This is a genomic window from Nocardioides sp. Z21_20, assembly GCF_059766585.1.
Window position 1 is genome coordinate 1 of the sequence record NZ_JCBAJX010000010.1, and the last position, 57417, is coordinate 57417.

Genomic DNA, 57417 nt, shown 5'->3' on the forward strand with positions numbered 1-57417 from the left:
GTCGCGACCCGGCAGTGGTACATCCGCAACGGCGGTCGCGACCCCCAGCTGCGCAACGAGCTGCTCGAGCGCGGCAACGAGATCACCTGGGCGCCGCCGCACATGAAGCACCGCTACGACAACTGGGTCAGCGGCCTCAACGGCGACTGGCTGGTCTCGCGCCAGCGCTTCTTCGGCATCCCGTTCCCGGTCTGGTACCCCCTCGACGCGGAGGGCGAGCCCGACTACGCCCACCCGCTGATGCCGTCCGAGGCCGAGCTGCCGGTGGACCCCTCGACCGACGCGCCGCGCGGGTACGACGAGGCACAGCGCGGCCGCCCGGGCGGCTTCATCGGCGACCCCGACGTGATGGACACCTGGGCCACCTCCTCGCTCACCCCGCAGATCGCCGGCGGCTGGGAGTCCGACCCCGACCTGTTCGAGCGGGTCTTCCCGATGGATCTGTGCACCCAGGCCCACGACATCATCCGCACCTGGCTCTTCGCCCGCGTGGTCCGCTCGGTCCACGAGAACGGCGTCGTGCCGTGGTCGCACGCGATGATGTCCGGCTTCGTGATGGACCCCGACCGCAAGAAGATGTCGAAGTCCAAGGGCAACGTCGTGGTCCCCAACGACATCCTCGAGCGCTTCGGCGCGGACGCCGTGCGCTGGCGCGCCGCGATGGCCCGCCCGGGCCTCGACTCGCCGTTCGACGAGACCCAGATGAAGGTCGGCCGCCGGCTGGCGATGAAGGTGCTCAACGCCTCCAAGTTCGTCCTCGGCGGCGTGGGTGCCAGCCAGCTCAACCACTTCGAGGTCAGCGACGCCGTCGACTGTGCCCTACTGGGCAAGCTCGCGGTGGTGATCGAGAAGGCCACCGACGCGTTCCTGGCCTACGACTACACCACCGCCCTGGAGTCGGTGGAGAAGTTCTTCTGGGAGTTCTGCGACGACTACCTCGAGCTGGTCAAGGAGCGCGCGTACGACGCCGAGGGCGGCACCGCGACCGCGTCGGCCCGCGCGACGCTGGCGATCGCGCTGCACGCGCAGCTGCGCCTGCTCGCCCCGTTCCTGCCCTACGTGACCGAGGAGGTCTGGTCGTGGTGGCAGGAGGGCTCGGTGCACCGGCAGTCCTGGCCGGTCACCACCGACCTCGGGGCAGCCGCCGCCGCGGACGGCAGCACGCTCGATGCCGTGGCCGCCACCCTGGCCGGCATCCGAGGCGCCAAGTCGCAGGCCAAGGTCTCCATGCGCGCGGAGCTGTCCCGTGTCGAGGTGCGCGGCCCCGCGGCGCTGGTCGGCGCCGCCGAGTCGGCGGCCGACGACCTGCGCCGAGCCGGCAAGGTGGTCGGGGACCTGGTCTTCACCGTCGACGAGGCCGCCGGCGAGATCACGGTCAGCGCCGAACTCGCCCCGATCGAGACCCCCGCGCCGACCGACTGACCTGTCCCGGGGTGGGGGCTACGGCCCTCGCCCCGGCCACCACGGTGGCGGGACTGGGACCGCTCAGCGGCGCCCGCGGTCGCCGTGCTCCGAGCCGCGCCCACGATCGCCGTGCTCCGAGCCACGTCCCCGGTCGCCGTGCTCCGAGCCGCGCCCCCGGTCGCCGTGCTCCGAACTGCGCCCTCGGTCGCCATGCTCCGAGCCGTGGCCGGGTCCCTGGCCTTGGCCGTGGTGCTCGGTCCGGCCGGCGTCGCGGGCCCGGTCCGGGGCTGCTGCGTGCGCGTGCTCGCCCCGACCGGCCCCGGGGCGCTGGGGCGATCGCTGCTCACCGCCGTGTCCGTACGCGTGTCCCTGCCCGTGCCCAGGCCCGTGTCCCTGCCCCTGTTCAGGCCCGCGTCCGGCTCCCGTGGGGCGCGCGGGCGCGCTCGGTGCCGGCGCCGACGCCGTGGGCCGCGGCTCTCGCGGTCCGGCCGGGCGCAGGTCCGCGCCCGGGGAACGCCGCACGGGTCGGGCCTGCGGCTCTCGGGCCGGGGCCGCCTGAGGGCGCGCAAGGCTCCGCTCCCTCGCCTGGCTCACGACCTCCTGCGGGGGCGGCGCCTGTGCGGCCGGAGCCCCGCCCGGCTCGCCGAGGCTGGGCACGAGGTGCGCCCCGGCGGCGATCACCGCGGGCAGCGCGACGCGCAGGGTCCGCGTCAGCGCGTCGCTGCGGATGGCGTGCACGATCACCAGCGTGCACGCCAGCGTCACCAGGACGAACGCGAACAGCGGGCGTTTGTGCTCGGCACTCACCGGTGGCCTCTCCACGAGAAAGAAGGACGGCCCAGTCTCACCGTTGCCGGCGAGGCGGCCCAACCGTTCAGACGCGCCGACTAGACCATCGCCGCAACCCGCGAGGCGGTGCGACTCAGGCGGACTTCTTCTTCTTCGTCTCGTCCTCGCGCAGCACCAGCGTCGGGGCGACGTCGTCGGTCACCACGTCGCCGGTGACGATCACCTTGGCGACGTCACCTCGCGAGGGCACGTCGTACATCACCAGGAGGAGCACCTCCTCGATGATCGCGCGCAGACCTCGCGCACCGGTGCCGCGCTCCAGCGCCTTGCCGGCGATCGCGTCGATCGCGTCCTTGGTGAACTCCAGCTCGACGCCGTCGAGGTCGAAGAGCTTCTGGTACTGCTTGACCAGGGCGTTGCGGGGCTCGGTCAGGATCTGCACCAGCGCCTCGCTGTCGAGCTTGTTGACGCTCGCGATCAGCGGCAGCCGGCCGATGAACTCGGGGATCAGGCCGAACTTGGTGAGGTCCTCGGGGCGGACCAGCGCGAGCAGGTCCTCCTCCTTGCGCTCGGCGGCACCGCGCACCTCGGCGGTGAAGCCCAGCGTCTTCTTGCCGACGCGCTGCTCGACGATGTTCTCCAGCCCGGCGAAGGCCCCGCCGACGATGAACAGGATGTTGGTGGTGTCGATCTGGATGAACTCCTGGTGCGGGTGCTTGCGCCCGCCCTGCGGGGGCACCGAGGCGGTGGTGCCCTCCAGGATCTTCAGCAGAGCCTGCTGGACGCCCTCGCCGGAGACGTCGCGGGTGATCGAGGGGTTCTCCGCCTTGCGGGCCACCTTGTCGATCTCGTCGATGTAGATGATCCCCGTCTCGGCCTTCTTGACGTCGTAGTCAGCGGCCTGGATGAGCTTGAGGAGGATGTTCTCCACGTCCTCGCCCACATAGCCGGCCTCGGTCAGCGCGGTGGCGTCGGCGATCGCGAACGGCACGTTGAGCATCCGCGCCAGCGTCTGGGCCAGGTAGGTCTTGCCGCAGCCCGTGGGGCCGATCACCAGGATGTTGGACTTCGAGACCTCGACGGTCTCGTCCTTGCTGTGCTTGCCCCCCGAGGGGACGACCCCGGCCTGGACCCGCTTGTAGTGGTTGTACACCGCCACGGCCAGCGACTTCTTGGCCTGCTCCTGGCCGATCACGTAGGAGTTCAGGAACTCGAAGATCTCACGGGGCTTGGGGAGCTCGTCGAGGCTGACCTCGCCGCCCTCGCTGAGCTCCTCCTCGATGATCTCGTTGCACAGGTCGATGCACTCGTCACAGATGTAGACGCCCGGTCCGGCGATCAGCTTCTTGACCTGCTTCTGGCTCTTCCCACAGAAGGAGCACTTCAGCAGGTCGCCTCCGTCACCAATGCGTGCCACGGGCGGTCATCCTCCGATTCGGCCGGCGGATGCCGGCGGTCGTACATAGCGCGTAACGACGGTACCCCGTGCCGCCCCCACAACGGGGACGGACACGGGTTACGTCACGTCACACCAGGGTCTGGGCGTCCTTGAGGGACTCCAGGACCGAGTCGATCAGTCCGTACTCGACAGCCTGGCTGGCGGTCAGGATCTTGTCGCGCTCGATGTCGCGGCTCACCTGCTCGATGTCTCGACCGCTGTGCTCGCTGATCATCTTCTCCAGCAGCTCGCGCATCCGCAGGATCTCGTTGGCCTGGATCTCGATGTCCGAGGTCTGGCCGAAGGTGCCCTCGGTGTAGGGCTGGTGGATCAGGATCCGGCTGTTGGGCAGCGCGAGCCGCTTGCCCGGGGTCCCGGCCGCGAGGAGGATCGCCGCTGCCGAGGCAGCCTGTCCCAGGCAGACCGTCTGCACGTCGGGCTTGATGAACCGCATCGTGTCGTAGATGGCGGTCAGCGCCGTGAAGGAGCCGCCCGGGGAGTTGATGTAGATGCTGATGTCCTGGTCGGGGTTCATCGACTGCAGGCACAGCAACTGCGCGATCACCGCATTGGCGACGTCGTCGGAGATCGGCGTGCCCAGGTAGATGATGCGCTCTTCGAAGAGCTTGGCGTAGGGGTCGATGCGACGGAACCCGTAGGAGGTCCGCTCTTCCCACTGCGGGATGTAGTAGTTCATGCGCTCAGTCCTTCTGCCGGGCCGGGCGGCCCTCGTCGGCGGCCTCTCGGCTGCTGCGGATCACCTTGTCGACCAGTCCGTAGTCCAGCGCCTGGTCGGCGGTGAACCAGCGGTCGCGGTCGGCGTCGGCGATGACCTGCTCGACAGGCTGGCCGGTGTGCTCACTGATCAGCTCGAGCAGCACCTTCTTGATGTGCAGCGACTGCTGGGCCTGGATCTTGATGTCGGAGGCCGAGCCGCCCATGCCCGAGGAGGGCTGGTGCATCATGATCCGCGAGTGCGGCAGGGCGTAGCGCTTGCCCTTGGTGCCGGCGCAGAGGAGGAACTGCCCCATCGACGCGGCCAGGCCCATGGCCACGGTCGCCACGTCGTTGGGGATGTAGTTCATGGTGTCGTAGATCGCCATGCCGGCGTCGACGGAGCCACCGGGGCTGTTGATGTGCAGGAAGATGTCGGCTTCGGGGTCCTCGGCCGACAGCAGCAGCAGCTGGGCGCAGATGGCGTTGGCGTTCTGGTCCCGGACCTCGGAGCCGAGGAACACGATCCGCTCACGGAGCAGCCGCTGGTAGATGTGGTCGTCGAGCCCGTAGGCCGAGGCGCCGCCGTTCATCTCGGGGTGCGTGGATGTCTGGGTCACGGGAGCGACACTAGCCCGTGAGTCCCCCAGTTCCACGGCATATCCGCCGCTGTTCGCCCTCAGCAGATTTCAGCGCCGACGCTGGCCGCCAGGCGTTCGACACTGGCCGCCAGGCGTTCGACGCTGTGCCGCATCGCGCTCTCCAGCTCGTCGGCGTGCTGGGCGCTCCCGCCCAGCGCCACCGGGGCGAACACCCGGCTGAGCAGGGTGAGGCGTCGGGGCACCGGGCGGCGGTGCACCACCCGGGTGCCCCCCGGGTGCGGGTGCAGCTCCCAGATCCAGCGCGCACCGCTGGAGGTGGTGTCCCAGGCGAGCACTCGGCCCGGGTCGAGCACTGCGACCACGTTGCGGGTGGGCCACACCACCAGCTTGCGGCGGTTGACGCCGAGGTAGGACTGCCCCACGCGCAGGCCTCCGGGCCGCAGCGCCAGCATCCGGACCAGCTCCGGGCTCCACTGCGGCATCCGGGAGAGGTCGCTCAACACCGCCCAGACTCGGTCGGGCGGCGCGGCGACGACGGCCTCGGCGTGCAGCTCGCGGGCGGGGTCACGCAGCGACGAGCCGGCTGCCGGCACGGCGCTCATGCCAGCCACTCGCACAGGGCGCGGTGCACCCGGGGGTGGTTGAGCAGCGCGAAGTGGTCGGTGCCGGGGAGGTGGAGGGTCTCGGCGCCGGGGAAGAGGTCGCCCTCGGCACCCCGCCGTCGCCCGCCCCGGCGACCGTGGGCGGACGGCACCGTGACCAGCAGGTCTCCGAGCACGGCGCCGAGCGGGTGGCCCGGCGATCGGGTCAGCGTCGCGGAGACCAGCCGGTAGCGCGCCTGGGGCAGCGGGGGCACGTCGTGGGCCAGGCCGGCGACCAGGTCGTGGATGCCGATCGAGCGGTGGTCCAGGATCCGGCCGAACGCGGCCGACTCCGGCAACCGGGCCAGCGCGCGACTGCCGTGCCCCAGCCCCTGCGCGATCGGCGCGCCGAGGTGCGGCGTGCCGAGCGTCACCACGTCGCTGACCAGCTCGGTCCAGGGGCGCTCCTCGGCCGTCGCGACCGCTCCCCCGGCCCGGATCACCAGCCCACCCAGCGAATGACCGATCAGGGCCACCCGGTCGACGCCGACCGGCCACGCGTCGACGAGCCGCTGCATCAGCGCCGCCAGCGCCACGCCGTTCTCCCGCAGCGCCAGACCGGTGTTCAGGCGCAGGTGCACCGGCGTCCAGCCCCGCTCCGCCAGCGTCTGCGCGTAGGTGGCGCCGACCCGCTCGCGCCCCAGGCTCCAGTAGTCCTCGTTCTCGCACAGCCCGTGCAGGAGCACCACCACCCGGCCGGTGGCATCGGGGAACGCCGCCCGCAGGCCGGCCGGGTCCAGGGGTACGTCGCGACCTCCGACCCGCACGGCCATCGGGATCGCCAGGGGCTGGCCCTGCTCGTGCAGCCGGTCTCCGACCAGGCCGTTGACCGCGGAGCGCACGAAGCGCCCCCGGCCGCCCGCACCCTCCAGCCTCGGTCCCACCCCCTGGCTCGCGGCCAGGTCGAGGCCGGTGGCCAGCGCGCGAAGGGTGAGGCTGGTGCCTGCGTAGACCGGCGTCGCGATCGCGGTGTGGGCCAGCTGGGAGCCCCGGGAGACGCCTCGGGTCGGCCCGTGCAGCGCGCCGTGCACGCGATCCGACCACGCCCGGTGGGTGTCGCGGGCGGTCGCGACGACGAGGTCGTCACAGACCCGGGCGAGCAGCGAGAGGGCGTGCAGGAGGCCGGGCTCGCCGTCGCGATGCGCGCGGGCGCGCCGGGCACCGGGCGCGACACGCCTGAGCGCGTGGGTGGACGTCATGTGCTGAGCATGGGAAGCCCGCAGGCCGCTGTCAACGCTCCGGTGCACATCCGTTCACCCAGGTCGACGGGCAGCGGCGCGACGGGAAATGCGAACGACCCGCCCGAGCTGCTCGGGCGGGTCGTCGGCGACAGGGGGATCAGGCCTCGGTGGGCTTGTCCTTCTCGTCGGCCTCGGCAGCGTCGGCCTCGGGGGTCTCGTCGGCCTCCTCGACCTCGGCCTCGGGGGCCTCGGGCTCACCGATGGTCCCGTCCGGGCGCAGGTTCTTCAGCTCGACCACGTTGCCCGAGGCGTCCTTGACGACCGCCGACTCGACCAGGGTCGCCAGCGCCTTGCCGCGCAGGATCTCCTGGACCAGGTCCGGGATGTGGTTGTGCTCGAACATGTGGTTCGCGAACTCCTGCGGGTCCTGACCGGACTGCTGGGCGCGACGCACCAGGTGGGAGGAGAGCTCGTTCTGGTCGATGCCGAACTCCTCCTTCTTGGCGATCTCGTCGAGGATGAACTGCGCGGCGACCGCGTCACGCACGCGACGCTCGAGCTCGGCCTCGAACTCCTCGAGGGTCTGGCCCTCGTCCTCGAGGTACTTCTCCATGGTGATGCCGGCCATCATCAGCTGCTGCTCGACGTTCTCACGGCGCGCGTTGAGCTCGTCGGTGACCAGGCTCTCGGGCAGCGGGATCTCGACCTTCTCGAGCAGGGCCTCGAGGACCGCGTCGCGGGCCGCGGCGGCCTGCTCGAGGCGCTTGCCCCGGCTCAGGCGCTCACGCACGTCCGCGGTCAGCTCCTCGGCGGTGTCGAACTCCGAGGCGGTCTGCGCGAACTCGTCGTCGAACGCGGGCAGCTCCTGCTCCTGGACCTGCGTGACGGTGACCTCGACCTCGACGGCCTGGCCGACCATGTCGCCGCCGACCAGCTCGGAGGAGAAGGTCTTGGTCTCGCCGGCCTTCATGCCCAGCAGCGCCTCGTCCAGGCCCTCGAGCATGCCGCCGCGACCGACCCGGTAGGACATCCCGGAGACCTCGGCCCCCTCGAGGACCTCGCCGTCCTGGGTGGCCTTGAGGTCGATGACCACGAAGTCGCCGTCGGCGGCCTCGCGCTCGACGTCGCTCAGCGTGCCGAACCGCTCGCGCAGCGCCTCGACCTGCTCCTCGACGTCGGTGTCGGTGACCTCGATGTCCTCGACCTCGGCCTCGAGGCCCTCGTAGGGGGGCAGGTCGATCGCGGGCTTGATGTCGACCTCGGCGGTGAACTCGAGGGTCTCGTTGTCCTCGAACTTCGTCACCTCGATCTCCGGCTGGGCCAGCGGCTCGAGGGAGTTCTCCTGGAGCGCCTCGATGTACTTCTTCGGGAGCACCTCGTTGATCGCCTCGTCCAGCACGGCGGCACGGCCGACCTGACGGTCGATGACCATCGGCGGGACCTTGCCGCGGCGGAAGCCGGGGACGTTGATCTGCTGGGCGATCTTCTTGTACGCCGCGTCGAGGCTCGGCTTGAGCTCCTCGAAGGGCACCTCGACGGTGAGCTTGGCCCTGGTGGGGGTCAAGGACTCGACGGCGCTCTTCACAGGTGTCTCCTTGGTGTTCTCAGTGGTTGCTGACAATGGTGGGGCGTGGCCGGCCCACAGGGTTCTGCTGTGTTCAGGGGCAAGCCGGGCGGTGCAGTTCAGTCGGGGCGACAGGACTCGAACCTGCGGTCTCCTGCTCCCAAAGCAGGCGCGCTAGCCACTACGCTACGCCCCGCCAAGTCGGCCCGGTCTGGCCGGAGCCGCCCTTGGAGCGGATGACGGGAATCGAACCCGCGTAATCAGTTTGGAAGACTGAGGCTCTACCATTGAGCTACATCCGCACGCACTCGCCCGGCTGCCCACACGTGTGCCGGAGTCATGGTGCCACATGGTGCCGTCCGGCCCCCAACCGAGGCGCTCACGCGCGGTGCAGCAGGACCAGCGCGCGGTCGTCGTCCTGGGACCCCAGGGCGTCCACCAGGCGGTCGGCTCCGCCGACGAAGCCCGAGCGCAGCAGCCGCTCGGCCTGGCCCAGCAGCTTGTCGATGCCGAGCCCGATGTCACGCCGGCGGGTCTCCACCATCCCGTCGGTGTAGAGCAGCATCGCGTCGCCCGGGCCCAGGGTCCCTCGCGCGGTCCGGAAGCCGGCGTCGGGGACCAGACCCAGCACCGATCCCTCGCTCTGCGTCACGTGCCAGCGCCCGGAGCCGGCGTGCAGCTGTGCCGCCGGGGGGTGCCCGGCGGTGCGGATCTCGAAGTCCCCGGTGTCCAGGTCCAGGGACAGGTGCACCGCGGTCGCGAACCCCTCGTCCCAGCGCTGGCGCAGCAGGTAGTCGTTGGCGGCGGGCAGGAAGTCCTCGGGCGGGAGAGCCCCGAGCAGGCCGCCGAACGCGCCGGAGAGCAGCAGGGCGCGGGTCCCGGCCTGCTCGCCCTTGCCGGAGACGTCCACGACCGCCACCTCCAGCCGGCTGCTGTCCTCGGCCCGCGCGGCGACCACGAAGTCTCCGGCGAACGGGGTGCCGCCGGCCGAGCGCAGCGCCGCCTCGGCGTGCCAGCCGGCGGGCAGGTCCGGCAGCTGGCCCTGGTTGAGGATGCGGTCGCGCAGGTCGATGAACATCGACTCCCCCATCGCACCGCCGACCCCCAGCCGGGAGCGCCGGAAGGAGGTGAGCAGCACCACGAGCCCGGCCAGGAACAGGATCCCCACCGTTCCCACGACCCGCGCGTCGATCCGGGCCTGCACGGCGACCACGACAGCGAGCCAGCCGAGGCAGTAGACCACGAACCACGGCAGCTGGCGCGGCCCCAGGGTCAGGCTGCCGACGACCAGCGGCAGCACGAAGAAGTTGAGCGGCACGACCTCGGTCCACACCAGGCCAGCGATCCCGCCGAGGGTGACGATGGCGAGGAGCACCCGCAGGCTGGGGTCGGTGTGGGTGTGCACACGCTTGAGGAAGCCGAGCTGCGCTGCTCGGCGCGCGGTGGCAGTGCGCAGCCGCCGCGAGACTGTCAGCTCGCTGTGGCCTCCGGTGACGACACGCGCAGAGGTCATCGGTCCTCCTCCAGCGCCTCAGATGTACTCACTGTACGGCCCGCGAGCGGAAGCGCGGCTGGCAACGCGGGCACCAGAACAGGTTCCTCGCGGCCAGCACCTCGGTGCGGACCGCGGTGCCGCAGACGTGGCAGGGCTGTCCGGCGCGCCGGTAGACGTAGACCTCTCCCCCGTGGTCATCGACGCGCGGGGGGCGCCCCATCGCCTCGGGGGTGTGCTGGGGGCGCACGGTGTCGATCCGGTTGGCCTCGACGCCCGCCGCCATCAGCTCCACGAGGTCGTCCCAGATCGCCCGGAACTGCGAGACCCGCAGCGTGCTCCCCGCCCGCAGCGGGTCGATGCGGTGCCGGAACAGCCCCTCGGCGCGGTACACGTTGCCGACTCCGGCCAGCACGCTCTGGTCCATCAGCAGCGCCCCGATGCTGGCCCGGCTGCGGCGCACCCGGTCCCAGGCCCGGGTCCAGTCGGCGTCGGCGCGCAGCGGGTCCGGGCCGATCCGGGCGATCACCGCGTCGCGCTGCGCGGGGGTGAGCAGGGCGCAGGTCGTGGCCCCGCGCAGGTCGGCGTAGGAGACCGGCGCATCGGGGGCGACCAGCCGCAGCCGCACCTGCCCCACCGGGTCGGGCACGTCCTGGACGCCGGTGTGCACGGCGAGCTTGCCGTACAGCCCGAGGTGGACGTGGACGAGCCGCTCCCCGGCGAAGGCGAGGAACAGGTGCTTGCCCCAGGCCTCGGCGGCCTCGAGCACGCTGGCGTCGAGCAGGGCGGCCGCGTCGGCGAAGCGCCCCTGGGGGCTGGCGACGCGTACGCGGCGGCCGGCGAAGGCGTGTGAGAGGTCGCGCGCCAGGCGGTGGAGGGTGTGACCCTCAGGCATTCGGGCCCTTCAGGGCGGACTCCGGGAGCGGCGGCAGCTCGCGCGTGGTCTCGTACTCGCCGACCTGTGCGATGCGCCGCACGTGGCGCTCGTCGCCGCTGAAGGCGGTGGAGAGGAAGACCTCCACGAAGCGGGTCATCTCCGCCAGCGTGTGCATCCGGCCGCCGACCGAGATCACGTTGGCGTCGTTGTGCTCGCGGGCGAGCACGGCGATCTCCTCGGACCACACCAGGGCCGAGCGCACGCCGACGACCTTGTTGGCGGCCATCTGCTCGCCGTTGCCGGAGCCGCCGATCACCACGCCCATGCTGTCCAGGCCCTCGGCCTGCTCGGCGGCCACGCCCTCGGCGGCACGCAGGCAGAAGACCGGGTAGTCGTCGAGGGCGTCGTAGACGAAGGGGCCGTGGTCGACGACCTCGTAGCCGTTGTCGACCAGCCAGGCGAGCAGGTGGTCCTTGAGTTCGAGGCCGGCGTGGTCGGAACCGAGGTGAACGCGCATGGCGCCATCCTCTCAGTCGCGACAGGCCCGCAGGAAACCGGCCACCTGCTGCATCAGCGGCTCTGCGGCGTCGAATGCGTCGGGGTGACGCCAGAAGCCGTGCACCTGCCCCAGGTAGCGGGTGGCCACCACCCGGACCCCGGCCTCGGCCAGCAGCCCGGCCAGGTGCTCGGCCTCGTCGCGCAGCGGGTCGTGCTCGGCGCTGACCACCAGCGTCGCCGGCAGCGTGTGCAGCCGCGGCGAGAGCAGGGGCGCCAGGTCCGGGTCGCGCAGGTCCTCGGGGCGCGCGGCGTACTGCGCCCAGTACCAGGCGGCCTCGGCCGCGTCGAAGCCCTCTGCGGCGGCGTAGGAGTCGAAGCCCTGGGTCGGGTCGAGGAACGGGTAGATCAGCACGACCCCCTGGAAGCGGCCGTGGTGGCGCAGGGCGGCCACCAGCGCGAGGTTGGCGCCGGCGCTGTCGCCGTGCAGGTACGTCGGCCCGGCCAGCCCCAGGGACCCCGCGTGGGCGTCGAGCCAGGCCACCACGGTGTCGACGTCGTCGGGCGCCGCCGGGAACCGGTGCTCGGGCGGTCGCCGGTAGTCGACGCTGAGCACCGCCTGCCCGCAGCGGTTGGCCAGCCGGCGGGCGGCGGCGTCGTGCACCTCGACGTCGTTGAAGACGAATCCCCCACCGTGCAGGTGCACCACCACGCCCGGGGCGGCGTCCGGCGCGCCGCCGGCCGCCGGCCGGTACAGCCGGCACGGCACCCCGCCGGCATCCAGGTCGCGCACCTCGGCGACCTCCTCGCGGGGCTGGGCGGCGGCCGCGGCGCGGGCGGCCGCCCGCGCCGCGGCGATGTCGTAGCCCGGCTCGTGCACCTTGGGCTCGACCGCGTGCGCGTCGACCGCGCGCCGCGCCTGGGGGTGGAGCATCAGCGCCCCATCAGCGCGTCCAGCCCCACCGCCATCGCCGCCGCGACCCGGAAGTCGACGCGCTGGTCGGGCACCCGGACCGTGTACTTGTCGCGCAGCGCCATCTGCCGCTCGCTAGACATCAGCAGGGCCCCGGACGGGTCCTTGAAGTCGAAGTGGACGGCCAGGAACGGCAGGTCGGTGAAGCGGCGCAGCACCGCGACGGCCTGGTTGCGCTCCTGGCCGGTCCCCGTGTAGCCGGGCCCCTCGATGTGGAAGGTGGAGCGCATCAGGCTGGCGCCGAAGTCCTTCTTGAAGAAGCCGATCTGCTTGCCGGTCTCGTCGGTGACGTCGTAGCCGGAGCCGAGATCGATCGTCTTGCGGGCCTTGAACCCGAACACGGGGCGGGTCTTGGCGGCGTCGGCGTAGAAGGTGACCTGCTCCTTGAAGGCGAGCCGCTTCTGCTCGGCCAGCGCCATCAGCTGCCCCTCGCTGCCGTCGGGGTTCATCGCGACGATCTCGTAGCGGTTGATCATCATCGTGATCTTCTGCTTCACGTAGAAGCCCGGCAGGTACATATCGGCAGTCATGGCCGCACCTTAGTGGCCGCACCGCTGAGCAGGATCGCGCGACACGACGGACCTGAGACTCCCTAGCCTCCCGGAACCAGACCTGCGAGGAACGGAGCACGAGGATGCGACTGGACGGCAAGGTGGCGATCGTCACCGGTGGAGCGGGCGGCATCGGGCGCGGCATCGTGCGCGCGTTCGTCAAGGAGGGGGCGCGCGTCCTGTTCGTCGACGTCCAGGCCGACCTCGGCGGCGAGCTGGCCGCGGAGCTGGGTGAGCGCGCCTGCTTCCTGGCCCAGGACATCTCGGTGGAGGAGAGCGCGCCGGTCATCCGCGATGCCGCTCTCGACGCCTTCGGCGCGATCGACGTGCTGGTGAACAACGCCCACGCCTCGCGCCAGGCGACCCTGCTGGAGTCCACCCAGGAGATGTTCGACCTCTCCTTCAGCACGGGCTTCTACCCGGCCTTCTGGCTGATGCGGGCCTGCCACCCCGAGCTGGCCCGGACCCGCGGCTCGGTGATCAACTTCGGCTCCGGGGCGGGGCTGAGCGGCAACCCGCGCCAGCTGACGTACGCCGCCGCGAAGGAGGCGGTGCGGGCGATGAGCCGGGTGGCCGCGCACGAGTGGGCCCGCGACCACATCAACGTGAACGTGATCTGCCCGCTGGCCCGCACCGAGGGCGTGGACGCCTTCATCGCCGAGCACCCCGAGCAGGAGCAGCTGCTGCTGCGCGGCACCCCGCTGGGCCGCCTCGGCGACCCCGAGTCCGACATCGGCCGGGTGGCGGTCTTCCTGGCCAGCGAGGACGCCTCCTACATGACCGGGCAGACGCTGATGGTCGACGGCGGATCGATCATGCTGCGCTGAGGACCCGATCGCCTCGCTAGTCGGCGATCAGCTCGGCACCGGGGTGGGCCCGGTGCCAGGCGGCGATGGCCTCGTCCCACTGCTCACCGCTCAGCGTGGTCAGCGTGGGCGGGAAGAGCCCGTCCTCCTCGCGCAGGATGTGCTCGCCCAGCTCGGCCATCTCGTGTCGGACCCGCTCGACCTGCTCGGGCACGTCGAGGTCCAGCGCGCTCAGGAACGCGTCCAGCGCACGGTGCTCGGCGACCAGCGGCGCGACGTAGTCGGCGTAGAGCTCCTCGGTCTGCGCCATCACCTTGAAGACGCCCTCCTCCTCGCCCTGCCAGTGGCTGCGCAGCAGCGGCACCATCTGCGAGAAGTAGCCGGCCGCCGCCGCCCGCTCGCCCTGGTCGAGGGCCCGCAGGGCGTGATCGGCGAGCTCGGTGATCTGCTCGTGCTCGGCGATGTAGTCACGGATAAGCGGGATCTGGCGGCAGCCGCAGTAATGACACATGCGGCTCAGCCGGCCAGCCGGGCCAGCTCCTCGTCGACGACCCCCGGATCGAGCTTGGTGAAGACGGGGGTCGGCTTGGCGACGGGGGTGCCGGCCACCACCGGCGTGCGGGCCCAGCGCCGCGCACCGGTGTAGTCGCCGGTGATGATCGGGTACGACGCCCCCCCGTCGAGGTCCTCGGCCTCCTCCAGACGCGGCATCGGCTGGACGTCGCCGGCGCCGCCGAAGACCTCGTCGACGGTGTTGGCCGTGAACGGCAGGAACGGCGAGAGCACCGTGTTCAGGTCCGAGACGCACTGCGTCATCACGTGCAGGATCGTGGCCAGCCGCTCGCGGTCGGCCGGGTCCTTGGCCAGCTTCCACGGCTCGTGGTCGGTGACGTACTTGTTCACCTCGGCGACCGCGCGCATCGCCTCGCCGATGGCCGCCTTCTGCCGGTGCCGGGCGATCAGGTCGCCGACGACGCCGAAGGCCGCCTCGGTGCCGGCCAACGCGGCACGGTCGGCGTCGGTGAGCTCACCGGCGGCCGGGATCTCGCCGAAGTTCTTCGCCACCAGCGTGGCGGTGCGGTTGACCAGGTTCCCCCAGCCGGCGACCAGCTCGTCGTTGGTGCGGCGCACGAACTCCGACCAGGTGAAGTCGCTGTCCTGGTTCTCGGGCCCGGCCGCGGCGACGAAGTAGCGGAACGCGTCGGGCTGGTAGCGCGCGAGCATGTCGCGCACGTAGATGACGACCTTCTTGGAGGAGGAGAACTTCTTGCCCTCCATGGTCAGGAACTCGCTCGAGACGACCTCGGTGGGCAGGTTGAGCTCGCCCAGGGAGCCCGGCCGGCCGCCGTACTTCCCCTTGCCGGAGTAGGCCAGCAGCTCGGCCGGCCAGATCTGGCTGTGGAAGGTGATGTTGTCCTTGCCCATGAAGTAGTACGACAGCGCCTCGGGGTCGTTCCACCAGGAGCGCCACGCGTCGGGGTCCCCCGTGCGCCGCGCCCACTCGATGCTGGCCGAGAGGTAGCCCACGACCGCGTCGAACCACACGTAGAGCTTCTTGGTGGGGTTGTCGCGCCACCCCTCCAGCGGCACCGGGATGCCCCAGTCGATGTCGCGCGTCATCGCGCGCGGCTTGATCTCCTTGAGGATGTTCTGGCTGAACCGGATCACGTTGGGCCGCCAGGTCCCCGACGCCTCGCGCTCGTCGAGCCACTCCTTGAGCGCGTCGGCCAGCGCGGGCAGGTCGAGGAAGAAGTGCTGGGTCTCGATGAACTCCGGCACCTCGCCGTTGATCTTCGAGCGCGGGTTCCTCAGCTCGTGCGGGTCCAGCTGGTTGCCGCAGGCGTCGCACTGGTCGCCGCGGGCGCCCTCGGCGCCACAGATCGGGCAGGTGCCCTCGATGTAGCGGTCCGGCAGGGTCCGCCCGGTGGACGGCGAGATCGCGCCGTAGGTGGTCTTCTCGACGAAGTAGCCGTTGTCGTGGACGCCGGTGAAGAGCTCCTGGACCACGGCGTAGTGGTTCGGCGTGGTGGTGCGGGTGTAGAGGTCGTAGGAGACCCCGAGCCCGCAGAGGTCCTGCGCGATCATCCGGTGGTTGGTGTCGGCGAGCTCCTGGGCGCTGACGCCGGCCTCGTCGGCGGCGATCAGGATCGGGGTGCCGTGCTCGTCGGTGCCGGAGACCATCAGCACGTCGTGCCCGGCCATCCGCATGTACCGGCTGAAGACGTCGGAGGGGACGCCGAAGCCGGCGACGTGGCCGATGTGGCGGGGGCCGTTGGCGTAGGGCCAGGCGACTGCGGACAGGACTCTGCTCATGGGGTGATCCTAGGAGGAGGGGTCGGCACGGGCGACGGCGCGTCAGCGGCCGAAGCTGTCGGCGCGCTTCTGGGCGCGGCGCCGGATCTTCGGGAGGAGGTCGTGCAGGTCCCCACCCGGGCAGGCGGTGTGGTTGGTGTCGCGGTGCCCGTCGATGACCGGCAGCCGGACCCGGCGGCCCTCCGGGTAGAGGTCGCTGCCCTGGGAGAAGACCGGGACGACGCCGGTCGGGCGCCGGTTGGCCCGGTCGAGCTTCCAGGCCGCCACCCGGACCAGGCTGGTCACCGCCCGCGCCCAGGGGGCCGAGCCCTCGTGGTTGCCGATCAGCGCCACCCCGACCGAGGTGTGGTTGAAGCCCAGCGTGTGCGCCCCGCGCACGTGCCGGTTGGGGCCGCCGGCCCGTCCCACCCAGATCCGGCCGAACTTGTCGATCAGGAAGTTGTAGCCGAGGTCGGACCAGCCCAGGCTGCGGGTGTGGTAGCTGTACATCCCGCGGATGATGGCCGGCACCTCGGCGCGGGTGTAGGAGTTGCTGGTCGCCGTGTGGTGTACGTGCACCTGCTGGAGCCGGCGGTTGTAGCGCGGAGCGCTGGTGCGCCACGACTCGTCCGCACCCCACTGGGGCCTGCGGAGCAGCACCGGCCGCGGGGCGGCCTTGGGCCGGGCGGCCCGTCGAGCGACGGCCCCGCCGGCCCCCGTCCGGCCCAGCCGGGCATCGGCGCGGCGCACCTCGGGGTTCAGCAGCACCAGGGCGAGCCCGGGCGGCTGCTGGCCGCGCACCCGGACCTGGACGGCGTCGGACTCCTCGACCCACAGCGGCTGGGTGCCCCGGGCCCGGACGGCCCGACCCTCCCCCGCGTCCGGCTGGTCGCTCAGCGACGGCGCGTCCTGCCACGGCGCCCAGCCGTCGGCGGTGCGGGTGCGCACGGCCAGGTCGGGGGTCCGGGCCCGGCCCTGCCACGTCAGCGCCACCATCCGGAACGCCGAGGTCGTCACGGTGGTGGTGCGGCGCACCTCACCGCCCGCGCGGGTGCGCTGGAGCACGCCGCCCAGCGGCACCTCCGCGCGCGGCACCCCCGAACCGGCGTCGTCGCTGAGCTGGACACGCGCGGGGGCCGGGAGCGCCTCGGCGGGCCCCGTCGCGACGGCCGGCGGCGGGCCGAGCAGGGTCGCCACCAGGGTGACGACGGTGGCGGGGAGAAGGACACGGACACGGGCAGGCGGAGGAAGCAGACTCATCGCGGCCCATCCTGCGTCATCACCGCCCACGCCGCCCACCTGACGCGACGCCCAGGGGCAACTACAGTCCGGCGCGCAGCACCGTGCACGTGGTCCAAGACGCGCCCGAGCTCGACGACCGGGTCCTGTGCGACGCCCTCACCACCGTCGCGGCCAAGCAGCGTTCGGCCCAGGACCTCGTCGGGGCCCTCGGCACGGGGCTGCGCCAGGTCCTGCTCGGCCGGCTCGAGGAGGACGCCGCGGAGGCTGCCCAGGCGGCGATGGCCGCGGTGATGGTGGCCGCCACCGTGGCTACCACGACGGGCAGCGGCTGAGCCCCGCTCGCGGGGCTCAGCTGAAGTCGAGGTCCCCGGTCCGCGAGCGCTTGAGCTCGAAGAACTGCGGGTACGCCGCGAGCGCCACCGCGCCGTCCCAGACCCGGCCGGCCTCCTCGCCGCGCGGGATGCTCCCGAGCACCGGCCCGAAGAACGCCACGCCGTCGATGGCGATGGTCGGGGTGCCCACGTCGTCGCCGACCTGGTCCATGCCCAGGTGGTGCGAGGCCTTGATCGCCTCGTCGTACTGGGTGCTGTCCATCGCCTCGACCAGCTCGCCGGGCAGGCCGGCCTCGGCGAGCGCCGCCGCGAGGAGCTCGCGGGAGATCGGCTGCTCCTGGAGGTGGATGCGGTTGCCCATCGCGGTGTACAGGTCGGCGAGCACCTCCTTGCCGTGCGCCTGCTCGGCGGCCATGCAGACCCGGACCGGGCCCCAGGCGCCGGCGAGCCGGTCGCGGTACTCCTGGGGGATGTCCTTGTCCTGGTTGAGGTAGGCCAGGCTCATCACGTGCCAGGTGACCGAGATGTCGCGCACCTGCTCCACCTCCAGGACCCACCGCGAGGTGATCCAGGCGAACGGGCAGAGCGGATCGAACCAGAAGTCAGTGTTGGTCATGCCAGCAGTCAACCCGATGCCGTCGAGCGTCATTCCCTCACCGGCGCCCCGGGCCGCGGCCGGGCGCTGATCAGCGCCGCCCCAGGACCCGTACCACGCCCCGGGCCCGGGAGCCCCCGATCACCTCGCTGCCGGCGTAGACCACCCGCACCTGGTGGCGGCCCGCCCGCAGACCGCGCACCAGCACCCGCGCCTTCCCCGCGACCAGCCGGCGGGTGAGCTGACGGCCGCCGACGCTGAGGGTGAACCTGGTCGTCGGTGCCGTCGTGCCCTCGACGTCGAGACGTATGTGGAGCAACGCGCGGCCGCGACGACCGCGTGTCGCGAGCACCAGCGCGGAGGTGGTGCGGACCGCCGACCCCAGGGTCAGGGTCTGGGTCGAGCTCCGGTAGCCGCTGCGGGTCAGGTCCACGCGCACCGACATCCGGGCGCCGAGGTCTGCCGGACCCAGGACGTAGCTCGAGCCGGTGGCCCCGGCGATCGGCTGACCGTCGCGCAGCCAGGTGTGGCTCAGCGTGGCGTCGGCCGGGGCGTAGCTGCCCGGCTGGACGCTGAGCTCACCGCCCAGCCGCCCCGCCCCACGCAGCACGAAGGGTCGCTGCACCTCGATGACCGGCGCGAGCACCGGGCCGGCGGCGCTCGAGCGCGCGACGGCCTGGCGGTAGCCGGCCGCGCGGGCCCGGACCACGGCGGTGATGGTGCGGTCCACCTGCTCCTGGCCCAGCTCGAGACGCCACCCGGTGGCGCCGGGGATCGGCTTGCCGTCGGCGTGCCACTGGACGGTGCTGGTGGCCGGCGTCGGCTGCCAGGAGCCCGGGGAGGCGACGAGGACCTCGTCGACCTGTGCGGTGCCGCTGATGGTGGGGGGCGCGGCGGGACGCAGGGTGCCCAGCGCGACGGCGGCGGTGGCCGCCGAGGTCGCCTTGGCCGTGACGTAGCCGGGGCTGGTGGCGGTGACCTGCACGCTCAGCTGCTTGCCCTGCTGGGCCGCGGCGGGGGTGAACGTCTCGGTCGTCGCGCCGGGGATCGCCACCCCGCCGGCCAGCCACTGCACCGAGGTGGTGGCCGCGGGCGTCCACGTCCCGGTGGTGGCGCGCAGCGCGGTACCGACCGCGGGCGTGCCGACGATCGCCGGCGCGGCGGTCGCGGCCACGGCCTTGTCGGCGAAGTGGATGAACCCGGTCGGCCAGCCGCGGCCCGCGCGGGTGATCCGGCGCCAGTGGAAGTCCCCGCCCCAGCTGTCCTCGGAGACCACGATCTCGGTGCTGGAGACGACCTGCTCGATGAAGGCGACGTGACCGCTGGACCCGCCTCCGGGCGAGCCCGCCTTCCACCAGGCCACCGCGCCGACCATCGGGGTGGTGTTGGTGAGCCGGCTCATCGCGACGCCCCAGTTGGTCGCGTTGCCGCTGCCCGACCACGGTCGGGTGTTGGGCATCCCCCCGGCCACCAGTCGGTAGGCGACGTAGTTCGTGCAGTTGTGGCCGGAGTACATGCGCCACCACATGGTCGAGCCCGCGGTGGCGTAGCCGGCGTGCGGATAGCCGGCCTGCTTGCACTTGGCGTAGCCCGTGCACAGGTACGACGAGTCGGCGGAGGCCGGCGCGGCGGGGGCGACGAGGCTCAGGCCCGCCCCGGTCACGAGGGTGAGAAGGGTCGCCACGAGACGCTGACGGTAAGGATGAGGCGGCTGTGGCACGTGAGTACCTTAGTGAAAGAAGTCAAGCCTGACACGCCGAGGGGACAACTACATTGCTGTAGTTTTCGGCCGCAGGCGCGGTGGAGCGCCGCCACGGCGGCGGGTGAGAGGATGCCCGCATGCCTGGAACCAACCTCACACGGGAGGAGGCGGCCACTCGCGCCGCTCTCCTCGACGTCACGTCCTACGCCATCGACCTGGACCTCACGACGGGTGAGACCACCTTCGGATCGACCACCACGATCCGCTTCTCGTGCACCGAGCCCGGCGCCTCCACCTTCGCCGACCTGGTCGGCGCCACCGTCCACGAGATCACCCTCAACGGCCGCAGCATCGAGCCGGCCGCGGCCTACGCCGACAGCCGCATCCAGCTCGACGACCTGGCGGCCGACAACGAGCTGGTCGTGCGCGCCGACTGTGCCTACAGCCGGACCGGCGAGGGCCTGCACCGCTTCGTCGACCCCGCCGACGACCGGGTCTACCTCTACAGCCAGTTCGAGGTCCCCGACGCCCGCCGCGTGTACACGACCTTCGAGCAGCCCGACCTGAAGTCGGTCTTCACCTTCACCGTCTCCGCGCCGTCCCACTGGAAGGTCGTCTCCAACGCGCCGACGCCGCAGCCGCGCGACGCGGGCGACGGCACGGCCGTGTGGGCGTTCCCCGCCACCGAGCGGATGTCCACCTACATCACCGCCCTGGTGGCCGGCGAGTACCACGAGGTGCGCGACACCTACGAGGGCCGGCACGGCTCGATCTCGCTGGGCCACTTCTGCCGCCAGTCGATCAAGGACCAGCTCGACGTCGACGAGCTCGTCGCGATCACCAAGCAGGGCTTCGCCTTCTTCGAGGAGGCCTTCGACTACCCCTACCCCTTCGGCAAGTACGACCAGCTCTACGTGCCGGAGTACAACATGGGCGCGATGGAGAACGCGGGCTGCGTGACGTTCCGCGACGAGTACCTGCCCCGCTCGCGCCAGGTCCACGCGTTCTACGAGCAGCGCGCCAACACCGTGCTGCACGAGATGGCGCACATGTGGTTCGGCGACCTGGTCACCATGCGCTGGTGGGACGACCTGTGGCTCAACGAGTCCTTCGCCGAGTGGGCCTCGCACCACGCGATGGTCAACGCGACCGAGTACACCGAGGCGTGGACGGGCTTCACCAACGCCCGCAAGAACTGGGCCTACCGCCAGGACCAGCTGCCCTCGACGCACCCGATCGCGGCCGACAACTTCGATCTGGAGGCGGTCGAGGTCAACTTCGACGGCATCACCTACGCCAAGGGCGCCTCGACGCTCAAGCAGCTGGTGGCCTGGGTCGGCATCGAGGAGTTCCTGGCCGGGCTGCGCAGCTACTTCAAGGCCCACGAGTTCGCCAACTCCGAGTTCAGCGACCTGCTCGCGGCCCTGGAGCGGTCCTCCGGGCGTGAGCTGGCGACCTGGGCGCAGGAGTGGCTGCAGACCTCCGGGGTGAACACGCTCAGCCCGGCGTTCGAGCTGGACGCCGACGGGGCCTTCTCCTCGTTCTCGGTCCGGCAGACGGCCGACGAGCAGTTCCCGACGCTGCGCCGCCACCGCATCGGCGTCGGCCTCTACGACCTCGTCGAGGGGCGGCTGGTGCGACGGACCTCCGTCGAGATCGACGTCGCCGGCGCCAGCACCGACGTGCCGGCGCTCGTCGGCGAGCCCCAGCCCGATCTGGTCCTGCTCAACGACGGCGACCTCACCTACGCCAAGATCCGTCTCGATGAGCGCTCGCTGGCGACCGCGGTCGCGCACATCGACAAGGTCGACGACTCCCTCGCCCGTGCCCTGCTCTGGGGCGCCGCCTGGGACATGACCCGCGACGCGGAGATGAGCGCGAGCGACTTCGTCGCGCTGGTGCTGCGCGGCATCGGCACCGAGACCGACCTGACCGCGGTCAGTCGGCTGCCCGTCTACGCCCGCACCGCGGTGAGCTACTATTCCGCCCCCGCGGGTCGCGATGCGCTGGCCGCCCGCTGGGAGCAGGGCCTGCACGAGCTGCTCGACGCCGCCGAGGCCGGCTCCGACCACCAGCTGGCCTTCGCCCGCGCCTTCGCCGCCGCCGCCCACAGCGACGCCGCCCTGGACCGGGTGGCGGGCCTGCTGGAGGGCCGGGTCTCCCTCGAGGGCCTGGCCGTCGACACCGACCTGCGCTGGACGCTGCTCACCACGCTGGCGCGCGAGGGCCGCGCCGACGAGGCGCGGATCCTCGAGGAGGCCGCGCGCGACAACACCATCTCGGGGCAGGAGCGCGCCGCCATGGCGCTCACCGTGCGCCCCACCGCCGAGGCGAAGGCCCAGGCCTGGCGCGACGCGATCGAGCGCGACGACGTGCCGAACGAGACCCAGCGCCAGATCGCCGCGAGCTTCCAGGTGAGCGGTCAGGCCGAGCTGCTCGCGCCGTACCTGGAGAGGTACCTCACGGTCGCCGAGACGATCTGGGAGGACAAGGGCACCCAGCGCGCCTCCACGGCGCTGGAGTACATGTTCCCGATGCCGTTGGTCTCCGAGGAGGTCCTGGCCCGCCTCGACGAGTGGCTGGCGGCCTCGCAGGCCAACCCGGCCGCGAAGCGCTACGTCCGTGAGGGCCGCTCCGACATGGCGCGCGCCCTGGCCGCCCAGCGCAAGGACGCCGGCGCCTGAGCGCAGGCGAAAGCCAAGAACGCGAGCCGCCCCCGTCCAGATCGGACGGGGGCGGCTCGCGTTTCAGGGGGATTCGGCCGGAGCTCAGCCCCGGCGGGCGTGGGCGGCCAGCATCTGGATGCCCCGGCGCAGCCCGCCGACCAGGTCGTCCTGGGCGAAGTCGGAGGTCATCTCCATCGCGGCGAGCTCGGTCTCGGCGTCGCTGAGGTGACGGCGAACCTCGCGGCCGGTCACGATCTCCACCACCCGGGCGTCCGGGTCGACCATGATCAGCACGCTGCGCGCCGGTGCGGCCAGCGTGTTGTGCAGGCTGGTGGCGAAGGCGTGCGGGTCGCCCTCTGCGGTGCCCACGAAGACCGAGAACTCGCAGCGGCTCAGCTCCTCCGCGGTGCGGATGGTGGCATCGATGTCGCGCCGCTCGGCGTCGGTGAAGCGATCACCAGCGGGCACGAGCGCCACCGGCCTGGGACTCGGCGTTGTCGGGGTCGGCTCGCTCGGCGGTCCCCTTGCGGGGTCCACCGAACCACTCGTCGGCGCTGTGGGCGCCGGGCGCCCGCTTGTTGCCGCTCGCCAGCGACGGCAGCATCACCAGCAAGGTGATCACCAGCGCCAGCAGCACCGGCGCGCCGACGATGATGCCGATGGCATCGAGCGTGTTCACGGGCTCGGGGTCGCTCCAGCGCTCGGGGACGTCGGCGAGAGCGGGCGACGCGGTCAGCAGGAGGCCGGCGGTCGCCACCGTCACGACGACAGCGCGGGCGGCACGGCGGGGGGCGGAGGTCTTCGACTGGGCGGTCACGCGGCCAAGGATATCGGCTGATCGCCACGGCGCTCCCCCGCGTCTCCCCGATGGGCTTTCCGGCGCCACTCCCCCGCCCCTCCCGGCTCTTCACCAGCCCACCCCGATACTGGTCGTCATGTTCGGACTGGAGCCTGTCGACCCGTGTGAACCCAACCAAGCCATCTCATGTCGCGCCGTGTGGTGGATGAGCGGCAACGAGACCGCCGCCCAGACCGCGGAGGTACTGCTGGGCAAGCCGACCGCCGTACTGGCCCTGATCCTCTTCGGCCTGCTCGCCCGCTGGGTGCTGCACCGGCTGATCGACCGGGTGGTGGCGCGCGCCGAGGAGGGCGTGCTGCCCAGCCGGGTGAGCCGGATGAGTCTGGGCCAGACGCCCCTGGCCGCGGGACTGAGCAGCTCTCCGACCAGCCAGCGCCGGGTGCAGCGGACCCGGACCATGGGGTCGCTGCTCAAGAGCATCCTCACCGGTGTCGTCTTCGCGATCACGACCGTGATGGTGATGGCGGAGTTCGGCGTCAACATCACGCCGATCATCGCCAGCGCCGGGATCCTGGGTGTCGCCCTCGGCTTCGGCGCGCAGAGCCTGGTCAAGGACTTCCTCTCGGGCATCTTCATGATCTTCGAGGACCAGTACGGCGTGGGCGACGTGGTCGACCTCGGGGAGGCCAACGGGACCGTGGAGGCGGTGGGCCTGCGGGTCACCCGCCTGCGGGACGTGAACGGGACGGTCTGGTACGTGCGCAACGGCGAGATCCTGCGCGTGGGCAACATGAGCCAGAACTGGGCCCGCTCGGTGATCGACGTCGGTGTCGCCTACCACGAGGACCTGGTCAAGGTGCGCCGCGTGCTCCAGGAGGTCGCCCACGACCTGTGGCAGGACGACGACTTCAAGGGGCTGGTCATCGAGGAGCCCGAGGTGTGGGGCGTCGAGGCGCTCGCCGCCGACGCGGTGACCGTCCGGGTCACGCTGAAGACCGCGCCGATGGAGCAGTGGGCCGTGGCGCGCGAGATGCGCGAGCGGATCAAGGCGCGCTTCGACTACGAGGGCATCGAGATCCCCTTCGCCCAGCGGGTGATCTGGCACCGCGAGGGCGAGGCCGAGGCCCGCCCGGACCCGGCCCGCGACACCCACCACCCCGCCGGCTGAGCGCCCCGGACGACGAAGACGGCCGTCGCCTCCCTGTCGGGGAGGCGACGGCCGTCTTCGTCTCGGCCGGCTCAGGCCAGCGAGGCGTCCAGCGTGATGGTCGTGCCGGCGAGCGCCTGGCTCACCGGGCAGCCGGCCTTGGCGCCCTCGGCCGCCTCCACGAAGGCCTCGGCGGAGATGCCCTCCACGGTGCCGACCACGGTCAGCTTGATGCCCGTGATGCCGGTGCCCGGGGTCAGCTCCACGTCGGCGGTGGTCTGCAGCGACGTGGGCGGCGTGCCGGCCTTCGTCAGCGCCGCCGAGAGCGCCATCGAGAAGCACGACGAGTGGGCGGCCGCGATGAGCTCCTCGGGGCTGGTCTTGCCGTTGGCCTCCTCGGCCCGCGAGGGCCAGGAGACGTCGAAGGTGCCGACGCCCGAGGACTGCAGCGTCACCTTGCCGGCCCCCTCGAGGAGGGTGCCTTCCCAGTTGGTCTGGGCGGTGCGGGTGGTTGCCATCGATCTGACTCCTTGCGTCGGGGACGGGTTGCGCCCCGAGTCTTCCACGTCGCACCCACCCCAGGGGGTCTCGGTCAGGCCCGGTCGGCACAATGGGGCGGGTGAGCACGTTCTACGACGAGGTCGGCGGTTACCCGACGTTCAAGCGCATCGTCGACAGGTTCTACGAGGGTGTCGCCACCGACGAGATCCTGCGTCCGATGTACCCCGAGGAGGACCTCGGGCCGGCGGCTGAGCGCTTCACCAGCTTCCTGGTGCAGTACTGGGGCGGCCCCACCACCTACTCCGAGCAGCGCGGGCACCCGCGGCTGCGGATGCGGCACGCGCCGTACGCGGTGAACCCGGCCTCCAAGGAGCGCTGGCTGCTGCACTTCCGCGAGGGCCTCGACGAGGTCGCGCTGCCGCCGGAGCAGGACGCTCAGCTGTGGGACTACGTCACCCACGCGGCGCAGTTCATGATCAACACCGGGCAGTGACCCGACCGCGGCGCTGACCGGCCTGAGCGCCGGCGCTCAGTCGAGCATCAGCCTCTCCACCACCTCGCGCACCTCTTGCGGCGGTGCGGCGGGGCGCTGGGTCTCGGGGTCGAAGAAGACCATCACCACGCGGGCCCGGGCGGCGAGGACGTCCCCGTCCCGGATCTCGGACTCGATCACCATCGAGGTCCGCCCCAGGTGCGTGATCGTGCTCCACACGTCGTAGGGCTCGGGCCGGAACAGGATCGGCACCCGGTACTCCACGTCCGTCTGCGCCACCACCATCCGCAGGCGGGCGATGGTGCGGCCCAGTCCGTGGGAGAGCCGGTCCACGAGCAGGATCCTGGCCTCCTGGAAGTACTCGAAGTACTTCACGTTGTTGACGTGGCCGTAGACGTCGACGTCGGAGAACCGCACGTGCAGGGGGTAGTGCCCGAGCTCGCTGGGCCGGACCCCGCCCAGGACCGCCGGCTCCCCCACCGGCGGGTCCTCCAGGAACCCGGCGAGCATCTCCCTCTCCTCGCCCCGCAGCCGGCGTGGGCGCTCCTGCTCGAAGACGTACGGCGTGAGCACGGTGCTGGCGCGCAGGTAGACGTGGCGCCCCTCGGCGGTCTCGTCGAAGATCTCGTAGGACATCGTGAACGTGGCCGCCCGGATGTCGGTGACCCAGCACTCGATGCTCACCGGCGCGAAGCGGAACTTCAGCGGGGAGCGGTAGTGCACCTCGTGGCGCACCACCACGAGGGCCTCGGCGAGCTCACCGGCGGCGCGCTGCGGATCGTGCGTCAACAGCATGTCGACGCGCGCCTCCTGCAGGTAGTCGACGTAGGTCACGTTGTTGACGTGGTTGAGCACGTCCATGTCGGCCCATCGCAGGGGGCACTGATAAAGGTGGCGCACACCACGGATGATGGCAGGCCCCCTGGCACTAGGCTGTGACCTGGGTCCCTGTTGGAACACGTTCCACCGAGGCCCGACCCCCCACTTGAACGGAGAATTTGCATGCCTGAGGCAGTGATCGTTTCCGCCGCTCGTTCACCGATCGGCCGAGCGAACAAGGGCTCGCTCAAGGACTTCCGCCCCGATGACCTGGCCGCCCTGATCGTGAAGGCTGCCCTGGACAAGGTGCCCGAGCTCGACCGCAAGACGGTCGACGACCTCTACCTCGGGTGTGGTCTCCCCGGCGGCGAGATGGGCAACAACATGGGACGCATCGTCAACGTCCTCAACGACATGGACGAGGTCCCGGGCGCGACCGTCACCCGGTACTGCGCCTCGTCGGTGCAGACCACGCGGATGGCCTTCCACGCGATCAAGGCCGGCGAGGGTGACGTGTTCATCTCCGCCGGTGTCGAGACGGTGTCCCGCTTCCGCAACGGCACGTCCGACCACATCCCCAACACCCGCAACGCCCTCTTCGACCCTGCCATCGCGCAGACCGAGGAGTACGCGAAGGGCGGCAAGGACTGGCGCGACCCGCGTGAGGACGGCCTGCTGCCCGACGCCTACATCGCGATGGGCCAGACGGCCGAGAACGTCGCTCGGATGCGCGGCCTGAGCCGCAAGGAGCTCGACGAGTTCGGCGTGCGCAGCCAGAACCTCGCCGAGAAGGCGATCGCGGACGGCTTCTGGGCCCGCGAGATCACGCCGATCACCCTGGCCGACGGCACGGTCGTCTCCACCGACGACGGCCCCCGGGCCGGCGTCACCTACGAGGCCGCCTCCCAGCTGCAGCCGGTCTTCCGGCCCGACGGCGTGGTCACCGCCGCCAACTGCTGCCCGCTCAACGACGGCGCCGCGGCGGTCGTGGTGATGTCCGACACCAAGGCCAAGGAGCTGGGGCTGACCCCGCTCGCGCGCATCGTCTCCACCGGTGTCAGCGGCCTGTCGCCGGAGATCATGGGCCTCGGTCCGGTCGAGGCCACCCAGCGCGCCCTCAAGTACGCCGGGATGAGCATCGGCGACATCGACCTGGTCGAGATCAACGAGGCCTTCGCCGCCCAGGTGGTGCCGTCCTACCAGGAGCTCGGCATCGACCTCGACCGGCTCAACATCAACGGCGGCGCGATTGCCGTGGGCCACCCCTTCGGGATGACCGGTGCGCGCCTGCAGAACACGATGATCAACTCGCTGGACTGGCACGACAAGTCCACCGGCCTGATCACCATGTGCGTGGGCGGCGGCCAGGGCATGGCGCTCATCCTCGAGCGGATGGGCTGAGCCTCCAGGCACCGCAACCCAGCTCCACCCGGACGCCCGGCCGTGACCCACGGCCGGGCGTCCGGCGCTTGTGCACATCCCCGGAACGCCGGCGGCGGGCGCTCGGAGCAGTAAACTCCGCGCCATGGCAGACGACACAGAGGTCCGATGGCTCGACGCGGACCAGCAGCGGTCGTGGCGTGCCCTGATCATCGGGAACACCCTGCTGATGGACCGGCTCGACGAGGACCTCCGTCGCGCGTTCGACCTCTCCCTGACCGAGTACGAGATCCTGGTGCGGCTCTCCGAGCGCCCTGGTCGCCAGCTGCGGATGGCCCAGCTCGCCGACGCCCTGCGGCACAGCCGCAGCCGGGTCACCCACACCGTCGCCCGGATGGAGAACGCCGGGCTGGTCGCGCGCACGCAGAGCGCCGACGACGGCCGCGGCATCGTCGCCACGATGACCGACAAGGGCTACGCGCTGCTCGTGCGGGCGGCGCCGGTGCACGTGCGCGGGGTGCGCGAGAACCTCGTCGACCTGGCCGACGAGCAGGACTTCGCCGCGCTCGGCCGGGTGATGGACGCGGTCACCGACCGGCTCATCGGCGGCCACCCCGAGGTCGAGATCCGCTGACCCCGGGGCGGGCGCCGAGCACGGCGCCCGCGCTCAGTCGCGGGTGAGCCGGCGGTGCGTGACGCGGTGCGGGCGGGCCGCCTCGACGCCGAGCCGCTCCACCTTGTTCTCCTCGTAGGCCGCGAAGTTGCCCTCGAACCAGAACCACTGGGCCGAGTCCTCGTCGTCGCCCTCCCAGGCGAGGATGTGGGTCGCGACGCGGTCCAGGAACCACCGGTCGTGCGAGGTGACCACGGCACAGCCGGGGAAGTCGAGCAGCGCGTCCTCGAGCGAGGACAGCGTCTCCACGTCCAGGTCGTTGGTGGGCTCGTCGAGCAGCAGCATGTTGCCGCCCATCTTCAGCGTCAGCGCCAGGTTGAGCCGGTTGCGCTCACCACCGGAGAGGACACCGGACTTCTTCTGCTGGTCGGGGCCCTTGAAGCCGAAGGACGCCACGTAGGCGCGCGAGTTCATCTCGAAGTTGGCGACCTTGATGAAGTCCAGCCCGTCGGAGACGACCTCCCAGACGTTCTTCTGCGGGTCGATGCCGCCGCGGCTCTGGTCGACGTAGGAGATCTTCACGGTCTGCCCGACGGTGAGCTTGCCCGCGTCGGGCTCCTCCTGCCCGGTGATCATCCGGAACAGCGTGGTCTTGCCGACGCCGTTGGGGCCGATCACGCCGACGATGCCGGCCCGCGGCAGGGAGAAGGACAGGTCGTTGATCAGGATCCGGTCCCCGAAGCCCTTGGTCAGACCCTCCGCCTCGAGCACCACGTCGCCCAGGCGCGGGCCAGCGGGGATGTTGATCTCGGAGGTGTCGATCTTGCGCATCCGGTCCGCCTCGGCCGCCATCTCCTCGTAGCGCGCCAGACGCGACTTGCTCTTGGTCTGGCGGGCCTTGGCGTTCGAGCGCACCCAGGCCAGCTCGCGCTCGAGCATCTTGGCGCGCTTGGCGTCCTTCTGGCCCTCGATCTTGAGGCGGTCCTTCTTGGTCTCCAGGTAGGTGGAGTAGTTGCCCTCGTAGCCGTGGATCTGGCCACGGTCGACCTCGGCGATCCACTCGGCCACGTTGTCGAGGAAGTACCGGTCGTGGGTGACCGCGAGGACGGCGCCCGGGTAGGTCTTGAGGTGTCCCTCCAGCCACTGCACGGACTCCGCGTCGAGGTGGTTGGTGGGCTCGTCGAGCAGCAGCAGGGACGGCTGCTGGAGCAGCAGCTTGCACAGCGCGACGCGGCGGCGCTCACCACCGGAGAGGTTGTCGACGATCGCGTCCGGCGGGGGGCAGCGCAGCGCGTCCATCGCCTGGTCGAGTCGGCTGTCGAGGTCCCAGGCGTTCGCGTGGTCGAGGTCGGTCTGCAGGTCGCCCATCTCGGCCAGGAGCGTGTCGTAGTCGGCGTCGGGCTGCCCGAGCTCCTCGGAGATCGCGTTGTAGCGATCGAGCTTGCCCTTGATCTCGGCGACCGCCTCCTCGACGTTCTCCAGGACCGTCTTGCCCTCGCTCAGCGGCGGCTCCTGCTGGAGCATGCCGACCGTCGCCTCGGGGTCGATGATCGCGTCACCGTTGTTGGGGCGGTCGAGCCCGGCCATGATCTTGAGCAGCGACGACTTGCCGGCGCCGTTGGGACCGACGACACCGATCTTCGCGCCGTGCAGGAACGACATGGTCACGTTGTCGAGGACGACCTTGTCGCCGTGGGCCTTGCGCACATTGCGCAGAGTGAACACATATTCCGCCATGACAGACGAGCCTACGGTCCGCGCCCCTCTCGACTCCAACCGGGCGTCCCTGCACGGCGCCGCAGCCGCGACGCCCGCGCTCAGGCGGCCGGGCTGTCGGCCGCCGGCTGGGCCACCACCTCCCCGTGGGCGTCGAGGTTCGGCCCGCCCTCGTCGTAGGAGTGGATCACCTCGCGGACCGGGCCCTGGTCGACGCCGGGGGTCAGCTCGTTGCGGGGCGCCCGGACGAACGACGAGGTGCCCTTGGCCAGGTCGTGGCCCACCGACGTGGCGACCACCACGTAGCGCGTCGAGGTCTGGCCGTCCTCGCGCTGCCACACGTCGGCCTCGAGCCGGCCGTGCACGACCACCGGGTCGCCGTTGCGCACCGAGCTCTCCACGTGCGTGGCCAGGGCGCGCCAGGCCTTGACCGTGTACCAGGCGGTCTGTCCGTTCTCCCACTGCCCGCCGCGGAAGCGGCGCGGGGTGCTGCCGACCCGGAACGAGGCGACCTGCACTCCCCCGCCCACCTCGGTGAGCGTGACCTCGCTGCCGACCCAGCCCTGGAACGTGATGTAGGTGTCGTTCATCCTCGTGTCTCCTTCGCATCTCGATGACGGATGCGGATCAGACTCGTCGACGAACCCGGGCCGTGGGGGGCACGCTGCGCCGGCTGTGGAGAACTCCGTGCTGCCCGGCGGCTGTGGACGCTCGGTGGCTACTTCAGCGCGCGGGCCAGCTGGGCGCGCAGCTCGGTGTAGACCTCGAGCTCGCGCTCGACCGGCCCGACCACGAGCTCCTCGGCCACCTGGTGGATGCCCTCACGGAGCCGGCGGTCCGCGGACCTGGCGCGGCGTCGCGCCGTCGCCTCGACCAGCACCCGGCACACCAGGGCCAGCACGATCCCCAGCGCCACTCCCCCCAGCAGCAGCAGCGTGGGCAGCGCCAGGCCGGTCACCTCAGGAGCGGAGACGTCGATCTGGAGATAGCCCATCACCGCCAGCGCCAGCAGCCAGACGCCACCCACCAGGGCGGTCAGCATCAGCAGCCACTGCAGGACACGGACCAGGTTGGCCCAGATCGGGACGCGCCCCGCTCCGAGGTCGGTGCTGGCCAGCGTGGCGTCGAGACGGTCGCCCAGCTCGGGGAGGTGGGCGACCGAGGCCCCCCGGATCGACGCCGCCCACGGCGGCGCCAGACCGGCCGAGACGTCGTCGGCCACCCGGCGCACGGCGGCGTCGACGCGGGCCCGCTGGACCTGGGTCGCCTCCGGCACCGACGTCCGGGCCAGGCCCGAGAGCTCCTTGCCGGCGCTGCCGAGGTCGAGATGCAGGCGCTTGAGCGGGTCGGGGCGCAGTCGGGAGAACCAGGAGACCACCGGCCACCCGGTCGCGCGGGCGGCGCGCCGACGGGTCGAGGTCTTGACGGCGTCGACGACGGTCGGCACCCCGGCGGCGTCGGCGAGGGCGTCGTCGAGCTCGGCGACGCGCTGCTTGGGCAGCTGGCGAGCCTGCGCGGACCCGGAGGCGTCACTGAGCCGCTCCGCGGCGGTGCGCAGGTCCGCGGCCAGGCGTGCCCGGGTGGCCTTCTTCGCCTTCACCCGCGAGGCGATCTCGCCCTTGAGCTCGTCGACGCCCCAGCCCTCGCGGGCGCTGAGCCCGATCACCGGGACGTCGTGCAGCCCGTCGGCCTCGAGCAGGCGGCGTACGTCGTCGAGCATGCCGGCGCGACGGGACTCGGGAACGGAGTCGAGGTGGTTGAGGACCACCACCATCACCTCGCCGTGCTGGCTCAGCGGCGCGAGGTAGCGCTCGTGGATCGCCGCGTCGGCGTACTTCTGCGGGTCGAGCACCCAGACCAGCAGGTCGGCGAGCTCGACGAGGCGGTCCACCTCGAGGTGGTGGGAGACCTCGGTCGAGTCGTGGTCGGGCAGGTCCAGCAGGACCACGCCGTCGAGGGCGTTGCCCTCGCGCTTGGTGTCCAGCATGGAGTCGCGGGTGGTCTGGTGCCGCTCCGGGATGCCGAGCCACTCGAGCAGCTCGGTGGCGCCCTCCCGGCCCCAGATGCACGCCGTGGCCCACGAGGTGGTGGGACGGCGCACGCCGGTCGCGGACAGCTCCAGGCCGGTGAGGGCGTTGAAGGTCGAGGACTTGCCGGAGCCGGTGGCGCCGGCGATGGCGACCACGGTGTGGTCGGCGGAGAGACGCAGACGTCCGGTGGCCTTCTCGACCGTCGCCGCGGCCGCGTCGACGAGCCCGTCGTCGAGGCGCCCCCGAGCCAGCGCGACGGCGGACTCGAGCGACTCGACCCGTGCGCCGATGTCGGTACTCCGGGTGACCAGATTCTTGGCCCCCTCGAGCAAGGACGTCATGTTCTCCCTCGAAGCTTCGGTGATGCGTGCCTGGCCACCCTATGTGCTCAGCTGTGCTCACCCGAACGCTGGACGGCGGCGAAGCGCAGGTCGTCCACGGCACGGGCCGCCGCACGCACGTTGTCGGCCGCCTTCGCCTCGATGGCCAGCGAGTCCAGGAGATCGGTGTAGCGGGCGCGCTCGCGCTCCAGCAGCTCAGCGACGCGCCGCTCGAGGTCGATACGAGCCCGGTCGGCGAGGGTCCGGACGCTCTGGTCCCCGAAGACGGCCTCGAGCAGCTTCTGGCCCAGCAGCGCCGACCCGCCGGCGATCCCGACCTCCGCGACCACCAGGGCGCCACCGGTGCTGGCGAAGACCACGACCATCAGGGCGACCGAGAGCCCGTTCACCCCGTAGGCCAGGAACCGCGCGGTCGAGCGCTTGTCGGCGCCCTCGGTGCGGACCATCTCCACCACGCCCTGCTGCCAGTCGCGTACGGCGCGCTCGGCGAGGCGACGGAACTCACGCGAGGCACGGCCCAGATCCTCACCGGCGTCGGCGAGCAGCGCCTCACCGGAGGCCAGCGAGCGCCACGACCCGGCGGCGCGCTCGGCAGCGGCCTCCGCGTGCTCGAGCAGCAGCGTCTCCAGTCCGGACTCCACCGCGACCGTGACCCGCTCGGCCTGCTGCGGCTTGCCCTTGACCGCGTTGACGATCCGGTCGCGCAGCCAGCCGACCTTGTTCTCCAGCGACTTCAGCAGCTCTCCGGTGCCGACGAACTCCTGCCAGCGGGCGAGCACCTCCCCGCGCAGCAGGGTGCCGTCGGCGGTGGCCCGGGAGATGTCGTCCTGTGCGGCGTCGTAGGCCTCGTCGACGTCGGCCCGGAGCCGCTGGAAGGCGGCCACCTGCTCACCGGCGCCGTCGGCGATCGCGTGGCTGCGGCGGGCCAGCGTGCGGATCGCGCCCTGGAGGGTCTGCCGGACCACGTCGGCGCGGGCATCGGCGTCGGCGGCCAGCGAGTCGAGCCATCCTCGGATGTCCTCGACCTCCTCGGGCGCCAGCAGGCCGTCCTGGTCCAGGGCCCCCTCGTGCACGGTGAACAGCGGGGAGTCCTTCAGCCCGCGGCTGGCCAGCATCCGCGCCAGGTGGATCGACACCGTCTCGACGGCCTCGGGGGCGGTGCGGTCGAGCACGATCGCCACCGCCGTCGAGCGCTCCGCGGCCTGACGCAGGAAGCCCCACGGCACCTGGTCGGCGTAGCGCGCCGCGCTGGTGACGAACAGCCACAGGTCACCGGCGGCCAGGAGCTGCGCGGCGAGGCTCCGGTTGCGCTCCTCGACGGAGTCGATGTCGGGTGCGTCCAGGATCGCCAGGCCGGGCGGGATCGTGTCGGAGGCCACCAGCTGCAGGGCGCTCGGGTCGTTGGTGCTGCGCTCGACGCGCTCGAGGTCGGGCAGCAGCCGGTCCTGGCCGAACCAGTGTCCGTCCGCGGGGTTGTGCACCAGCACCGGCGACCGGGTGGTCGGGCGCAGCAGGCCGGGCTCGGTGACCCGTCGCCCGACCAGCGAGTTGACCAGCGTCGACTTGCCGGCGCCCGTCGACCCGCCGACCACCGCGAGCAGCGGCGCGTCGATGGTCATCAGCCGCGGGATCACGTAGTCCTCGAGCTGGTCGACCATCTCGGCCCGGGCCGCGCGCAGCTCCTCCACCCGGGGGATCTCCAGCGGCAGCCGGGCTCCCTGCAGCGTGCTGCGCAGGCGCACCAGCGCGGTGAGCATCCGGTTCGCGTCGCGCGACTCGGCTGTCCTGGCGCCGGGTCCCGCCTGCGTCCTGCTCGGCGGGTCAGGCTGATCGGTCATCGGGGAGGTACCACCTGTCCGGGGAAGGAGATGAAGGGTCGCACGGCGGAGAGCCGTGCGGCGAAGTCGGCGCCGCGGGCGGCGAAGTCGGGCGGAGGCGTGCCGCGCAGGTAGCGGTGGTGCAGGAAGCCGAGCTCCACCGCTGCCTGCTGATACTCGCGCATGGCCCCCTCGGCCGCGGGGCCGCCCAGGCTCCGGGCGAACGCGCGGGCCCGGCGACGCGCCGCCAGGTTGACCAACCAGCCGATGTCGGTGGCCGGCAGCAGGCCCCGGGCGCTGGCGTCGAGCAGCGAGGACGCCAGCAGCCGCTCCTCGGAGGTGCGCGCCCAGATCGCCAGGCAGACGAGCCCGACGAACACCGGCACCATCACCGCCACGTAGGTCGCGACGAAGCTGCCGAACCCGTCGATGGTCGAGACGTTCCACAACGCGTGCGTAGCCACGGCCAGCAGGTACCCCGTCACCGGCGCCATCACCCGGGTCGCGCCCGAGCGCGCGTTGACCGCGATGCCGACGCCGATCCCGGTGAACGCGGTGAACAGCGGGTGGGCGAACGGGCTGACCAGGCACCGGACCACGAAGGTCCCGGTCACCGCCTCGGTGCCGCCGGGCCCGAGGCCGTCCGTCCCGTCGTACGCCGCGGCCAGGTAGAGGATGTTCTCCACGAACGCGAAGCCGATGCCGACCATCCCGGCGTAGACGATGCCGTCGAGGACGCCGTCCAGCTCGTGGCGACGCCACCACAGCAGCAGGAGCAGGAACGCCCCCTTGGTGGCCTCCTCGGTCACCGGGGCCACCACCGCGAGGCTCTCCGCCTGGGAGAACCCGGCCACCAGCCCGCCGACGCCGCCGAGGAACAACGACGCCGCGGTCGCCACGAACGCGCCCCAGGCGAGACCCAGCGCGAGCAGCGAGCGGGGCTCCGGCTCGTAGCGGTCGAGCCAGAGGTAGCAGCCCACCAGCGGCACCACCGGGAGCGCCGCGAGCAGCGTCGCCAGGAACAGCGTGGAGGGGGCCCCGGACAGCAGAATGATCACCGCCATCGGGAGGGCGCACAGCACGACCAGCACCGCCACGACGGCCGTGAAGACGACGTTGTCGCGGCGACGCACGGGCATGGGCGAAGCCTAACGGAGCCCTCGGGGGCGCGGCGTAGAGTGAGGTGGGTGAGCGACATGACCTCCAGCGAGCCCACCGATCCCGCCGTCACGCCCGACTCCGAGGTGGTGGCGCAGAACGCGACGGAGTCGCACGATCCCGCGGTGCCGGAGGCCTACGCCGCGTTCATGCGCACCGGCTGGGGCGACCGTGAGCTCGACCTGCCGCCGCACCCCGTCGCGGCCTGGGCCGCGGCGCGGCGCCGGCGGCTGAGCGACGCCTTCCCCGGCGAGCGGCTGGTGCTGCCGGCCGGGACGTTCAAGGTCCGCGCCAACGACACCGACTACCGCTTCCGCCCCGACACCGCGCACACCTATTTCTGCGGCAACCAGACCACCGACGCGGTCCTGGTCCTCGACGACCAGGAGGCGGTGCTGTTCGCGCGCCCCCGCTCCAGCCGGGACAGCGACGAGTTCTTCCGCGACCGCCAGTACGGCGAGCTGTGGGCCGGCCGTCGCCCGTCGCTGCACGAGATGGCGTCGTCCCTGGGGATCGCGGTGCGCCACCTCGACGAGCTGCCCCGGGTGCTCGAGGCCACCGGGAAGACCCGGGTGCACCGCGGCGTCGACCACCGGGTGGACTCCCTGGTGGCGCCCGACGAGAGCCGCGACGGCGAGCTGGCCCGGGTGATCTCCGAGATGCGCCTGATCAAGGACGAGTGGGAGGTCGCCGAGCTGCAGTCGGCCTGCGACATCACCGCGCTCGGCTTCGAGGACTCCCTGCGCGACTGGGACAACGTGCTGCGCTACGGGGAGCGCTGGGTGGAGGGCACCTTCTTCCGCCGGGCCCGCGCGATGGGCAACGACATCGGCTACGACTCGATCGTCGGCGGCGGTCGCCACGCCACCACGCTGCACTGGATCGACAACACCGGTCCGATGGTCCCCGGCGAGCTGGCGCTGCTGGACATGGGCGTCGAGGGCACCAACCTCTACACCGCCGACGTGACCCGCACCCTGCCGATCTCGGGGACGTTCACGCCCCTGCAGCGCGACCTCTACACGCTGGTGCTCCAGGCCCAGCAGGCGGGGATCGACGCCGTCCGGCCCGGCACCCCCTTCCTCGGCGCCCACCAGGCGGCGATGGGCGTGCTCGCCCACGGCCTGGAGGACCTCGGCCTGCTTCCGGTCCCGGCACAGGAGGCGCTCGACCCCGACAGCCGGGTCTACGCCCGCTGGACCCTGCACGGCACCAGCCACATGCTCGGCATGGACGTGCACGACTGCGGGCGCGCCGCGGTCGAGGTCTACCCCAAGGGCGACCTCGCCGCGGGGATGGTGCTCACCGTCGAGCCCGGCCTGTACTTCCAGGAGGACGACCTGCTGGTGCCCGAGGAGCTGCGCGGCATCGGCATCCGGATCGAGGACGACATCCTGGTCACCCAGGACGGGTCGCGGAACCTGTCGGAGTCGCTGCCGCGGGAGGCGGGCGCGGTCGAGGAGTGGATGGCCCGGCTGCGCGGCTGAGCCCCCCGGAAACGGTGCGCGTCTCGAGCCGACTCCGGTAGCCTCCCGGTCGTCGGCGATCCCCGCCGACGACCGGGACGGACGACGGGACACATCGTGGACGAGGGATTGCCGTCCTCGCGCGGCGATGCCACCGAGCTCATCGTCCACCTGACCGAGACGATCAACTCGAACCTCGACCTGCGGGTGGTCCTGCAGGCGGTGACCGACACCGGCACCCGACTCTCCGGCGCGACCTTCGGAGCGTTCTTCTACAACGCCGTCGACGAGCGGGGCAACGCCTATCGCCTGCACGTGCTCTCGGGGGCCGACGCCGCCCAGTTCGAGCGGATGCCGACGCCACGGATCACCGCCCTCTTCGAGCCGACCTTCGCCGGCTCCGCGCTGACCCGCGTCGACGACCTGGCGCTGGACCCGCGCGCCGGCGGGCTGCCGGCGGGGCACCTGCCGCTGCGCAGCTACCTGGGAGTGCCTGTCGTCTCGGGGCACGGGGCCGTCGTCGGCGCCCTGCTCTTCGGCCACCCCGAGCCCGCGATGTTCACCGCCAGCACCGAGCGCCTGGTCCACGCGGTCGCCGCACACGCCGCGGTGGCCGTCGAGAACGCCCGGCTGTTCAGCCGCGAGAAGACCGCCCGGATGGGAGCCGAGCGCACCGCGCAGAAGCTCACCATGCTGCAGGGCGCCACGGCGCGCCTGGCGAGCGCGCTCACCGCCGAGCACGCCCTGGACGCGATGGCCGACACCCTGCTCTCCCAGCTCGGTGCGGCGCGGATCACGGTGTTCCTGCGCGAGGGCGAGGAGTTCCGCTCGCTGGGCACCCGCACCGCCTCCGCGACCGACGACGGGCCCTACTACCAGTACGCACCGGCCACCTTCCCGTCGCTGGTGCGCGACGCGACCCTGACCGGCTCCCCCACCCACGTCACCTGCCGCGCCGAGTTCCTCGAGCGCTACCCCGAGCTCGCGCAGAGCCTCCCCGACATCGCCTCGGCTCTCGCCCTGCCGTTGACGGTCACCGCCTCCACCCGCGGCGCGCTGGTCCTGCAGTGGACCGAGCCGCGCGGCTTCAGCGACTCCCAGCTCCGCTTCTTCGAGGCCGTCGCCGGCCAGCTCGCCTCCACGCTGGAGCGGGTTCGCCTGCACGAGGCGGAGGCGAGGGCCCGGCGCGAGCTGCACCGCCACGTCGCCGAGCTGATGGAATCCTCGACCACCCTGCAGCGCTCGCTGCTGCCGCAGCGCCTGCCCGACATCGCGGGCCTCGACGTGGCGGTGCGCTACCTGCCCGGCACCGCGGGGGCAGAGGTGGGAGGCGACTGGTACGACGTGGTCCTCGGAGCAGGTGGCCAGGTCACCCTCGTCGTCGGGGACGTGGAAGGGCACAGCCTGTCCGCGGCGGCGGTGATGGGACGGGTCAGCACGGCCCTGCACGCCTACCTCGCCGAGGGGCACCCCCCGGACGTCGCGCTCGCCCGGGTCAACCCGCTGGTCGAGGAGGCCGGGGTGATCGTCACCTGCTGCCTGGCGTCCCTGGACCCCGCCACCGGACTGGTGGCGCTGGTGCGGGCCGGCCACCCGCTCCCGATCCTGCGACGCGCGGACGGCACCGTGCTCGAGGTCGGGCACGACTCCGGACCGCCGCTGGGAGTCGCGGGCGCCACCTGGCCGGTGTCGACGGGCCGGGTGCAGCCCGGCGACCGCGCGATCCTGTACACCGACGGCCTGGTGGAACACCGCGCCGGCGACCTGGACGCCGCGGTGGCCGGGCTCCTGGACGCCGTCCGCGACGGTGACGGCGGCGTGGAGGAGGCCGCCGACCTGGTGCTCGAGCGGGTGATGCTCTGCCCCGAGGACGACGTCGCACTGCTCATCGCCCAGTTCACCGACGTCGCCGCCGCGGCCCCCGCCCGGCTGACGGTCCGCAGCGAGGCCGACGTGGCCGGCGCCCGTGCGTTCGCCCGTGACACCGTGCGGCACTGGGGCCACGCGGAGGTGGAGGACACCGCCGCGCTGCTGGTCAGCGAGATGGTGACCAACGCGCTCATCCACGCGCACGGCCCGGCCGAGCTCGAACTGGTGCCGACCGACGGCGGGATCCGCATCTGCGTCACCGACCGCGAGGCACAGCACCCCAGCCCGCGCGCCGCGGGTCCCGACACCCTGGGCGGTCGCGGCCTGCTGCTGGTCGACGCCCTGGCCGCGCAGTGGGGCGTCGAGGGTGCCGGCGTCGGCAAGACGGTGTGGGCGGTACTCCCCTGCTGAACCGGGCGGTTGGGAGCTTTCGCTAGCCTGTTCCCACGATGGACGATCACCCTCCCAGTACCAGCCCCCCTGACCCACGGCTCACCCAGAGCCCAGCCCGCGTCGGGGGGTGGACACTTTGAACGAGTGGGCGATGCTCGCGGTCGGACTGTTGCTGACCGTCGGCACGGGACTCTTCGTCGCCTCCGAGTTCGCGCTGGTCAACCTCGACCGCCACGACCTCGAGAAGCGCGCCGAGGGCGGTGAGAAGCGGCTGGAGCCGACGATCCGCGCACTGCGGATCACCTCGACCCACCTCTCCAGCGCCCAGCTGGGCATCACCTTGACGACCCTGCTGACGGGGTACACGTTCGAGCCGGCCGTCAGCTCCCTGCTGGCCGATCCGCTCACCGCCTCGGGGCTCCCGGAGGCTGCCGTGACCGGCGTCGGCACCGTGATCGGCGTACTGCTGGCGACACTCTTCTCGATGGTCGTCGGCGAGCTGGTCCCGAAGAACTTCGCACTGGCGGTGCCGCTGGCCACGGCCAAGCTGGTGATCCCCTTCCAGAGCGCGTTCACCGCCACCTTCAGGCCCGTGGTGTCCCTGCTCAACAACACCGCCAACGCCCTCATCCGAGCGATGGGCATCGAGCCCAAGGAGGAGCTCAGCGGGGCGCGCAGCGCCGACGAGCTGACCTACCTGATCCGGCACTCGGCGTTGGCCGGGCTGCTCGAGCACGACGACGCCACGCTGCTCGACCGCACCCTGCGCTTCTCCTCCTACGACGCCTCGGACGTGATGACGCCGCGGGTGCGGATGACGTCGGTCGACCTCACCGACAGCGCTGCCGAGATCATCGCCGTCTCCGCGCGCACCGGCCACTCGCGGCTGGCGGTGCTCGACGACGGCCCCGACGACGTGGTCGGCTTCGTCCACGTCAAGCAGGCCTTCGCCGTGCCCCTGCCCGAGCGCGTCACGACCACCGCCGCGGACCTCATGTTCGAGCCCAGCCGGGTTCCCGAGGCGATGGGCGCGGACGTGCTGCTGGCCCTGCTGCGCTCCGAGGGCCTGCAGATCGCCGTGGTCACCGACGAGCACGGCGGCACCGCCGGGATCGTCACGCTGGAGGATTTGGTCGAGGAGATCATCGGCGAGCTCGAGGACGAGCACGACCGGGCCAGGTCCGGGGTGACCCGGCGCGGTCGGTCTGTGTCGTTCGACGCCTCCTGGCGCCCCGACGAGCTGCGCGAGCGCACCGGCGTGACGGTGCCCGAGGACGACGGCTGGGACACGGTCGCCGGCTTCGTGCTCGCCGAGCTCGAGCACATGCCCGAGCTCGGCGACGAGGTCCACATCGACAGCGGAACCCTGCGGGTCGAGCGCCTGGACGGTCCACGGATCGTCCGGCTGCAGTTCGTTCCCTCCGAGATCGAGGAGAAGATCGCCCATGGGTGAGTACCTGCCCGGGATCGCCTGGCTGGTCGTGCTGCTGGCCGGCAACGCGTTCTTCGTCGGCGCCGAGTTCGCTGTCATCTCCGCGCGCCGCTCGCAGATCGAGCCCCTCGCCGCGCAGGGCAGCCGCGCCGCCCGCACGACGCTGTGGGCGATGGAGCACGCCACCTTGATGCTGGCCACCAGCCAGCTGGGCATCACCGTGTGCTCGCTGCTGATCCTCAACGTCTCCGAGCCGGCCATCCACCACCTGCTGGAGCACCCGCTGGGCCTGACGCCGCTGTCGGCGGACCTGATCAGCGTCGCCGCGTTCGTCATCGCCCTGGTGCTGGTGACCTACCTGCACGTGGTGTTCGGGGAGATGGTCCCGAAGAACCTGTCGTTCTCGGTGCCCGACCGCGCCGCGCTGATCCTGGCGCCCCCGCTGGTGCTGGTCTCCCGGGTCTTCCGGCCGGTGATCGGGACCCTGAACTGGATCGCGAACCTGGTCCTGCGCGCCTTCGGCGTCGAACCCAAGGACGAGGCGACCAGCACGTTCACCCTCGAGGAGGTCGCGGGCATCGTGGAGCAGTCGCGGCGCGAGGGGACGCTCACCGACCGCTCCGGCACGCTGGCCGGGGCGTTCGAGTTCACCGACAAGACCGTCGCGGACGTCGACGTCCCCCTCGCCGAGATGGTGCTGCTGCCCGCCGGGACCACCCCCGCCGATGTCCAGCGGGCCGTCCTGGAGTTCGGCCACTCGCGCTACGTGGTGACCGACGAGCTCGGCCGCCCGGCCGGCTACCTGCACATGAAGGACGTGATGGACATCGGCGGCGCGGCGTTCGAGGAGCCGGTGCCCGCCAAGCGGATCCGGCGGCTGATCGCCGTGCCCCGCGACACCGAGATCGAGGACGCGCTGGCCCGGATGCGCCAGCACGGCGCCCACGTGGCGCGCAGCGTCGACGCGGACGGCTCGACGCTGGGCCTGCTCTTCCTCGAGGACGTGCTCGAGGTGCTCGTGGGCAAGGTGAACGACGCGATCCGCCCGTGAGGCTCACCCGGTCGGGGCGGGACTCTGCGCCCCGACCGGGACCGGGCGCTCGGCGAGCAGACTGAACGCCTCCTCCTCCTCCTGGGCGTTGTGCAGGCGCAGGATCGCGTAGAGGCCGTAGAGCAGGCGCCGCAGCTCCACGACGTCCTCGGCCTCGGGCGCGGCGCCCTCGAGCAGCCCCAGCAGCCGGCGCAGCCGGGTCGCCTGGTGCTCGATCTCGGCGTGGGTACGGCTCAGCGCCATCGCGGCCTCGCTCCCGCCGCCGGCCCGCTCGAGCAGGGGGACGAGCACGGCCTCGTCGTCCCGCTCGTGCGGCAGCAGCTCCTCGTCCAGGCGCACCATCAGCGCGCGCGCCGGCCCCAGGTCGGCGGCCTGCGTGCTCAGCGTGTCGGCGACCGTGCGGAACTGCTCCACCACCGGGAGCACCGCGTCGTGCTCGGCGCGCAGCCGCTGCGCGGTGGCGACATCGGCCGCCGGCATCGTCACGGCGCCCGCGCGACCGGGCAGCACCGCGCGCAGGGCGATCCCGATCGCCAGCACGTCGATGACCTCCTGGACCACCGCGCCCACGGCCGGCGCGAGCCAGCCCAGGGCGGCGGCGACCATGGCCACCAGGGAGAGGCCCATGCCCACCCAGACCGCCTGCAGGGCGATGCGCCGTGAGCGGCGGGCGATCACGATCGCCTCGCCCAGCGCATCGATGCGGTCCACCGTCAGCACGACGTCCGCGGCCTGCGACGAGGCCGTCGCGCCGCGGGCCGCCAGCGCCACCCCCACGCCGGCAGCCGCCAGCGCCGGCGCGTCGTTGATGCCGTCACCGACCATGATCGTGGGGCCGTGGGCCGCCTCCTGGGCGAGCGCGGCCAGCTTGTCGGCCGGGTCGCACTCGGCGAGCACCCGGTCGGCGCCGACGATGCGACCCACCATCTCGGCGGTGTCGGCGTGGTCGCCGGTGACCAGCACCACCCGCTCGAGGCCGGCCCGGCGCAGCGCCCGGATCGTCCGGGGGGCACCGGGGCGGATCGGGTCCTCGAACAGCAGCGCCCCTGCGGGGACGCCGTCGACGGCGACGTAGACGCTCAGCGACCCGTCCAGCTCGACCCGCCGGCGCACCCGCCGGGCCCAGGCGGGCGGGGTGGCACCCAGGATCCAGGCGGACTTGCCCACCCTGACCTCGTGGCCGCCGACCGTGCCCCGCAGCCCGTAGCCGTGCTCCTCGACCACGTCGAGCGGCATCTCCAGGGCGAGCCCGCGCTGCGAGGCGGCGGCGACGATGGCACTGGCCAGGACGTGCGCGGAGACCTGGTCGAGGGATGCGGCCAGGCGCAGCACCTCGTCGGCGTCGGGCCCCTCGCCGGCGACGACCACGTCGCGCAGCGTCGGGCGTCCGCGGGTCAGCGTGCCGGTCTTGTCGAAGAGCACCACCCGACCCTCGGCCAGCCTCTCCAGCGCCCCGCCGCCCTTGACCACGACGCCGACCCGGGCAGCGCGCGAGAGCCCCGACATGATCGCGACCGGCGCGGCCAGCAGCAGGGGGCACGGCGTGGCCACCACCAGCACGGCCACCGCGCGCACCGGGTCCCCGGTGAGCAGCCAGGCCGCCCCCGCCAGCAGCAGGGTCAGCGGCACGAACAGCATCGCGAACCGGTCGGCGGTGCGCACCAGCGGCGCCGAGGAGGCCTGTGCCTGCTCGACCAGGCGCACCACCGCGGCGTACGACGACTCCGCGGCGGCCACCGAGGTGACCAGCTCGAAGGGGCCGCCGGCGTTCAGCACACCGCTGCGCACGTCCTCCCCCGCGAGCCGCTCGACGGGCAGCGGCTCCCCGGTGAGCGCCGACTCGTCGAGGAGCGCGGGCGAGGTGAGGCGCCCGTCGGCGGGCACCACCTCTCCGGTGCCGACCAGCAGCCGGTCGCCGGTGCCGACCTCCTCGATCGGCACCCGGGTCACGGCGTCGCCCACCCGGCGCCGGGCCACCCGCGGGGCCCGCTCGACCAGCAGGCTCAGCTCGCGCCGGGCGCGCTGGTCCGCGCGCGCCTCGAGCAACTGCCCGCTGGAGAGCATGACGGTGATCATCGCCCCGGCGAAGGCCTCGTCGACGACCAGCGCACCCACCAGCGCGAGCACCGCGATGACGTCGACGCTCGGCTCGCGCCGGCGCAGCGCGCCGGCCGTGGTCCAGGTGGAGAGGGCCAGCCCGAGGACGGCGCCGGCCACCCACAGGCCGGTGGCGAGCGGGTCACGCTCCAGCGCCCAGGCGAGCCCGCCCAGCCCGAGCAGCACCGCCGAGGAGACGAAGAACAGCATCGGCACGTGCTCGGATCTGTCCACGGCGGGCATGGGTCCTCTTTCCTGGAGCGATCTCCCAGCCTCATCGCCCGCGCCCCGGCCCTCCAGGGTCCTAGGTCCCGCGGGCGGGGGCTAGGCCGCGACCACCTCGAGCAGCGCGGCGCCCCACTTCTCGAGTTTACCGGCGCCGATCCCCGAGATCGTGCCCAGCTGCTCCAGCGTCGCGGGCGACGCGGCGGCGACGTGGCGCAGCGTGGCGTCGTGGAAGATGACGTACGCCGGCAGCCCAGCCTCCTTGGCGGTGGCCGCCCGCCAGGCGCGCAGCCTCTCGAAGACGGCCTCGGCGGGCGCGTCCAGCACGACGGTGTCGGCCGCCTTCGACCGCTTGGCCGACCGCACCCGGGCGGCCTTCGGCGCCTCGCGGCGCAGGGCCACCGACCGGTCGCCGCGCAGCACGTCCCAGGACTCCTCGGTGACCTCCAGGGTCCCGTAGCCGTCGTTGCCGACCGCCAGCAGCCGCTGGGCCAGGAGCTGGCGGGCCACCCCGCGCCACTCGGCGGCCGAGAGGTCGGCGCCGACCCCGAACACCGTGAGCGTCGTGTGGTCGAGCTGGACGACCCGCGGCGTCTCGTTGCCGAGGAGGATGTCGATGACGTGCCCGGCGCCGTAGCGCTGCTGGCGCTGGGCGAGCCGGACCACCGCCGAGAGCAGCTTCTGGGCCGCGACGGTGCCGTCCCAGGTCTGCGGCGGCGCGGTGCAGGTGTCGCAGTTGCCGCACGGCGCCGCCTGCTGGCCGAAGTAGGCCAGCAGCTGGACCCGGCGGCACTCGACGGTCTCGCACAGCGCCAGCATCGCGTCCAGGTGCTGCCCGAGCCGGCGCCGGTGCGCGGCGTCGCCCTCGGAGGAGTCGATCATCTTGCGCTGCTGGACGACGTCGGCGAGGCCGTAGGCCAGCCAGGCGGTGGCGGGCTGGCCGTCGCGGCCGGCGCGGCCGGTCTCCTGGTAGTAGCCCTCGACCGACTTGGGCAGGTCGAGGTGGGCCACGAAGCGCACGTCGGGCTTGTCGATGCCCATCCCGAAGGCGATGGTGGCCACCATCACCAGGCCCGGCTCGCGCAGGAACCGGGACTGGTGGGCGGCGCGCACCTCGGCGGGCAGGCCGGCGTGGTAGGGCAGCGCCGGGATCGCGTTCTTGGTCAGGAACTTCGCGGTCTCCTCCACCGAGCGCCGCGAGAGGCAGTAGACGATCCCGGCGTCGCCGGGGTGCTCCTCGCGCAGCAGGGCGAGGAGCTGGCCGCGCGGGTTGTCCTTGGCGACGATGCGGTACTCGATGTTGGGCCGGTCGAAGCTCGACACGAACGTCCGGGCCCCGCCGAGATTGAGCCGGGCGACGATGTCGGTGCGGGTGGCGGCGGTGGCCGTGGCGGTGAGCGCGATCCGGGGCACGTCGGGCCAGCGCTCCCCGAGCACCGCCAGCTGCAGGTAGTCGGGCCGGAAGTCGTGTCCCCAGGCCGAGACGCAGTGCGCCTCGTCGATCGCGAAGAGCGCGATCCGTCCGCGGTCCAGGAAGCCCAGGGTGTCGCGCGCCGAGAGCCGCTCCGGCGCCAGGTAGAGCAGGTCCAGCTCGCCCGCGACGTACGCCGCCTCGACCCGGCGGCGCTCCTCGCCGGACTGGGTGGAGTTGAGGAACGCGGCGCGGACGCCGAGCGCGGCGAGCGCGTCGACCTGGTCCTGCATCAGCGCGATCAGCGGCGAGATGACCACGCCCGTGCCGGGGCGGACCAGGGCGGGGATCTGGTAGGACAGCGACTTGCCGCCGCCGGTGGGCATCAGCACCAGCGCGTCGCCGCCGGCGCACACCGTCTCGATGATCTCGGCCTGCTCGCCCCGGAACGACGGGTAGCCGAAGACTGTGCTCAGCACGTCCAGCGCGGTGGCCGCAGAGGTCGACGTCATGGGCGACATCGTGCCCGGCCGGCCTGCGGTTGGCGAAACCCGGCTCCACAGGACAGCCGGGGGGTCGGTGGCCGGGGGCTGTCGGTTTCCCCGGCCGACCGGGGAAGCCTGATGTTGTCGGCCGAAACTTCGCCCGACAACATCAGTGGTTGACACCCGGCCCTACCCCAGGAGTCACCTCAGATCGCTCGAGCCCCAGCGGGCACACCGGGAACCCCGGACGCAGCCGCCCTAGCGCTGCGCCAGACGGCGCGCCAGGTACGTCGCGGTGAGCCCGACGCCCGCCGCCGCCACGTCGCGCGGGGTGCCGGTGGCGACGACCCGTCCGCCGTTGTCGCCCCCGCCGGGGCCGAGGTCCACCACCCAGTCGGCGGTGGCGACCGTGTCGAGGTCGTGCTCGACCAGCACGACGGTGTTGCCGGCGTCCACCAGGCGGTGCAGCTGACGCAGCAGCAGGTCGGTGTCGCGCGGGTGCAGACCCGAGGTGGGCTCGTCGAGCAGGTAGAGGCTGTGGCCCCGGTTCGTGCGCTGCAGCTCGGTGGCCAGCTTGATCCGCTGGGCCTCGCCGCCGCTGAGCTCGGTGGCGGGCTGGCCCAGCCTCAGGTAGCCCAGGCCGACCTCGCGCAGGGTCTGCAGGCCGCGCGCCGCCGCCGGCACGTCGCTGAGGAACTCGGCGGCGTCGTCGACCGACATCGCCAGCACGTCGGCGATGGTGCGCTCGCGGTGGGTGACCTCGAGGGTCTCGGCGTTGTAGCGCGCCCCGTGGCAGGTGGGGCACGGCGCGTAGGTGCTGGGCAGGAACACCAGCTCGACGGAGACGAAGCCCTCGCCCTGACAGGTCTCGCAGCGCCCGGCGGCGACGTTGAACGAGAACCGGCCGACGCCGTAGCCACGCGCCTTGGCCTCGGGCGTGGCGGCGTACAGGCGGCGGACCGCGTCGAACAGCCCGGTGTAGGTCGCGAGGTTGGACCGGGGGGTCCGCCCGATCGGGCGCTGGTCGACGACCACCAGGCGGTCGAAGGAGTCCACGCCCCGGGCCTCGCGGACGTCGACGTCGAGGACGGCCGGGGCGTCGTCGTCCTCCTCGCCCTCGGCCGGGGTGAGACCGAGGTGGCGGCGTACGACCTCGGCCAGCACCTGGGTCACCAGGGTGGACTTCCCGGAGCCGGAGACGCCGGTGACGGCGGTCAGCGCGCCCAGTGGCAGGTGCAGCGAGACGTCCTGCAGGTTGTGCCGCGAGACCCCGCCCAGGTGCAGCCAGTCCGACGGCGTCCGCGGCTCGCGCACGAACCGTTCGGCGCGCCCGAAGAGGTGGGCGCTGGTGGGCGACTCCACGACCTTCTCCAGCCCGGCGATCGGGCCGGAGTAGAGCACCTGGCCGCCGCCCTCGCCGGCCGCCGGCCCGATGTCGACCACCCAGTCCGCGCGGCGTACGACGTCCATGTCGTGCTCCACGACGAACAGGGAGTTGCCCGCGGCCTTGAGCTGGTCGAGCACCGCCAGGAGCGGCTCCGCGTCGGCCGGGTGGAGCCCCGCCGAGGGCTCGTCGAGGACGTAGACGACGCCGAAGAGGCCCGAGCGCAGCTGGGTGGCGATCCGCAGGCGCTGGGCCTCACCGGGCGAGAGCGTGGTCGAGCCGCGTCCCAGCGAGAGGTAGCCCAGGCCGAGGTCCACCAGCACCTCGATCCGGGCGACGAGGTCCCCGCTGATGCTCCCGGCGACGTCGTCGACGTCATCGGTGACGTAGGGGCGCAGCAGGTCGGCGAGCTCGAGGAACGGCAGCGCGTTGGCCTGTGCGATGGACGCCCCGGCGAAGGTCACCGCCAGCGCCTCGGGCCGCAGCCCGCTGCCCTGGCACGCCGCACAGCGGGTGCTGCGCACGAAGCGCAGCATCTTCTCGCGCATCTTCTCGCTCGGTGACCCGGCGAGCACCCGGCGCACGTGGCTGCGGGCGCTGCGGAAGGTGCCCATGTAGTCGCGCCCCCCGCCGCCGTCCTTGTCCTGCGGCCGGATCAGCACCGAGGGCTCCTCCTCGGTGAAGAGCAGCCAGTCCCGGTCCTGGCGCGACAGCTCGCGCCAGGGCCGGTCGACGTCGATGCCCAGGTTCTTGGTGACCCGGCGCAGGTTGTGGCCCTGCCAGGCTCCCGGCCAGGCGGCGATCGCCCCGTCACGGATGCTCAGCGAGGTGTCGGGGACCAGCAGGTCCTCGGCGACGTCGTGGGCGACCCCGAGCCCGTGGCACTCGGGGCAGGCGCCGGCGGCGGTGTTCGGCGAGAACGCCTCGGCGGCGAGGTGTCCGGCTCCGGCCGGGTAGGTCCCGGCCCGCGAGTAGAGGATCCGCAGCAGGTTGGACAGCGTGGTGATGGTGCCGACCGTCGAGCGGGAGCTGGCCGCGCCGCGGCGCTGCTGCAGCGCCACCGCCGGCGGCAGCCCGGAGATCTCCCGCACGTGCGGTGCGCCGACCTGTTGCAGCAGGCGACGCGCGTACGGCGCGACCGACTCGAAGTAGCGGCGCTGCGCCTCGGCGTACAGCGTCCCGAAGGCCAGCGACGACTTCCCCGAGCCGGACACCCCGGTGAAGGCGACGATCGCGTCGCGTGGCAGGTCGACGTCCACGTCGCGCAGGTTGTGCTCGCGTGCTCCCCGGACGCGCACGTAGCCGTCCCGCTCCTCGATGCTCATCCCCACTGTCTATCCGATGCCCCCGGAGCGGACACCAGGAGCGCCTGCCCTGAGCAGGAACGGAACTGTGCTACTAATATACAGTAAGTCAGTAGACATTAGCCAGAACGAGAGGTGCCGACGATGCTCGCTCCTGCGGTTCGGCGCGCGACGGTGCCACACGCGGCCGCGGCGGTGGGCGAGCCCGCCGAGGCACTCCCCCTCACCTTCCGGGCGGTGGGCCGCACCTTCGGGACCGGCGCGGCCGCCCACGAGGTGCTGCGCGGGGTGGACCTGACGGTGGCCCCGGGTTCGGTCGTCGCCCTCCTCGGCCCGAGCGGCTGCGGCAAGTCCACGCTGCTGCGCGCCGCCGCGGGCCTGGACATGCCGAGCGCGGGCGAGGTGCTCATCGGCCAGGAGCGCGTCCAGCGCTACGACGCGCGGTGCGCGGTCGCGTTCCAGGAGCCGCGGCTGCTGCCCTGGCGCACGCTGCGCGACAACGTCGCCCTCGGGCTCGCCAGCAGCACCCCGAGGCGCGAGAGGAGCCGGCGGGTCGCCGAGCTGCTCGACCTCGTGGAGCTCCGCGACGCCGCGGGGCGCCGGCCGCGCGAGGTCTCCGGGGGCATGGCCCAGCGCGCCGCCCTCGCCCGGGCGCTGGCCCGCCGCCCGGGAGTCCTGCTGCTCGACGAGCCGTTCGGGGCGCTCGACGCACTGACCCGGATGAAGATGCAGGACCTGCTGCTCGCCGTGCACAGATCCACTCCGACCACGGTGCTGCTGGTCACCCACGACGTCGACGAGGCGCTCCAGCTGGCCGACGTCGTCGTGGTGCTGGGTCGAGCCGGCCGGGAGCCCGCCGCCGGCGTCCTCGACTCGCTGACCGTCCCCGGCGCGCGCCCTCGCGACCGCGGGTCCGAGGAGCTGGCCCGAATCCGCGGCCGGCTCCTCGAGCGGCTGGGCGTCGACGCCCATCGCCAGTGACCTCCCACCCCATCCGCCCGACTCGCCCGAAGGACCACGCATGACCACCACCGCCCGCGCCGCCCGCCCCTCCCCCATCCGCACCCTGGCCCTGCTGCTCGCCGGGGGCGCCGTGCTGGCGCTCGCCGGCTGCGCCGAGGGCGAGGCCGCCGGTGACGGCGGGCGCGCCCTCGAGATCGACTACGCGACGTACAACCCGCTGAGCCTGGTGATCAAGGAGAAGGGCTGGCTCGAGGACGCACTCGCCGACGACGGCGTCGACGTCACCTGGGTCAAGTCCGACGGCTCCAACAAGGCCAACGAGGCGCTGCGCTCGGGAGCGATCGACGTCGGCTCCACCGCCGGCTCGGCCGCCCTGCTGGCCCGGGCCAACGGCTCGCCGATCCGGGCCATCGACATCTACTCCCAGCCCGAGTGGGCCGCGATCGTCGTCGGCGCGGACTCCGAGATCCGCTCGGTCAAGGACCTCGCCGGCAAGCAGGTGGCCGCGACGAAGGGCACCGCCCCCTACTTCTTCCTGCTCCAGGCGCTGGAGGCCGAGGGGGTGGACCCGGCCCAGGTCACCGTCGAGAACCTCCAGCACGCCGACGGCGCCGCCGCCCTGAGCAACGGAGCGGTCGACGCGTGGGCCGGCCTGGACCCGATCATGGCCGCCGCCGAGGTCGACGGCGCCAAGCTGATCTACCGCAACGTCGACTTCAACACCTTCGGCTTCCTCAACGCCACCGAGGAGTTCCTCGAGGAGGAGCCCGAGCTCGCCCAGACGGTCGTGGACTCCTACGCCCGGGCGCGCGCCTGGGTGCTGGAGAACCCGGAGGAGGCGGTGGCGATCCTGGCCGCGGAGGCCGGCGTCGACGAGGAGGTGGCGCGCACGGTGCTCACCGAGCGGACCACCCTGGACTTCGACCACGTGCCCGGCCAGGCGCAGCTCGAGGTGCTGGCCAAGGTGGGCCCCATCTTCGTCGAGTCCGGCGACGTGGAGGACCAGAGCAGCATCGACGAGGCGCTCGAGGAGCTGCTCGAGGACGAGTACGCCGCCGCCGCGGATCCGGACAACGCCGGCTGATGAGCGCGACCGAGGTCCGCGCCCGGCCCGTCCCCGACCGCGGCGAGCGGTGGCTGAGCCATCCTGTCGTCCGCGTGGTCGGGGGCGCGCTGCTCCCGGCGGCGCTGCTGGCCCTGTGGCAGCTGAGCACCGCGGCCGGGGTGTTCTCGGCCGTGCAGCTGCCGGGGCCGGGCGCGGTCGTCGACGCCGCTCGGGGCCTGCTGCAGCGCGACGAGCTGATCAGCCACGTGCACATCTCCACCCAGCGGGTGCTGGTCGGCTTCGCGATCGGCGCCACCATCGGCATCTGCCTGGGCGCGCTGGTCGGCCTGTCCCGGGTGGCCGACCTGCTCCTGGCGCCGACGATCGGCGCGCTGCGCGCCGTACCGTCACTGGCGTGGGTGCCGTTGCTGATCCTCTGGATGAAGATCGGCGAGGACTCCAAGATCACCCTGATCGCGATCGGCGCCACCTTCCCCGTCTTCACCACCGTCTACCTGGCGCTGCGCCACGTCGACCGGCAGGTGCTCGAGGCGGCCCGGGCGTTCGGGCTGCGCGGCCTGCGGCTGCTGGGCACGGTCCAGCTGCCCGCGGTGGTGCCCGCGGTCTTCTCCGGCCTGCGTCTCGCCCTCGCCCAAGCCTGGCTCTTCCTGGTCGCCGCCGAGCTGATCGCCTCCTCGCAGGGGTTGGGCTACCTGCTCACCGACTCGCAGAACAACGGTCGCACCGACCGCCTGCTGCTCGCGATCGTGCTGCTGGCCGCGCTCGGCAAGGCCAGCGACGCCGCGCTCGGGCTGGTGGAGCGGTGGGCGGTGCGCCGCTGGGCCTGAGTGCCTACTGCCCGCCGACCGCCTTGGCGACGACCACCTGGTACTTGGTGTAGTGGAAGCGGCCGTTGCCGTAGACCACCCGCCCGGTGCAGCTGACCAGCACCAGCCGGTGCGCGCCGGTCGTGGTGAAGTACCGCTGCGGCAGGCGCCGGGTCCGGTCGAACCGCGCGGTGCTGCTCACCTTGTACCGGTAGGTCCTGCCGCCCTTGGCCACGGTCACGACCTGACCCTTCTTGGCGCGACTCAGGCCCCACATCGCGCCCGGCCGGTCGCTGCGGTCCGACACGTGGCCAGCTACCACCGCGGCGCCGATCTTGTCGCCGAAGGCGGCCGAGCGGCGCAGCCAGCTGGTGACCGCCACGTTGGCGGGCAGGACCACCTGGCCGCGCCGGACGGTGGTGGCCACGACGCGGGCGTCGAGCCCGAAGGCGGGAGCCCGGACATTGGTCGGCGCCAGACGCTCGGCTCCGGAGCCCGGCAGGATGCCGGAGAACCCGCCGTTGACCACCGGAGCGGGGTACTGCGGCTTGGCCACCGTCGTGGTCTCCGCGGCAAGTCCGCACCGGCTGGTCGCGGCGCCGTTCGCGGTGGTCCGCTGCGTGCTCACCTGCCAGGTGTAGACACCCGGCGCACGCACCCGCACCGCCGGCGTCCGGGCCCAGCCCGCACCCGCGCGCCAGGTGACCGTGCGCGCCAGGTCCCCGGGCCGACAGGTCGCCGCGCCGCGAGAGGGATAGGGGCCGTAGAGGCGGGCCGTGGCCGGCACCGTCGTCCCGCCGGCGAGCCGGGTGACGCGCACCCGGTCGTAGAACGGCTGACCCGGCTTGACCCGCTTGTCGGAGGTACGGGTCTCGATCTGCGGCCTGGTGGTGTCGGGCGGGGGCTGCGTCGTGGAGACCGACGCCGAGTCGGTGTTGTTGCCGGGGTTGGGGTCATAGGGGGAGGCGTCGCTGCGATCGCTGGTGGCGGTGTTGGTGAACGTGCCGTCGCCGGTGACGCGCGCGGTGATCCGCAGCACCGCCTGGTCCGTGGTCGCCGGCAGGTCGAGCGGCTCGAGGCCACCGATGTCCCAGACACCGGTCGCGGCATCGTAGGTCCCCACGCTCGCCGTGCTGCTGACGTAGGTCAGCCCGGCGGGAAGCAGGTCGGCGACCGAGACTTCGTCGGCGGCGTCGGGACCGAGGTTGCGGACCCCGACGGTGAACACGACCGTGTCGCCGACGCTGGGGCTGGGGTCGTCGACGGTCTTGGTGACCGCGATGTCCGCGGCCGGCACGAACAGCTCTTCGTTTGCGGTGTTGTTGTCGGGATCGGGGTCGTCCACCCGGGACTCCTGGATGGCGACCAGGTTGGTGTAGTTCCCCTGTGCGCGGGGACCGATCAGCACGTCGACGGTGAGGGTCGCGGTCTCGCCGGCCTCGAGGCGCGGGATGGTCCAGGCGTGGGTCTCCTCGTCGAAGGTGCCGTTGTCGGTCTCGTGGCCGGTGATGTTCGCCCGGATCAGGGCGGGGTCGTCGGTGATCGTGTCGTCGGTGGCGTTGGGGCCGTTGTTGGTGACGGTGATCGTGTAGACGACCGTGTCGCCGGGCTGGGCGACCTCCCGGTCGGCGCTCTTGGTGATCTCGAGGTCGGCGAGCTCCACGAAGGTCGCGGTGGCCTCGGCGGAGTTGTTGGTGGGATCGGTGTCGCGCTGGTCGAGGCTGCTCAGGGCGTGGGTGTTGGCGCGCTGGCCGACGACGGTGCCGGTGGCCCGGATGGTGCGGGTGACGGTGGTCCCGACCGGGATGGAGGCGACGCTCCAGACACCGGTGTCGGGGTCGAAGGTGCCGTCGCCGGTCGAGGACACGAACGTCAGCCCCTCGTCGAGGACGTCGGCGAACTCCGCGTTGGTGACCGTGGCGGCGCTCTGCCCCTCCACCGCGTTGTTGGTCGCGGTCAGGGTGAACACCACGTCCTGGCCCAGCGGGATGGCCGAGACCGGCCCGGAGCCGTCGGCGGGCGCGACCGTCTTGGTGACGCCGACGTCGACGGCCGGTGCCAGGGTGGTCAGGGTGGCGGTGGACTCGTTGTTCTCCGGTGTGGGGTCGTCGAGCAGCGGCGCGTCGACGACGACGACGTTGACCTTGGTTCCCACCGTGTCGAGCCGGGCGGTCACGAACAGCTCGGCGGAGGCACCGGAGGCCAGAGCACCGACGTCCCACCGGGCTCCGTCCAGGTCCACGGTGCCCTGGGACGGGTCGCTCGCGGTGAAGGTCACGCCTTCGGGGCCGGTGTCGGTGACGTACACGCCACGGACCGGGTCGGGGCCGCGGTTGAGGACCGTCACCGAGTAGGTGACGGTGTCGCCCACCACCGCCTCCTGCGGCGTCACCCCCTTGACCACGACGAGGTCGGCCTGCGGCGTGCGCACCTGGACCGTGGCCGAGGCCGAGTTGTTCGCGTTGTTGATGTCCGCCGGGGAGACGGTCGCCAGGCTGACCACGTTGGTGAACGTTCCGACGCTGGTGGTGTCCAGGACGAAGTCGTACGACGCGGACTCGCCGACCGCGAGCGCCCCGACGTTCCAGGTGTCGGTGGCCGGCGTGTAGGTGCCGGTGCCCGAGGAGTCACCGGGCCGGTAGGTCAGCCCCGGCGGCAACGCGTCGCTCAGCGTGATCCCGGTGCCCGGGCGAGGCCCGTCGTTGGTCACGGTGACCCGGAACGTGACCGTCTCCCCGGCCGCGACCTCCTGGGAGCCGATGACCTGCTTGGTCACGGCCAGGTCCAGCGAGGCCGGGTTCAGGGTCACGGTGGCGGTGTTGTTGGCGTCGTTCGTGTCGAGCTGGGTGAGCCGGGTCAGGCTGGCGGTGTTCGACACCACGCTGTTGGTGTCGACCCGGGCGGTGATCGTCAGCGTGACGGCGTTCCCGACGGCCAGCGCGGGGATCGACCAGATGCCGGTGCCGGGGGTGTACGTGGACGGCTGTGGTCCCCCGGTGCTCGAGCTGAGCAGCGTGAGACGGCCCTCGGGCAACTGGTCGGTGAGGACGACGTCGGTCGCGGCCGCGGGTCCGTTGTTGGTGGCGGTGACCGTGAAGGTGACGGTGTCACCGACGCTCGGGGTGGGGTCGTCGACCGTCTTGGTCACGGCGATGTCGGTGTTGACCCCGATCGTGGCCTGGGCCTCGGGCGACTCGACCGCCTGGCCGGCCGGGGACTCCCCGGTGGCGACCGCGGTGTTGACGATGGCGCCGGAGGCGTCGGCCTGGCGGGTGTCGACGGTGTAGGTGCCGGTGCAGGTGGTCGAGGCCCCCGGGGCCAGCACGTTCGCCTCGCACAGCAGCGCCTCGGAGGAGACGCGGTCGTCGCTGACGGCGATGTTCGTCACCGTGGACCCGCCGGTGTTGGTGACGGTGTAGAGGTACTCGACCTCCTGGCCGGCGGCGTACGGCGGATCGGTCTGTACGGTCTTGGTCAGGTCCAGGCGCGAGATGAGCGGGACGGTGACCGTGGCCTCCGGCGAGGTGACCGTGTCGCCGCCCGGGTTCACCGCGCTCGCGGTGGCGGTGTTGACGACCTCGCCGGCAGCGACATCGTCCGCGGTGACCGTGTAGCTGCCGCGGCACACCGTGGTCGAGCCGGCCGCCGGCGCTGGAGGGAGCGTGGTGGCGTCGCAGGTGATCGGGCCGGTGATCGTGTCGTCGGCGATTGCCAGGGTCGACAGTGTCTCGGTGCCGGCGTTGGTGACGGTGTACTGGTAGGGGATGACCGTGCCGGCGGTGATCACCGCGGGCAGGGTGCCGGCGCTGCGGTCGACCTGCTTCTCCAGCGTCAGCTCGGCGAGGGGGTTGACCGACCGGACGACGGCGTTGCGGATGAGGTGAACGTCGGTCTGACCGCCGGTGGAGCCCGAGAGGCCGAACTTGTAGGTGCTCGGCAGGTCCGGCGGCGCCGGTACGTCGAGCTCGGTGATCCACGGGTCACCAGCGACTCCGGGGTTGTAGCGGACCTGGACGATGATGCGCGGGTCGGGCGCGGGGGTGACCGTGACGTTCACCTGGCGCCAGGACCCGGCGCGCGTACCGGCCCGCAGCGTCCCGGTGCCGCCGTTGAGCGTGGTGCCCGGCTTGTCGGGGTCCTCAGCGTCCGCGGGCGTCGTCGAGGCGAGGTAGCAGTACCCGATGAGGCCCTCCCCCGGGCCACGCAGCGTGATCACGTTCGGAGCCACCGCCCCCTCCGCGGTCGACGGCGAGCGCTCCCCCTCGGGACAGCCCCTCCCGCGGCTCTCGCCGTCGTCGTAGTAGTTGCCGAAGGCGTCCAGCCCCACCCCGAGCACCCCGCCCTCGATACCCGGCTCGTCGACGCTGCCCTCGGCGGTCCGCTGGGCGTACCCCAGGCTGCCGCCAGGCGCTCCGGTCCGCGTCAGGTCGACGGCGCCGTCGACGAGGAAGAAGCCGATGCCGTCGGCCCCGGTGCCGCCGTACTGGTACTGGTCGAAGGTGATCGTCACCCCCGCCGTCGCCGGGATCGGCCGGTTGTACAGCACACTGCCCGCGGCCTGCAGGCTCGCGTCCGTCAGCTGCAGGTAGCCGGGAGTCGCACCGATCGCCGGCACCGGGCCGGTCCGATGCGTCCGGCACGTCGGGATCTGGGCCGCGCCGGCGGGCGGGGCCGCGGTGGCGCCGGTCAGGCAGGTGGTGCCCTGGGCCGTCCACGCCGGATCCGGCACGGAGGAGCCGGTGAACGTCTCCTCCACGATCGTGGTGCCACCGGTCGGCGGGTCGGCGTACGCCGGGGCGCGCGCCGCATCAGGGACGACCGAGAGCGTCGCTGCCGCTACCGCACAGACTGCGGCCGCGACGGTCGCCCGGCGAATTCTTAGCACGGCATTACCTCCCGAGTGGCGTGGATCACACCAACTCCACTGTCAGGCCAGAACGCCGCATTGACAACAGAGCGGGCGAAAACGATCTCGGGGGTGGCCGGGGGCTGCCGGTTTCCCCGGCCGGCCGGGGAACGCTGATCTTGTCGGCCGAAACTTCGCCCGACAACATCAGGTATTGCCTGTCCGGTCGCCCACCGGTACGGCGAGCGGCGGGCCCGCCGGGGCCTCCTCGGGGAGCGCTGGCGACCTCAGCACCCGGATCAGCCCCAGACCCGCAGCCGCACCCCTAGGGTGACGCACATGAAGGTCGCCGGCGCGCTGACGTTGCTTGCCGCATTCATGGTGTTCGTCGGGCTCGCCGCCATCCCGCCGAGCGTCACCGTGATGGGTGAGAGCACCTCATGCGGGCCCCCGGCGCTGCGCGTCCTGGTGACCGAGGCCTCAGAAGACTCGGGCCCGCTGGTGCAGAGGATCGAGCAAGGCATCATCGACTCCTGCGTGCGCCAGTCGTGGGAACGCTTGATCGTCGGAACCGTGGTCGGCGGGGGCACCGCCCTCGCGGGCCTGCTGATGATCGTCCTCACCCCGGCACCGAGATACCGCCCGCCAACGCAGCCGCCGTCGGGGTCGGCACCCCAGGGCGCCCCGCAGCCTTCCGCTCCGCCGCCCCGGCCGCAGGAGCCGTGGCAGAAGCAGCCGCCCTCCCGTTGAGCCAAGGACAGCCGGGCAATCTCGACCTTGCCATCGCTGTCTCAATCGCGGTCTCGGCGTCACCAGCGGCCAAGCCCTCGCCGGCGTCGTCGGCCCACCCATCGAGGCCCCCCACACACGGGTGAGCTGGTTGCTTCGCCAGCTTCCCGACCACGCCAAGGACTCCATCCGCCTCGAAGCCCATCTCGCCGGACCGAGGTCCAACACCACCGCGGCACTGCTCGGCAAAGCCCGCCAGGATCCCACGTGTCTCCTCCCCGACGATCAGCGCGAGATCAAGGCGTTCACCATCTCCCTCGACCTCCCCTCGGCGCCAAGAGAGCCGCCGGCACCGGCACCCTCATCGGGTCGGTCAAGAGCGTCACCACGACCTTCTACGCCGATGTCGTGCAACACCTTCGACCGTGGTCAGACAAGCGAACCTGAGCGGGACAGACCGCAACCGCGTTGCAGCGGTGGGTTGCCGCCGCATTGGGTCGGTGGGGGTGGTTGGACTGGGCCCCTATCCTCCCGGACATGACGCGTGTCGAGCGGTGGGAACGTCGCACCGAGATCCCACTCATGCTCCTGGCCGGCGCATTCCTCATCGCCTACGCCTGGCCCGTTCTCGACCCTTCCATGGACGTCACGCTGCGCAGTGGACTCAACGCCGTTTCCTGGACGGTCTGGGTTGCCTTTGCCATCGACTTCGCGTGGCGG

Annotated in this window: 46 protein-coding genes and 2 tRNA genes (1 of these 48 only partly in view); 17 read left to right on the forward strand and 31 right to left on the reverse strand. The window is 72.3% G+C overall.

From position 1 onward, the window contains the following. The coding region (locus AC6EH9_RS14920; RefSeq protein WP_498424213.1) for a class I tRNA ligase family protein at positions 1-1422 on the forward strand (1422 nt) is incomplete at its 5' end. Between the two features lie 904 nt (positions 1423-2326). Here AC6EH9_RS14920 and clpX read toward each other — a convergent pair. The 13 genes from clpX to AC6EH9_RS14985 all read right to left on the reverse strand — a co-directional run bounded on the left by clpX (position 2327) and on the right by AC6EH9_RS14985 (position 12700). Then, on the reverse strand, positions 2327-3610 hold the full coding sequence (gene clpX, locus AC6EH9_RS14925) for an ATP-dependent Clp protease ATP-binding subunit ClpX (RefSeq protein ID WP_498424214.1): 1284 nt from the start codon (positions 3608-3610) through the stop codon (positions 2327-2329). 109 nt (positions 3611-3719) lie between these two features. Continuing rightward, positions 3720-4328, reverse strand: coding sequence for an ATP-dependent Clp protease proteolytic subunit (locus AC6EH9_RS14930; RefSeq protein WP_498424216.1), 609 nt, complete (start codon positions 4326-4328; stop codon positions 3720-3722). 4 nt (positions 4329-4332) lie between these two features. After that, a complete protein-coding gene (locus tag AC6EH9_RS14935; RefSeq protein ID WP_498424367.1) occupies positions 4333-4938 on the reverse strand; it encodes an ATP-dependent Clp protease proteolytic subunit in 606 nt (201 codons plus the stop codon). Between the two features lie 86 nt (positions 4939-5024). After that, positions 5025-5549, reverse strand: coding sequence for an SRPBCC family protein (locus tag AC6EH9_RS14940; protein WP_498424217.1), 525 nt, complete (start codon positions 5547-5549; stop codon positions 5025-5027). Continuing rightward, the gene (locus AC6EH9_RS14945) at positions 5546-6787 is read right to left on the reverse strand and encodes a lipase family alpha/beta hydrolase (RefSeq protein ID WP_498424218.1); all 1242 of its coding nucleotides are present in this window, start codon (positions 6785-6787) and stop codon (positions 5546-5548) included. Before AC6EH9_RS14945 ends, AC6EH9_RS14940 begins: the two co-directional genes overlap by 4 nt. Positions 6788-6926: 139 nt before the next feature. Beyond that, entirely contained in the window at positions 6927-8354 is a 1428-nt protein-coding gene (gene tig / locus AC6EH9_RS14950; RefSeq protein WP_498424219.1) for a trigger factor, read from the reverse strand. Between the two features lie 102 nt (positions 8355-8456). Next, a tRNA-Pro gene (locus AC6EH9_RS14955) sits at positions 8457-8529 on the reverse strand. Positions 8530-8561: 32 nt separating this feature from the next. Further along, positions 8562-8635, reverse strand: a tRNA-Gly gene (locus AC6EH9_RS14960). Between the two features lie 77 nt (positions 8636-8712). Continuing rightward, positions 8713-9846 carry a PP2C family protein-serine/threonine phosphatase gene (locus AC6EH9_RS14965; RefSeq protein WP_498424220.1) on the reverse strand — a complete coding sequence of 378 codons (1134 nt, stop codon included), beginning with the start codon at positions 9844-9846 and terminating at the stop codon, positions 8713-8715. A 28-nt stretch (positions 9847-9874) separates the two neighbouring features. Continuing rightward, positions 9875-10720, reverse strand: coding sequence for an Fpg/Nei family DNA glycosylase (locus tag AC6EH9_RS14970; protein WP_498424222.1), 846 nt, complete (start codon positions 10718-10720; stop codon positions 9875-9877). Continuing rightward, positions 10713-11219 (reverse strand): ribose-5-phosphate isomerase, encoded by a 507-nt coding sequence (locus AC6EH9_RS14975; RefSeq protein ID WP_498424223.1) that lies wholly within the window; start codon positions 11217-11219, stop codon positions 10713-10715. Before AC6EH9_RS14975 ends, AC6EH9_RS14970 begins: the two co-directional genes overlap by 8 nt. Positions 11220-11231: 12 nt before the next feature. Next, positions 11232-12131, reverse strand: coding sequence for an alpha/beta hydrolase (locus AC6EH9_RS14980; protein ID WP_498424224.1), 900 nt, complete (start codon positions 12129-12131; stop codon positions 11232-11234). After that, the gene (locus AC6EH9_RS14985) at positions 12131-12700 is read right to left on the reverse strand and encodes an LURP-one-related family protein (RefSeq protein WP_498424225.1); all 570 of its coding nucleotides are present in this window, start codon (positions 12698-12700) and stop codon (positions 12131-12133) included. Before AC6EH9_RS14985 ends, AC6EH9_RS14980 begins: the two co-directional genes overlap by 1 nt. A 104-nt stretch (positions 12701-12804) precedes the next feature. Between AC6EH9_RS14985 and AC6EH9_RS14990 the strand changes: the two genes are divergently transcribed. Then, entirely contained in the window at positions 12805-13548 is a 744-nt protein-coding gene (locus AC6EH9_RS14990) for an SDR family NAD(P)-dependent oxidoreductase (protein WP_498424226.1), read from the forward strand. A gap of 16 nt (positions 13549-13564) precedes the next feature. On the opposite strand, the gene AC6EH9_RS14995 is transcribed toward AC6EH9_RS14990, so the two are convergent. The 3 genes from AC6EH9_RS14995 to AC6EH9_RS15005 are packed head-to-tail and all read right to left on the reverse strand — an operon-like array spanning position 13565 to position 17079. After that, positions 13565-14038, reverse strand: a complete 474-nt coding sequence (locus tag AC6EH9_RS14995; protein WP_498424227.1) for a hemerythrin domain-containing protein — start codon at positions 14036-14038, stop codon at positions 13565-13567. Between the two features lie 5 nt (positions 14039-14043). Beyond that, the gene (metG, locus tag AC6EH9_RS15000; RefSeq protein WP_498424228.1) at positions 14044-15840 is read right to left on the reverse strand and encodes a methionine--tRNA ligase; all 1797 of its coding nucleotides are present in this window, start codon (positions 15838-15840) and stop codon (positions 14044-14046) included. 42 nt (positions 15841-15882) lie between these two features. Continuing rightward, positions 15883-17079 carry a peptidoglycan recognition protein family protein gene (locus AC6EH9_RS15005; RefSeq protein WP_498424229.1) on the reverse strand — a complete coding sequence of 399 codons (1197 nt, stop codon included), beginning with the start codon at positions 17077-17079 and terminating at the stop codon, positions 15883-15885. Between the two features lie 89 nt (positions 17080-17168). Between AC6EH9_RS15005 and AC6EH9_RS15010 the strand changes: the two genes are divergently transcribed. Further along, positions 17169-17393 carry a hypothetical protein gene (locus AC6EH9_RS15010; protein WP_498424230.1) on the forward strand — a complete coding sequence of 75 codons (225 nt, stop codon included), beginning with the start codon at positions 17169-17171 and terminating at the stop codon, positions 17391-17393. Between the two features lie 16 nt (positions 17394-17409). Here the strand turns inward: AC6EH9_RS15010 and AC6EH9_RS15015 are convergent, their stop codons facing one another. Then, positions 17410-18009 (reverse strand): mycothiol-dependent nitroreductase Rv2466c family protein, encoded by a 600-nt coding sequence (locus AC6EH9_RS15015; protein WP_498424231.1) that lies wholly within the window; start codon positions 18007-18009, stop codon positions 17410-17412. A 70-nt stretch (positions 18010-18079) separates the two neighbouring features. Next, positions 18080-19672 (reverse strand): CHAP domain-containing protein, encoded by a 1593-nt coding sequence (locus AC6EH9_RS15020; RefSeq protein WP_498424232.1) that lies wholly within the window; start codon positions 19670-19672, stop codon positions 18080-18082. A 155-nt stretch (positions 19673-19827) separates the two neighbouring features. Between AC6EH9_RS15020 and pepN the strand changes: the two genes are divergently transcribed. Next, positions 19828-22374: an aminopeptidase N gene (pepN, locus tag AC6EH9_RS15025; protein ID WP_498424233.1), complete on the forward strand. Its 2547-nt coding sequence runs from the start codon at positions 19828-19830 to the stop codon at positions 22372-22374. A gap of 84 nt (positions 22375-22458) precedes the next feature. On the opposite strand, the gene AC6EH9_RS15030 is transcribed toward pepN, so the two are convergent. Further along, the gene (locus tag AC6EH9_RS15030) at positions 22459-22824 is read right to left on the reverse strand and encodes a DUF5130 family protein (protein ID WP_498424234.1); all 366 of its coding nucleotides are present in this window, start codon (positions 22822-22824) and stop codon (positions 22459-22461) included. After that, positions 22811-23173 carry a hypothetical protein gene (locus AC6EH9_RS15035; RefSeq protein ID WP_498424235.1) on the reverse strand — a complete coding sequence of 121 codons (363 nt, stop codon included), beginning with the start codon at positions 23171-23173 and terminating at the stop codon, positions 22811-22813. Before AC6EH9_RS15035 ends, AC6EH9_RS15030 begins: the two co-directional genes overlap by 14 nt. 187 nt (positions 23174-23360) lie before the next feature. Between AC6EH9_RS15035 and AC6EH9_RS15040 the strand changes: the two genes are divergently transcribed. Continuing rightward, on the forward strand, positions 23361-24323 hold the full coding sequence (locus tag AC6EH9_RS15040) for a mechanosensitive ion channel family protein (RefSeq protein ID WP_498424236.1): 963 nt from the start codon (positions 23361-23363) through the stop codon (positions 24321-24323). A 71-nt stretch (positions 24324-24394) separates the two neighbouring features. Here the strand turns inward: AC6EH9_RS15040 and AC6EH9_RS15045 are convergent, their stop codons facing one another. Continuing rightward, a complete protein-coding gene (locus tag AC6EH9_RS15045) occupies positions 24395-24820 on the reverse strand; it encodes an OsmC family peroxiredoxin (protein ID WP_498424237.1) in 426 nt (141 codons plus the stop codon). A 92-nt stretch (positions 24821-24912) separates the two neighbouring features. Here AC6EH9_RS15045 and AC6EH9_RS15050 point away from each other — a divergent pair, with 92 nt between their 5' ends. Further along, complete coding sequence (locus AC6EH9_RS15050; RefSeq protein WP_498424238.1) at positions 24913-25296, forward strand: globin; 384 nt, start codon at positions 24913-24915, stop codon at positions 25294-25296. A gap of 36 nt (positions 25297-25332) precedes the next feature. Here AC6EH9_RS15050 and AC6EH9_RS15055 read toward each other — a convergent pair whose 3' ends face one another. Continuing rightward, entirely contained in the window at positions 25333-26256 is a 924-nt protein-coding gene (locus AC6EH9_RS15055) for an acyl-CoA thioesterase (protein WP_498424239.1), read from the reverse strand. Positions 26257-26298: 42 nt separating this feature from the next. Here AC6EH9_RS15055 and AC6EH9_RS15060 point away from each other — a divergent pair, with 42 nt between their 5' ends. Both AC6EH9_RS15060 and AC6EH9_RS15065 read left to right on the forward strand, forming a co-directional pair. After that, a complete protein-coding gene (locus AC6EH9_RS15060; protein WP_498424241.1) occupies positions 26299-27516 on the forward strand; it encodes an acetyl-CoA C-acetyltransferase in 1218 nt (405 codons plus the stop codon). A 124-nt stretch (positions 27517-27640) separates the two neighbouring features. Next, complete coding sequence (locus AC6EH9_RS15065; RefSeq protein ID WP_498424242.1) at positions 27641-28129, forward strand: MarR family winged helix-turn-helix transcriptional regulator; 489 nt, start codon at positions 27641-27643, stop codon at positions 28127-28129. A gap of 33 nt (positions 28130-28162) precedes the next feature. Here AC6EH9_RS15065 and ettA read toward each other — a convergent pair whose 3' ends face one another. The 5 genes from ettA to AC6EH9_RS15090 form a co-directional block, all read right to left on the reverse strand. Next, positions 28163-29845 (reverse strand): energy-dependent translational throttle protein EttA, encoded by a 1683-nt coding sequence (gene ettA / locus AC6EH9_RS15070; protein ID WP_498424243.1) that lies wholly within the window; start codon positions 29843-29845, stop codon positions 28163-28165. An 80-nt stretch (positions 29846-29925) separates the two neighbouring features. Then, on the reverse strand, positions 29926-30414 hold the full coding sequence (locus tag AC6EH9_RS15075; protein WP_498424244.1) for a single-stranded DNA-binding protein: 489 nt from the start codon (positions 30412-30414) through the stop codon (positions 29926-29928). A gap of 128 nt (positions 30415-30542) precedes the next feature. Continuing rightward, entirely contained in the window at positions 30543-32195 is a 1653-nt protein-coding gene (locus tag AC6EH9_RS15080) for a GTPase (RefSeq protein ID WP_498424245.1), read from the reverse strand. Between the two features lie 47 nt (positions 32196-32242). After that, positions 32243-34033 (reverse strand): dynamin family protein, encoded by a 1791-nt coding sequence (locus tag AC6EH9_RS15085; RefSeq protein ID WP_498424246.1) that lies wholly within the window; start codon positions 34031-34033, stop codon positions 32243-32245. Further along, positions 34030-35151, reverse strand: a complete 1122-nt coding sequence (locus AC6EH9_RS15090; RefSeq protein ID WP_498424247.1) for a PrsW family intramembrane metalloprotease — start codon at positions 35149-35151, stop codon at positions 34030-34032. Before AC6EH9_RS15090 ends, AC6EH9_RS15085 begins: the two co-directional genes overlap by 4 nt. A gap of 57 nt (positions 35152-35208) precedes the next feature. Here AC6EH9_RS15090 and AC6EH9_RS15095 point away from each other — a divergent pair, with 57 nt between their 5' ends. The 4 genes from AC6EH9_RS15095 (at position 35209) to AC6EH9_RS15110 (ending at position 41381) form a co-directional block, all read left to right on the forward strand. Then, entirely contained in the window at positions 35209-36657 is a 1449-nt protein-coding gene (locus AC6EH9_RS15095; protein ID WP_498424368.1) for an aminopeptidase P family protein, read from the forward strand. Positions 36658-36753: 96 nt separating this feature from the next. Continuing rightward, a complete protein-coding gene (locus tag AC6EH9_RS15100; RefSeq protein ID WP_498424248.1) occupies positions 36754-38916 on the forward strand; it encodes a SpoIIE family protein phosphatase in 2163 nt (720 codons plus the stop codon). A 109-nt stretch (positions 38917-39025) separates the two neighbouring features. Next, the gene (locus tag AC6EH9_RS15105; RefSeq protein WP_498424249.1) at positions 39026-40351 is read left to right on the forward strand and encodes a hemolysin family protein; all 1326 of its coding nucleotides are present in this window, start codon (positions 39026-39028) and stop codon (positions 40349-40351) included. After that, positions 40344-41381, forward strand: a complete 1038-nt coding sequence (locus tag AC6EH9_RS15110) for a hemolysin family protein (protein ID WP_498424250.1) — start codon at positions 40344-40346, stop codon at positions 41379-41381. The genes AC6EH9_RS15105 and AC6EH9_RS15110 overlap by 8 nt, the downstream gene beginning before the upstream one ends. 3 nt (positions 41382-41384) lie before the next feature. Here the strand turns inward: AC6EH9_RS15110 and AC6EH9_RS15115 are convergent, their stop codons facing one another. The 3 genes from AC6EH9_RS15115 to uvrA all read right to left on the reverse strand — a co-directional run bounded on the left by AC6EH9_RS15115 (position 41385) and on the right by uvrA (position 48308). After that, the gene (locus AC6EH9_RS15115; RefSeq protein ID WP_498424251.1) at positions 41385-43712 is read right to left on the reverse strand and encodes a heavy metal translocating P-type ATPase; all 2328 of its coding nucleotides are present in this window, start codon (positions 43710-43712) and stop codon (positions 41385-41387) included. A gap of 90 nt (positions 43713-43802) precedes the next feature. Continuing rightward, positions 43803-45626, reverse strand: coding sequence for a DNA helicase RecQ (gene recQ, locus AC6EH9_RS15120; protein WP_498424252.1), 1824 nt, complete (start codon positions 45624-45626; stop codon positions 43803-43805). A 231-nt stretch (positions 45627-45857) separates the two neighbouring features. Beyond that, positions 45858-48308, reverse strand: a complete 2451-nt coding sequence (uvrA, locus tag AC6EH9_RS15125) for an excinuclease ABC subunit UvrA (protein WP_498424253.1) — start codon at positions 48306-48308, stop codon at positions 45858-45860. Between the two features lie 123 nt (positions 48309-48431). Here uvrA and AC6EH9_RS15130 point away from each other — a divergent pair, with 123 nt between their 5' ends. Genes AC6EH9_RS15130 through AC6EH9_RS15140 form a run of 3 tightly spaced genes read left to right on the forward strand, consistent with a single transcriptional unit; the run spans position 48432 to position 51143 of the window. Continuing rightward, positions 48432-49268 carry an ABC transporter ATP-binding protein gene (locus AC6EH9_RS15130; RefSeq protein ID WP_498424254.1) on the forward strand — a complete coding sequence of 279 codons (837 nt, stop codon included), beginning with the start codon at positions 48432-48434 and terminating at the stop codon, positions 49266-49268. A 40-nt stretch (positions 49269-49308) separates the two neighbouring features. Next, a complete protein-coding gene (locus tag AC6EH9_RS15135; protein ID WP_498424255.1) occupies positions 49309-50334 on the forward strand; it encodes an aliphatic sulfonate ABC transporter substrate-binding protein in 1026 nt (341 codons plus the stop codon). Further along, positions 50334-51143, forward strand: coding sequence for an ABC transporter permease (locus AC6EH9_RS15140; RefSeq protein WP_498424256.1), 810 nt, complete (start codon positions 50334-50336; stop codon positions 51141-51143). The genes AC6EH9_RS15135 and AC6EH9_RS15140 overlap by 1 nt, the downstream gene beginning before the upstream one ends. 4 nt (positions 51144-51147) lie before the next feature. On the opposite strand, the gene AC6EH9_RS15145 is transcribed toward AC6EH9_RS15140, so the two are convergent. After that, positions 51148-56007, reverse strand: coding sequence for a CLIPPER-2 domain-containing protein (locus AC6EH9_RS15145; protein ID WP_498424257.1), 4860 nt, complete (start codon positions 56005-56007; stop codon positions 51148-51150). Positions 56008-56307: 300 nt separating this feature from the next. Here AC6EH9_RS15145 and AC6EH9_RS15150 point away from each other — a divergent pair, with 300 nt between their 5' ends. Continuing rightward, complete coding sequence (locus AC6EH9_RS15150) at positions 56308-56718, forward strand: hypothetical protein (RefSeq protein ID WP_498424258.1); 411 nt, start codon at positions 56308-56310, stop codon at positions 56716-56718. Between the two features lie 516 nt (positions 56719-57234). Next, positions 57235-57417, forward strand: partial view of a potassium channel family protein gene (locus AC6EH9_RS15155; RefSeq protein ID WP_498424259.1) — the 5' end (the start) only. Its footprint extends 450 nt past the window's final position; 183 of the gene's 633 nt are visible here — the first part of the coding sequence; the start codon lies at positions 57235-57237; the stop codon falls past the right edge of the window.

Bases quoted from the DNA above. Each gene is read 5' to 3' on its own strand.
- AC6EH9_RS15130 (WP_498424254.1), top strand. From the start codon at position 48,432: ATGCTCGCTCCTGCGGTTCGGCGCGCGACGGTGCCACACGCGGCCGCG.
- AC6EH9_RS14975 (WP_498424223.1), bottom strand. From the start codon at position 11,219: ATGCGCGTTCACCTCGGTTCCGACCACGCCGGCCTCGAACTCAAGGAC.
- AC6EH9_RS15065 (WP_498424242.1), top strand. From the start codon at position 27,641: ATGGCAGACGACACAGAGGTCCGATGGCTCGACGCGGACCAGCAGCGG.
- AC6EH9_RS14935 (WP_498424367.1), bottom strand. From the start codon at position 4,938: ATGAACGGCGGCGCCTCGGCCTACGGGCTCGACGACCACATCTACCAG.
- AC6EH9_RS15050 (WP_498424238.1), top strand. From the start codon at position 24,913: ATGGGGCGGGTGAGCACGTTCTACGACGAGGTCGGCGGTTACCCGACG.
- AC6EH9_RS14940 (WP_498424217.1), bottom strand. From the start codon at position 5,549: ATGAGCGCCGTGCCGGCAGCCGGCTCGTCGCTGCGTGACCCCGCCCGC.
- uvrA (WP_498424253.1), bottom strand. From the start codon at position 48,308: ATGAGCATCGAGGAGCGGGACGGCTACGTGCGCGTCCGGGGAGCACGC.
- ettA (WP_498424243.1), bottom strand. From the start codon at position 29,845: ATGGCGGAATATGTGTTCACTCTGCGCAATGTGCGCAAGGCCCACGGC.
- AC6EH9_RS15110 (WP_498424250.1), top strand. From the start codon at position 40,344: ATGGGTGAGTACCTGCCCGGGATCGCCTGGCTGGTCGTGCTGCTGGCC.
- AC6EH9_RS14980 (WP_498424224.1), bottom strand. From the start codon at position 12,131: ATGCTCCACCCCCAGGCGCGGCGCGCGGTCGACGCGCACGCGGTCGAG.
- AC6EH9_RS15090 (WP_498424247.1), bottom strand. From the start codon at position 35,151: ATGCCCGTGCGTCGCCGCGACAACGTCGTCTTCACGGCCGTCGTGGCG.
- AC6EH9_RS14965 (WP_498424220.1), bottom strand. From the start codon at position 9,846: ATGACCTCTGCGCGTGTCGTCACCGGAGGCCACAGCGAGCTGACAGTC.
- AC6EH9_RS15140 (WP_498424256.1), top strand. From the start codon at position 50,334: ATGAGCGCGACCGAGGTCCGCGCCCGGCCCGTCCCCGACCGCGGCGAG.
- AC6EH9_RS15060 (WP_498424241.1), top strand. From the start codon at position 26,299: ATGCCTGAGGCAGTGATCGTTTCCGCCGCTCGTTCACCGATCGGCCGA.
- metG (WP_498424228.1), bottom strand. From the start codon at position 15,840: ATGAGCAGAGTCCTGTCCGCAGTCGCCTGGCCCTACGCCAACGGCCCC.
- AC6EH9_RS14945 (WP_498424218.1), bottom strand. From the start codon at position 6,787: ATGACGTCCACCCACGCGCTCAGGCGTGTCGCGCCCGGTGCCCGGCGC.
- pepN (WP_498424233.1), top strand. From the start codon at position 19,828: ATGCCTGGAACCAACCTCACACGGGAGGAGGCGGCCACTCGCGCCGCT.
- AC6EH9_RS15075 (WP_498424244.1), bottom strand. From the start codon at position 30,414: ATGAACGACACCTACATCACGTTCCAGGGCTGGGTCGGCAGCGAGGTC.
- AC6EH9_RS14970 (WP_498424222.1), bottom strand. From the start codon at position 10,720: ATGCCTGAGGGTCACACCCTCCACCGCCTGGCGCGCGACCTCTCACAC.
- recQ (WP_498424252.1), bottom strand. From the start codon at position 45,626: ATGACGTCGACCTCTGCGGCCACCGCGCTGGACGTGCTGAGCACAGTC.
- AC6EH9_RS15095 (WP_498424368.1), top strand. From the start codon at position 35,209: ATGACCTCCAGCGAGCCCACCGATCCCGCCGTCACGCCCGACTCCGAG.
- AC6EH9_RS15005 (WP_498424229.1), bottom strand. From the start codon at position 17,079: ATGAGTCTGCTTCCTCCGCCTGCCCGTGTCCGTGTCCTTCTCCCCGCC.
- AC6EH9_RS15040 (WP_498424236.1), top strand. From the start codon at position 23,361: ATGAGCGGCAACGAGACCGCCGCCCAGACCGCGGAGGTACTGCTGGGC.
- AC6EH9_RS14995 (WP_498424227.1), bottom strand. From the start codon at position 14,038: ATGTGTCATTACTGCGGCTGCCGCCAGATCCCGCTTATCCGTGACTAC.
- AC6EH9_RS15015 (WP_498424231.1), bottom strand. From the start codon at position 18,009: ATGACCAACACTGACTTCTGGTTCGATCCGCTCTGCCCGTTCGCCTGG.
- AC6EH9_RS15045 (WP_498424237.1), bottom strand. From the start codon at position 24,820: ATGGCAACCACCCGCACCGCCCAGACCAACTGGGAAGGCACCCTCCTC.
- AC6EH9_RS15150 (WP_498424258.1), top strand. From the start codon at position 56,308: ATGAAGGTCGCCGGCGCGCTGACGTTGCTTGCCGCATTCATGGTGTTC.
- AC6EH9_RS14985 (WP_498424225.1), bottom strand. From the start codon at position 12,700: ATGACTGCCGATATGTACCTGCCGGGCTTCTACGTGAAGCAGAAGATC.
- AC6EH9_RS15080 (WP_498424245.1), bottom strand. From the start codon at position 32,195: ATGACGTCCTTGCTCGAGGGGGCCAAGAATCTGGTCACCCGGAGTACC.
- AC6EH9_RS15085 (WP_498424246.1), bottom strand. From the start codon at position 34,033: ATGACCGATCAGCCTGACCCGCCGAGCAGGACGCAGGCGGGACCCGGC.
- AC6EH9_RS14930 (WP_498424216.1), bottom strand. From the start codon at position 4,328: ATGAACTACTACATCCCGCAGTGGGAAGAGCGGACCTCCTACGGGTTC.
- AC6EH9_RS14990 (WP_498424226.1), top strand. From the start codon at position 12,805: ATGCGACTGGACGGCAAGGTGGCGATCGTCACCGGTGGAGCGGGCGGC.
- AC6EH9_RS15135 (WP_498424255.1), top strand. From the start codon at position 49,309: ATGACCACCACCGCCCGCGCCGCCCGCCCCTCCCCCATCCGCACCCTG.